The organism is Pectobacterium colocasium (genome assembly GCF_020181655.1).
Classification (GTDB): Bacteria; Pseudomonadota; Gammaproteobacteria; order Enterobacterales; family Enterobacteriaceae; genus Pectobacterium; species Pectobacterium colocasium.
This window is the reverse complement of record NZ_CP084032.1, coordinates 3917423-3975093: the sequence shown is the minus strand read 5'-3', so window position 1 is coordinate 3975093 and position 57671 is coordinate 3917423. Positions and strand designations below refer to the sequence as shown.

Annotated in this window: 43 protein-coding genes and 5 pseudogenes (2 of these 48 running past the window's edge); 21 read left to right on the top strand and 27 right to left on the bottom strand. The window is 52.4% G+C overall.

Features of this window, described 5'->3' with window-relative positions; translation table 11 throughout:
- The 6 genes from LCF41_RS17985 to LCF41_RS17960 all read right to left on the bottom strand — a co-directional run.
- A protein-coding gene (locus tag LCF41_RS17985) for a metal ABC transporter permease (protein WP_225085740.1) crosses the window boundary here: on the bottom strand, positions 1-545 show its 5' portion. The gene continues 310 nt to the left of window position 1, outside the view; 545 of the gene's 855 nt are visible here — the first part of the coding sequence; its start codon is at positions 543-545; the stop codon falls past the left edge of the window.
- A complete protein-coding gene (locus LCF41_RS17980) occupies positions 542-1252 on the bottom strand; it encodes a metal ABC transporter ATP-binding protein (protein WP_225088217.1) in 711 nt (236 codons plus the stop codon). Before LCF41_RS17980 ends, LCF41_RS17985 begins: the two co-directional genes overlap by 4 nt.
- Positions 1253-1812: 560 nt before the next feature.
- Positions 1813-3636, bottom strand: coding sequence for a metallophosphoesterase (locus LCF41_RS17975; RefSeq protein WP_225085739.1), 1824 nt, complete (start codon positions 3634-3636; stop codon positions 1813-1815).
- A gap of 18 nt (positions 3637-3654) precedes the next feature.
- The gene (locus LCF41_RS17970) at positions 3655-4569 is read right to left on the bottom strand and encodes a glucosamine kinase nucleotide-binding domain-containing protein (protein ID WP_225085738.1); all 915 of its coding nucleotides are present in this window, start codon (positions 4567-4569) and stop codon (positions 3655-3657) included.
- Positions 4566-5117, bottom strand: coding sequence for a glucosamine kinase (locus LCF41_RS17965; RefSeq protein ID WP_225085737.1), 552 nt, complete (start codon positions 5115-5117; stop codon positions 4566-4568). The genes LCF41_RS17970 and LCF41_RS17965 overlap by 4 nt, the downstream gene beginning before the upstream one ends.
- On the bottom strand, positions 5114-6421 hold the full coding sequence (locus tag LCF41_RS17960) for an ABC transporter substrate-binding protein (RefSeq protein ID WP_225085736.1): 1308 nt from the start codon (positions 6419-6421) through the stop codon (positions 5114-5116). Before LCF41_RS17960 ends, LCF41_RS17965 begins: the two co-directional genes overlap by 4 nt.
- Before the next feature lie 453 nt (positions 6422-6874).
- Here LCF41_RS17960 and LCF41_RS17955 point away from each other — a divergent pair, with 453 nt between their 5' ends.
- From LCF41_RS17955 to LCF41_RS17930, 6 genes are read left to right on the top strand one after another with little or no spacing between them, the layout of a single operon-like run.
- Positions 6875-9337, top strand: a complete 2463-nt coding sequence (locus tag LCF41_RS17955) for a hypothetical protein (RefSeq protein WP_225085735.1) — start codon at positions 6875-6877, stop codon at positions 9335-9337.
- Between the two features lies 1 nt (position 9338).
- On the top strand, positions 9339-10445 hold the full coding sequence (bglB, locus tag LCF41_RS17950; protein ID WP_225085734.1) for a beta-galactosidase BglB: 1107 nt from the start codon (positions 9339-9341) through the stop codon (positions 10443-10445).
- Between the two features lie 2 nt (positions 10446-10447).
- Positions 10448-11539, top strand: a complete 1092-nt coding sequence (locus tag LCF41_RS17945) for an ABC transporter ATP-binding protein (protein WP_225085733.1) — start codon at positions 10448-10450, stop codon at positions 11537-11539.
- A 23-nt stretch (positions 11540-11562) separates the two neighbouring features.
- Entirely contained in the window at positions 11563-12558 is a 996-nt protein-coding gene (locus LCF41_RS17940) for a carbohydrate ABC transporter permease (RefSeq protein ID WP_225085732.1), read from the top strand.
- An 11-nt stretch (positions 12559-12569) separates the two neighbouring features.
- Positions 12570-13622, top strand: a complete 1053-nt coding sequence (locus LCF41_RS17935) for a carbohydrate ABC transporter permease (RefSeq protein WP_225085731.1) — start codon at positions 12570-12572, stop codon at positions 13620-13622.
- Positions 13622-14659: a LacI family DNA-binding transcriptional regulator gene (locus LCF41_RS17930; RefSeq protein WP_225085730.1), complete on the top strand. Its 1038-nt coding sequence runs from the start codon at positions 13622-13624 to the stop codon at positions 14657-14659. Before LCF41_RS17935 ends, LCF41_RS17930 begins: the two co-directional genes overlap by 1 nt.
- A gap of 46 nt (positions 14660-14705) precedes the next feature.
- On the opposite strand, the gene LCF41_RS17925 is transcribed toward LCF41_RS17930, so the two are convergent.
- On the bottom strand, positions 14706-15161 hold the full coding sequence (locus tag LCF41_RS17925) for a GNAT family N-acetyltransferase (protein ID WP_225085729.1): 456 nt from the start codon (positions 15159-15161) through the stop codon (positions 14706-14708).
- A 269-nt stretch (positions 15162-15430) separates the two neighbouring features.
- Between LCF41_RS17925 and LCF41_RS17920 the strand changes: the two genes are divergently transcribed.
- Together LCF41_RS17920 and LCF41_RS17915 are read left to right on the top strand one after the other, a co-directional pair.
- Positions 15431-16471: an AraC family transcriptional regulator gene (locus LCF41_RS17920; RefSeq protein WP_225085728.1), complete on the top strand. Its 1041-nt coding sequence runs from the start codon at positions 15431-15433 to the stop codon at positions 16469-16471.
- Between the two features lie 160 nt (positions 16472-16631).
- Positions 16632-17474, top strand: coding sequence for an oxidoreductase (locus tag LCF41_RS17915; RefSeq protein ID WP_225085727.1), 843 nt, complete (start codon positions 16632-16634; stop codon positions 17472-17474).
- 128 nt (positions 17475-17602) lie between these two features.
- On the opposite strand, the gene LCF41_RS17910 is transcribed toward LCF41_RS17915, so the two are convergent.
- From LCF41_RS17910 to ssb1, 3 genes are all read right to left on the bottom strand, one after another.
- Positions 17603-25807, bottom strand: a complete 8205-nt coding sequence (locus tag LCF41_RS17910) for an RHS repeat domain-containing protein (RefSeq protein ID WP_225085726.1) — start codon at positions 25805-25807, stop codon at positions 17603-17605.
- Between the two features lie 189 nt (positions 25808-25996).
- Positions 25997-26278, bottom strand: a complete 282-nt coding sequence (locus LCF41_RS17905) for a hypothetical protein (protein ID WP_225085725.1) — start codon at positions 26276-26278, stop codon at positions 25997-25999.
- A 609-nt stretch (positions 26279-26887) separates the two neighbouring features.
- Positions 26888-27427, bottom strand: a complete 540-nt coding sequence (gene ssb1 / locus LCF41_RS17900) for a single-stranded DNA-binding protein SSB1 (protein ID WP_225085724.1) — start codon at positions 27425-27427, stop codon at positions 26888-26890.
- Between the two features lie 244 nt (positions 27428-27671).
- Between ssb1 and uvrA the strand changes: the two genes are divergently transcribed.
- From uvrA to LCF41_RS17870, 6 genes and pseudogenes are all read left to right on the top strand, one after another.
- Positions 27672-30506: an excinuclease ABC subunit UvrA gene (gene uvrA, locus LCF41_RS17895; RefSeq protein ID WP_225085723.1), complete on the top strand. Its 2835-nt coding sequence runs from the start codon at positions 27672-27674 to the stop codon at positions 30504-30506.
- A gap of 16 nt (positions 30507-30522) precedes the next feature.
- Entirely contained in the window at positions 30523-30942 is a 420-nt protein-coding gene (locus LCF41_RS17890; protein ID WP_225085722.1) for a secondary thiamine-phosphate synthase enzyme YjbQ, read from the top strand.
- 262 nt (positions 30943-31204) lie between these two features.
- Positions 31205-31432 (top strand): type II toxin-antitoxin system VapB family antitoxin, encoded by a 228-nt coding sequence (vapB, locus tag LCF41_RS17885; RefSeq protein WP_225085721.1) that lies wholly within the window; start codon positions 31205-31207, stop codon positions 31430-31432.
- Between the two features lie 11 nt (positions 31433-31443).
- Positions 31444-31845 (top strand): type II toxin-antitoxin system VapC family toxin, encoded by a 402-nt coding sequence (locus LCF41_RS17880; protein ID WP_431191567.1) that lies wholly within the window; start codon positions 31444-31446, stop codon positions 31843-31845.
- 472 nt (positions 31846-32317) lie between these two features.
- Positions 32318-33174 (top strand): annotated as a pseudogene (locus tag LCF41_RS17875) (hypothetical protein).
- A pseudogene (locus tag LCF41_RS17870) lies at positions 33167-33573 on the top strand (DUF1240 domain-containing protein). The pseudogenes LCF41_RS17875 and LCF41_RS17870 overlap by 8 nt, the downstream one beginning before the upstream one ends.
- 64 nt (positions 33574-33637) lie before the next feature.
- Here LCF41_RS17870 and tssD read toward each other — a convergent pair.
- From tssD to LCF41_RS17845, 5 genes and pseudogenes are all read right to left on the bottom strand, one after another.
- Positions 33638-33862: pseudogene (tssD, locus tag LCF41_RS17865) on the bottom strand (type VI secretion system tube protein TssD); the annotation flags it as partial.
- A 454-nt stretch (positions 33863-34316) separates the two neighbouring features.
- Positions 34317-34814 (bottom strand): M48 family metallopeptidase, encoded by a 498-nt coding sequence (locus LCF41_RS17860; RefSeq protein ID WP_225085719.1) that lies wholly within the window; start codon positions 34812-34814, stop codon positions 34317-34319.
- A gap of 83 nt (positions 34815-34897) precedes the next feature.
- Positions 34898-36091: an amino acid aminotransferase gene (locus tag LCF41_RS17855; protein WP_225085718.1), complete on the bottom strand. Its 1194-nt coding sequence runs from the start codon at positions 36089-36091 to the stop codon at positions 34898-34900.
- A 64-nt stretch (positions 36092-36155) separates the two neighbouring features.
- Positions 36156-36770, bottom strand: coding sequence for a YitT family protein (locus LCF41_RS17850; RefSeq protein ID WP_225085717.1), 615 nt, complete (start codon positions 36768-36770; stop codon positions 36156-36158).
- 250 nt (positions 36771-37020) lie between these two features.
- On the bottom strand, positions 37021-37500 hold the full coding sequence (locus LCF41_RS17845) for an Lrp/AsnC family transcriptional regulator (RefSeq protein ID WP_180741597.1): 480 nt from the start codon (positions 37498-37500) through the stop codon (positions 37021-37023).
- A gap of 364 nt (positions 37501-37864) precedes the next feature.
- Here LCF41_RS17845 and LCF41_RS17840 point away from each other — a divergent pair, with 364 nt between their 5' ends.
- Entirely contained in the window at positions 37865-39247 is a 1383-nt protein-coding gene (locus tag LCF41_RS17840; protein ID WP_225085716.1) for an amino acid permease, read from the top strand.
- Positions 39248-39299: 52 nt separating this feature from the next.
- Here the strand turns inward: LCF41_RS17840 and LCF41_RS17835 are convergent, their stop codons facing one another.
- Genes LCF41_RS17835 through dnaB form a run of 3 tightly spaced genes read right to left on the bottom strand, consistent with a single transcriptional unit; the run spans position 39300 to position 42461 of the window.
- Positions 39300-39938, bottom strand: coding sequence for a Rossmann-fold NAD(P)-binding domain-containing protein (locus LCF41_RS17835; protein ID WP_225085715.1), 639 nt, complete (start codon positions 39936-39938; stop codon positions 39300-39302).
- Complete coding sequence (alr, locus tag LCF41_RS17830; protein WP_225085714.1) at positions 39931-41013, bottom strand: alanine racemase; 1083 nt, start codon at positions 41011-41013, stop codon at positions 39931-39933. The genes LCF41_RS17835 and alr overlap by 8 nt, the downstream gene beginning before the upstream one ends.
- Before the next feature lie 41 nt (positions 41014-41054).
- A complete protein-coding gene (dnaB, locus tag LCF41_RS17825) occupies positions 41055-42461 on the bottom strand; it encodes a replicative DNA helicase (protein ID WP_010279223.1) in 1407 nt (468 codons plus the stop codon).
- Positions 42462-42589: 128 nt separating this feature from the next.
- Between dnaB and LCF41_RS17820 the strand changes: the two genes are divergently transcribed.
- Positions 42590-43573, top strand: coding sequence for a quinone oxidoreductase (locus LCF41_RS17820; RefSeq protein ID WP_225085713.1), 984 nt, complete (start codon positions 42590-42592; stop codon positions 43571-43573).
- Positions 43574-43969: 396 nt separating this feature from the next.
- Here LCF41_RS17820 and pspG read toward each other — a convergent pair whose 3' ends face one another.
- The 7 genes and pseudogenes from pspG to LCF41_RS17785 all read right to left on the bottom strand — a co-directional run bounded on the left by pspG (position 43970) and on the right by LCF41_RS17785 (position 51360).
- Positions 43970-44242, bottom strand: a complete 273-nt coding sequence (gene pspG / locus LCF41_RS17815; protein ID WP_225085712.1) for an envelope stress response protein PspG — start codon at positions 44240-44242, stop codon at positions 43970-43972.
- Positions 44243-44520: 278 nt separating this feature from the next.
- Complete coding sequence (locus LCF41_RS17810; RefSeq protein ID WP_225085711.1) at positions 44521-45543, bottom strand: IS110 family RNA-guided transposase; 1023 nt, start codon at positions 45541-45543, stop codon at positions 44521-44523.
- Positions 45544-45856: 313 nt separating this feature from the next.
- Positions 45857-46879 (bottom strand): tRNA dihydrouridine(20/20a) synthase DusA, encoded by a 1023-nt coding sequence (gene dusA, locus LCF41_RS17805; protein ID WP_225085710.1) that lies wholly within the window; start codon positions 46877-46879, stop codon positions 45857-45859.
- Between the two features lie 488 nt (positions 46880-47367).
- Complete coding sequence (locus tag LCF41_RS17800; RefSeq protein ID WP_225085709.1) at positions 47368-48930, bottom strand: heparin lyase I family protein; 1563 nt, start codon at positions 48928-48930, stop codon at positions 47368-47370.
- A 397-nt stretch (positions 48931-49327) separates the two neighbouring features.
- Positions 49328-49573, bottom strand: a pseudogene (locus tag LCF41_RS17795) (integrase core domain-containing protein); the annotation flags it as partial.
- 261 nt (positions 49574-49834) lie between these two features.
- Positions 49835-50491, bottom strand: a complete 657-nt coding sequence (locus tag LCF41_RS17790; protein WP_225085708.1) for a DsbA family protein — start codon at positions 50489-50491, stop codon at positions 49835-49837.
- Positions 50479-51360 carry an MBL fold metallo-hydrolase gene (locus LCF41_RS17785; RefSeq protein ID WP_225085707.1) on the bottom strand — a complete coding sequence of 294 codons (882 nt, stop codon included), beginning with the start codon at positions 51358-51360 and terminating at the stop codon, positions 50479-50481. Before LCF41_RS17785 ends, LCF41_RS17790 begins: the two co-directional genes overlap by 13 nt.
- Before the next feature lie 114 nt (positions 51361-51474).
- Between LCF41_RS17785 and LCF41_RS17780 the strand changes: the two genes are divergently transcribed.
- Complete coding sequence (locus LCF41_RS17780; protein ID WP_225085706.1) at positions 51475-52395, top strand: LysR family transcriptional regulator; 921 nt, start codon at positions 51475-51477, stop codon at positions 52393-52395.
- Between the two features lie 25 nt (positions 52396-52420).
- On the opposite strand, the gene LCF41_RS17775 is transcribed toward LCF41_RS17780, so the two are convergent.
- Positions 52421-53344, bottom strand: coding sequence for a LysR family transcriptional regulator (locus LCF41_RS17775; protein WP_225085705.1), 924 nt, complete (start codon positions 53342-53344; stop codon positions 52421-52423).
- Between the two features lie 147 nt (positions 53345-53491).
- Here LCF41_RS17775 and lysA point away from each other — a divergent pair, with 147 nt between their 5' ends.
- Positions 53492-54754: a diaminopimelate decarboxylase gene (gene lysA, locus LCF41_RS17770; protein ID WP_225085704.1), complete on the top strand. Its 1263-nt coding sequence runs from the start codon at positions 53492-53494 to the stop codon at positions 54752-54754.
- Here lysA and LCF41_RS17765 read toward each other — a convergent pair.
- Positions 54751-55260 (bottom strand): annotated as a pseudogene (locus tag LCF41_RS17765) (DMT family transporter); the annotation flags it as partial. The gene lysA and the pseudogene LCF41_RS17765 overlap by 4 nt on opposite strands.
- A gap of 532 nt (positions 55261-55792) precedes the next feature.
- Between LCF41_RS17765 and LCF41_RS17760 the strand changes: the two are divergent.
- The 3 genes in view from LCF41_RS17760 to LCF41_RS17750 are tightly spaced (at most 28 nt apart) and all read left to right on the top strand, a layout consistent with a single transcriptional unit that may run on beyond the window.
- Positions 55793-56353, top strand: a complete 561-nt coding sequence (locus LCF41_RS17760; RefSeq protein WP_225085703.1) for an NUDIX hydrolase — start codon at positions 55793-55795, stop codon at positions 56351-56353.
- A complete protein-coding gene (locus LCF41_RS17755; protein ID WP_225085702.1) occupies positions 56350-57342 on the top strand; it encodes a Gfo/Idh/MocA family oxidoreductase in 993 nt (330 codons plus the stop codon). The genes LCF41_RS17760 and LCF41_RS17755 overlap by 4 nt, the downstream gene beginning before the upstream one ends.
- A 28-nt stretch (positions 57343-57370) precedes the next feature.
- Positions 57371-57671 carry the 5' end (the start) of a DegT/DnrJ/EryC1/StrS family aminotransferase gene (locus LCF41_RS17750; RefSeq protein ID WP_225085701.1) on the top strand. It continues 824 nt past the right edge of the window, so only the first 301 of its 1125 coding nucleotides appear in the window; it begins with the start codon at positions 57371-57373; its stop codon lies beyond the right edge, outside the window.

Below are 57671 nucleotides of genomic sequence, written 5' to 3'. Positions count from 1 at the left end.
GCCCGATAGCGTCCTGAACACATGCGCAGGAAGGTCACGTCAAACGATTCGATCACCAGCGCCCGATAGAGAGCGGCCAGCACCAACAGGGAGGCGGATCCGATCAGCGCAATGTCGATCAGCGCGGCGCGATCGACCGCGAGAATCGATCCGAACAGCACATGCAGAAGATCGACGCTGGAGCCGCGCAGTGACACCAGCGTGACGCCGAGCGCCAGCGATCCGAGGTAAAATCCGGCGAAGCTGGCGTCCTCTTTTAACTCCGTGTGGCGGGTGACGAAGCCGGAGATCATGGCGACGGATAGCCCGGCGATAAAGCCGCCGATACCCATCGCCAGCAGCGACATCCCGGAGATGAGATAGCCGATAGCGACGCCGGGTAAGACTGCGTGAGACAGCGCATCGCCAATCAGGCTCATGCGTCGCAGCAGCAGGAAGCAGCCCAGCGGCGCGGCGCTCAGCGTGATGACCAGACAGCCGACCAGCGCACGGCGCATAAAACCGAATTCGGCAAAAGGAGAAGCGATCAGGTGAAATAACATCATGACGTGACGATCCTGAGCGTTGGCGTATCGCTGTCGGCCTGGCGCAGGCTATGCAATATGGGCTGCGCCTCTCCCCAGCGATGGCCGTCCGGGGTGAGATGCAAGATGTTCGGGAAGTGCTGACCGACCAGCTCCAGATCGTGCAAAACGGCCAGAATGGTTCTGCCTTCGGCGTGAAGTTGCTCGATAATCTGTAAGAGTGCCAGCGTGGTATGGCTATCGATACCAGTAAAAGGCTCGTCCAGCAGAATGATGGGAGCCTGTGTCAGCAGTAGCCGCGCGAAGAGCACGCGCTGTAGCTGTCCACCGGACAGGACGCCAATATGCCGATCGGCGAAATCCTTCATAGAGACGGCATCGAGTGCATCAGTGGCTTTGCGATGCCAGTTGACGTGAATACTCCGCAGCAGGCCACGATGGGGCAGCGATCCCATGAGAACCAGATCGCGTACGCTGATAGGGAATTGCCGATCGAATTCGGAGAGCTGCGGCAAATAGCCGATAGCATTATCCTTGCTGCCATCGCCGAGGCTGAATGAACCGGAAAGCGGCGGCAGCAGACCCGCCAGCGTTTTCAGCAATGTGGATTTTCCGCAGCCATTTGCGCCGATAATCGCCGTCAGCGACCCCTGGTGGAAACATCCGCTGATTGTCGCGAGAGGCGGCTGACGGCGATAGCCAAAGGCCAGTTCCTGTAGGGCAATCATGGCAACACCACCGCCCACCCGACCAATAGCCACAACAGCACCAACAGCAGGAAAACCAGTAACACGCGCTTTAGCGCAGAGAGGGAGTAAAAACTTGTCATTATCATCGGTAAAAAATCAAATTGTTATATTATAACGTATCATTTTTTAATGATAACGACAGAGGGAATAGGTAAAAAAGTATGTAAGCGGATTGGGTTTGGGGGAATATTTCGTGCGCCGCACTGTTGAAAAAAACCAGTCAACTCATATCGCGATGGCTTTTCTCTTCACGGCGTAAAAAATTATGCTGAGGTGAACATGAACGCCGAGTGAGCGGCATGGATGCCGCGAAAGCCAGTGCCGCGTAGGGAACGCGTCACTGGCGGCTCGAAAAGCGGTTATGGGCACCGAAGGCACCGCGTTAGCGGCATAATTTCCGCCAAAAGCCGGGGTTCATAGGGGGCTTGCGTAGCCCCCTATGTCGGGCGCGTGCTATGACGTAGCATGAAGAGAACGGTGTTTGAAGCGCACGAAACCGTGCACAAGCAATGTGACTAAAAGGCAACCATGTGAACACATCACACCGTGACGAAATTCCCCTGCATATCAACCACAAAGCGGGTTGCAGGCTCATCGTTGATGTAACCGGCGAGGATTTTTAGCATCAGGCCGAAGCGGTATTGCAGGCTGTCCGGCGGCAGTGTGGCTGTTGGCGTGTAGGCCGCCAGCAGGGCTCGGTACTGTTTCACCCGCGCAGACGGAATATCCTGCCAGGCGAGATCGCTGCCGTTGCGCAGGCAATACCAGTCGGTCACCAGCGTGAGCAGTGAAATATCCTGTAACCCATCTGTGCCTGCTACCGCCTTTGGTTTGCGCTCAGCGGCGTCAGGCAGCGTTTTGGCGCTGAGCGGATCCTGTTGCTGGGCAATCCACAGCAGATCGCCACAGTTCAGCGTATTGATGAGAGGCGATAAATCTTCCGGCCAGTCTTTTACCAGAAAACGCTGGCGTACCAGCAGCGCCAGATGATGATGCAGGAAGTCGTAATAATCGCGGCTTTTCAGAATGTCGCCCAGTGGCTCACCAGTGCGATCCAACTCTTTCTGATAAAACGGGAACAGATGGTTGAACTGCGGCACGTTGCGCAGCACCAGCGTATCGATATCGACCCGATCGCTATGCAGCGTCGCCAGCTTCATGGCAGGCGGGTAAGCGGCCAGCGACGGCACCGCGACATTCACCAGCGTGCCCTGTGAACCGCGATACACGCCAGTGTCGTTGACGTGCAGGTGGCCGCTGAAGTGCAGGCGGATTCCGGCTGCCAGCGCCTGTTCGGCGACCTCTGGTCGCGGCGTGCGTTTAATGAAACTGTTGCTGCCAAACAGCTGTTTTTCGTCCTCTACCGTACCGTCGAGAAAATCCACCAGCGGGTAGTGTGAAAACACCAACAGCTTCTTATTCTGTGCTTTCGCCCGCTGTACCACCGATTTCACCCACGGCAGCATGAACGGCTTCTCGGTCAGCAGCGCATTCCAGCCGGTATTGCTGCTGGTGGAATAGCCTTCAATCCCTTCACGTTTCTCCGGGCCGTCTTTAACCTGATACACGTTGGCATCGATGGAAAGCAGCCACAATCCCGCTTCCGGCTCTACCAGATAGGACGCGTCCACAATGTTCCACTGTTTGCTGCCGTCCGGTGATCGGGCGAGGTACTGGCGTTTACTGAGTTCGTCGCTGTCGCCAAACGGTGTTTCCCAGTGCAGGAAGTCGTCGCGTTTAAAGAAACCAAACGGCTTCATCAGCGGTAGACCGCGTTCATAGCCGAGTGCCTGCATTTTTGCGGTGACGATCAGCGACTGTGCGTCGCCAAGCTTAACGCCGGGTTTGCTGCTCAGCATGGTGCTGCTGCCGTCGGCGTTGAGCATCCTCTGCCAGGAGTCATCGCCCTGTGGGCGATTGACATCGTGGTTGCCGGGGGTGGTGAAGAAACGCATACCGTGACGCTGCTCATACTGTGTCAGGATAGCGGCAATACCTTCAACGGTGGGCTGTTGGCCATCATCAGAATAATCGCCGGACAGCACCACGTATTTCACCTGCTGTCTTGCCAGTTCGTCCAGCGCGGCCAGCAGCGCAAAGTAGGGTTCATTGAAGATACGGGTCGAATTGACCGAATCTTTCAGGGTGCGAATGGTGAGCTTCTTTCCGGTCTGCGCATCGGGCAGGCCGTCAAAATCGTAGTTGCCATAGATATTGTGGACATGGACATCCGAAATAATGGCAATGCGCAGCGGTCCGGCGGGCGCGGTCGTATCGGCGTTGGCGTGAAAAAAGCCGCCAGCCAACGTAATGGCGCTGCCTGCGCCGAGCTTGACGAACGTTCTGCGAGTGAGTGATGTCATTGATGTCTCCGGCATTATTTATAACGGATGGCTGTATAACGCATAATCATGACAGGCAATCAATCGTGCGCCGTCGAGCGCATCGCCCATCGGGGCGGCGAGTTGGGATTGCCACTCGTCCGGCAGCCAGGGACGAATATGTAAGCCGATGCTGCCCATGAGCGATAAGCGAGGTGTGGCGTGGCGCGCCACGGCGGCCAACAGCAGGCTGATTTCGCTAGCCGTCTGCGCGAGTAGCGCGTGAGAAACGGCATCGTTCTGCTGAGCGCAGTCAAATACACGGCGAGCGAACTGTGCATAGTCGCCCGGTTTCGCCTGTTGGATAAACGTCTGGAATGCCTCAAGCGTATTGGCGGCTTGCGCGGGTGCTGTGCTGGCGGAAAAGTAATCGTCGATGCTCTGACTGAGCGCGGACGGCGCGCACCCGCCTTGCAGGACATCGTAGGTATGTTGCAACGCCGCCAGCCCGAGGCGTGCTCCGCTCCCTTGATCGGAAATCGGGAATTCATGACCGCCGTAAGCGGTAATCGTCTGATTCTGCCACGCCAGCCCGCAGGAGCCGGTTCCGGCAATGACGACGCCCGCCGCTTCTCCTTGATTGACGGCCAGGCAGGCACCCAGCGCATCGGTATTAAGTACCTGAGCGGTATAAGGATGCGGCAACGCCAGAAACGCCTCGTAGGCGACGCGATGTTCCGCGCTGGCGAGCGCCAGTCCGACTTTCAGCCGGGATACGTCATCCAGTGACAGCCCGCTGTGCTTCAACGCCTGTGCGATGGCATCGTCCACCGACTGACGCACGCTTTCCACGCCGAGCAGCAGGTTGGCGCGACCGCCGTGTCCCTGACCGAGCGGCGTGCCGTCGGCCTGATAAATCCGTGCCCGACAGCCTGTTCCACCGCCATCCACGCCAGCATAGAGCCATGTTGTCATGATGTGCTCGCTCCTGAATCCAGATAGGGAAGGCAGGCTACCGCCAGATCGCCGCTGAGAAAGACCGCATCGTGCGGCGAATCCGGCAGGCTGTTAAGTAGCAGGGTCAGCTCGTCGGCGCAGCGGGTCAGCAGTTGCACCGCCAGCGCGTCCTGCGGGTGTGCCAGCACAACGTGTCCGAGCGTTGTGTAGTCTGCGGCCTGCGCCTGTTTTGACCAGTCGATAACCCGATCGACCTGTTTATTGAAGTGCAGGAACAGCGCGTCACTGAGCGGCGTAAGCGGCGTGATGCCTTCCACGGCCTGAAGCATCTCCTGTACCGCCCACAGCCCCAGCCGCGACAGACTAGCCGGGGTGCCGATAGGAAAGCAGTCGCCGCCGCGACAGGTCAGGAGGCCGTCATGCCAGCGCAGCAGTCGGGTAAAGCCGCCAGTGACGAGCAAATAGCGATGTTGTCCAGGCCAGCGCTGTTCGCACAACGCACTTTCCTGCGCCCGATCAAAGGGGCGATCGCCATCAATGTCGATCTCCCTCAGTTGCCATTTCACGGTGCGCTTTTCCGCTGTTGTTGATTGGTCGCGATCGTTTCGTTGAGGCGCTTCACATCGTTTGACGTCAGGCGAAGATACTCATCAAACGACACCTGATCGTTCAGGTATTGGGTAAAGCGTGTCAGGATGATGGGGTACAGTTCGTTCGCGCCCAGACTTTCCATGCGTTCCCAATCAAAGACATAAGATGGGATCTTTTTGATCTCTTCGCGCGCGGTGTTCAGGCCATCGATCACATGCTTATCTTTAGTCTGGTAGTGCAGATCGCTGATATCCGCGCCGACGATGATATTGAAGCGTTCGGCAATCTCACGTTGTAGCGGTTCGCTGCCCAGCCATTCCATGAATTCGGCGACTTCCTGCGGGTGCTTGGTGGTGGTAAACGGCATGATAAAGGTCGCACCGCCCATCGAAATACACTTCTCTTTGCAAGGTGCGGGCAGCACTTTCCAGTCAAAACCGTCGCCAATCTGCTTACTGAACTGGTTCAACAGCCAGTTGCCGGAGAAGTAGGTCACGATGTTGCCGTTCACGAAATCGTCCGCCATGCTCTTGTACTGGCCGCCGCCCGCCGCGCCCCACATTTCACGCGGGAACACGCCTTCATCCGACCAGCGCTTTAGATCTTTAATCCACTGCTGCGCCGCGGCGTCCGGGAAGTTGATCAGCCCGTCTTTATCGTAACGTGCGCCATAAGAGTAGGCTGGGCCGGAGAAGCGGAAACCGCTGCGGTCGATGGTGAAGGGGATAGGTACGCCGGTTTTTTCCGCGACCCGCTTCGAGGCTTTCATCAAATCATCAATCGTGTAGCCCGGCTGTGGCAGAGGAACGCCTGCCTGTTCAAACAGCGTCACGTTAACGAATGGCAGATCGGCCGTCCAGGACGCGACAAAGCCCGGCAGCGCATCCGCTTTATGCACGCCTTTCACGCGCATGATCTTTTCGATGCCAGCGCTATAGCGTTTCTCAAAGGCGGCAGGGTCTTTCAGATAAGGGCGCAAATCCAGCGTATACCCGAGCAGCCCCATTTGCGTGGTTTTGGCAATATCCGGGCCTAAGCCCGCCGCCAACTGCATCGGCAATTGTGTTTGCAGCGCGTTATAGCCGGTGCTAACAAAATTCACATCGATGCGCTCATTGCTTTGGGAGAAAGCTTTCACTTTCTGTTCCATGAAATGCACTAATTCGGGATCGTCGTCACTATATAAAAATGTTATTTGCGTTTTAGCGGCTAACGCGCTGGTGCTGAATAACCCCAGTGCAAGGGCGGAAAAAAATAACGCGGTGTTGGAACGCATCATAAACCTCTCCGTTGATGAGCACATCTTATGTTTGATTAATGACGTAAATACCCTGTCGCGGTTAACGGGGTTTATTTTCTTGCTGTGAGTTATTCCGTTTTCTTATTAATGCAAATTTGCATTCATCTGTCATTTTCATCATGCAATCATGGACAGAACCCTGATTGATTTATGTGAAGCAGGTTAAAGATATTTTAAATGTTGATTTAAATAAAGCATTTTTGTGATATTAATCACATATATAAACGCGATAATCTTATTTATTAATGCGAAATGTCAATAAATGAATGCAAATAACAATTTAATGCAAATTTGCATTCTAATTGCGATGTCACGGTGCAAAAAATGGTGCGTTGCCCTAAATATTGGCAGCGTGCGCACAGCGAAAGTGCAAATACGTGCAGCCATACATTTTCGTTATTTTATTTGTCAAAGCCGTAAACAGGATTCCGTATGAATATCGGTTGGAAATTAAAGAAGAACGGCGTCATTAATCGGTTTTTGATTACCGAATTGACGGAAAAACGTTATTTCGCCGAGCCGGATACGCTGCCGGATAAGGTGAATTACCGCTTTATTAACGGCTTTGTCGATGTCGGCGTGTTGCCCTGCCGCGTGCGTTTTTTGCAGGAAGAAGCAAAGCGTGAGGTGACGTTGCCAGACGATTTACGCTTTCCGCTGATGTGGAGCGGCGGCGATGAAAGCCGCAACGTGAATTTCAGCGATTTCTGGCCGTGTCCGGTGCACGTTCAGCGCTTTGCCCGCTGCGTGATTCACAGCGACAGCGCGCAGGCGGCCCCTTTTACGCTCAGCACTTGCGGCGGCGTCACGCTGTGGCTGAACGGCGAGCAGGTTGCCCGCTTTACGCCCTTTACTCGTAATACCGAACAAACCTGTGCTATCACGCTGTCGCTGAAAGCAGGGATGAACACGCTGGTGGTACATAGCGAAGAGCTGTGCGAGCGCGATACTGATTACCTGTTTAGCCTGTGCTATCAGGGGGAAGACACACTCTGCTGGCAGCTTGACGACGACGCAGCGCTCAGCGAACAGTTGACCGCGCTGGATGGCTGGATAAATGGGCTGACGCTGGAAAATAATCTGATCCAACCGCCCGTACTGGTGCTGAATAGCACGCAGCCGCTGCCGGAATCCGTGACGATGGCGCATCGGCTGATTGGCAACGTCAACGAATCCGTCCCCGCATGGCAGCAGAAACAGACGCTGCCTGCGGGTAATCTGGGCTGGCAGGTGGATCTGCCTGCGGTTCTGGTGGGTTATTACGATCTGGTCTGCGCGGCGACCTGCAACGGCATTACGCTGACGCGCACCCTCAGCTTTGGGCGCTTGCCTGAACAAACGATGCCTGCGCTGCCGACATTAGCGGCGCGGCGTGAAGCGGTACTGCGCCATACCGCGTTACACGGTTTTGAGCGCCTCGGGCGGTTGTTGGCGATTGTTGCAACGGGTGAGGGCAACGATGCTGCGGCGCCGATTCTCAACAGCGCACTGCAAAAAATCAGCCGCCGTGAAGACTGTGCGGATTTCCAACTGGTGCCGCTGATTTGGCTGTGGCAGCGCTATCAGGGGCAGGCGCTACCGCCGCAGGACTGGCGGCGTGTGCGCAGCGCCATTCTCGGTTTCCGCTACTGGATTGATGAACCGGGCAACGACACCATGTGGTTTTGGAGTGAAAACCACTGCCTGTGTTTCCACGTTGCACAGTATCTGGCAGGGCAAAACTTCCCTGACGATACTTTCCCGTGCAGCGGTCGCCGTGGTCTGGAGCAACAGGCGATGGCCCACGAACGCCTGACGCGCTGGTTTGATTCCATTCTGGAACACGGGCTGGTTGAGTGGAATTCGGCGGCTTATTACCCCATCGACCTGATTGGGCTGGTGGCCCTGTACGAGCTGGCGCAGGATGCCGATCTGCGCGAGAAATCTCGCGTGGTGATTGACCGCATCATGCTGATGACGGCGTGGGTGCATCAGAACGGCGTCGCGGTTGGCACAATGGGACGCGCCTACGATAAAGAGCTGCGCTCCGGCATGTTGACCGAGCTGTCCGGCTTGTGTGCGCTGATGTGGGGTGAGGGCTGGCTGATTCCACACTGCGCCGCGCTGCCGCTGCTGTGCCTGAGCGACTATCAGCCGCCGGAAGCGACGGATCGGATTGCGCACTGGTCACTGCCGCACGGGGCAGAAGCTCGCTGGGTGCAGGGGCTGAACCGCAGCGCCCGCATCATCGCCTGGAAGCAGCGCGACGTCGCCTTTTCTTCCGTTTTCAATCATCACCCCGGTGAACATGGGCACCAGCAGCATCTGCTGGATGTGCGGCTGGGCACGCACTATGCCGCCCGCCTGTGGGTGAATCACCCCGGCGAGGATCGCCCTGATGGTGTGCACCGTCCGTCTTACTGGGCGGGGAACGGGCGTTTGCCGCACCTGATGCAGTATCGCAACCGCGCGCTGATGGTGTTCGATTTGCAACAGGATGTCCGCCCGTGGACACATCTCTATCTGCCGCAAACCGCGCTGGATGACGTCATCGTTGACGCGGTCTGGTGCTTCGTACGCGGCGGCAATGGCTATGCCGCCTTCCATAATCCTGCCGGATTACAGCCGTTTGCGAGCGCAGGCCAGCAGGCGGAAGGCGAACTACGGGCATATGGCGAGCAGAACGTGTGGTTCGTTGCCGTAGACAGCGGCGATGGTGCAGAAGGATTCACCGCATTCGTTGCCCGTTTCCGGGGGCGTTCGCTGGTACAGGATAGCGACGGCGTGCGTATCGACGATCCCGATTACGGCGAGCTGGCCTTTAGCCACGCGGCAGGATTCAGCGTAGCGCAGCAGCCTTTCATTTTTCCCGACGATGTCCCGGTCGTCCCGCAGTTCAACACAGGAAACCCATGACATGCAGACAGGTTCACTTAACCGACAACAAACCGAAGCACTGCTGGCGCAAGTGGCGCGGGCATTTTGCCGCCTGAAAGCGATCGACAGCGTGACGCAGGACGACACGCCGGATGCCGGGCTGACGATTCAATTCGAAGAGTGGGATTGGGAAGTCGGTGTCGGGCTGTACGGTTTTTGGAAGCTGGCGCATCTGACGCAGGACGACACCATGCTGACGACGCTGGCGAACTGGTATCAGCAAAAGCTGGATGCCGGGCTGCCGCCGCGCCAGATCAACTCGACGGCGCCGATGCTGGTACTGGCGCTGCTGTGTCAGGACAAACCGGATGCCCCCGCGCAGTGGCGTGACACCGTGAGCGATTGGGCGGACTGGCTGCTGCACTCGCTGCCGAAAACCGAGGACGGCGGCTTCCAGCACACGGTGAAAGAGCGCCCGAACACCGGGCAGTTGTGGGATGACACGCTGTTCATGGCTGGCCTGTTTCTGGTGGTCGCGGGGAAATTGCTCTCTCGCCGCGATCTGATCGAAGAAGCGGAATATCAGCTCGTCACGCACGCCCGCTATCTGGCCGATGTGCGCAGTGGGCTGTGGTATCACGGCTGGACATTCGTTGGTCGCCACCATTATGCCAATGCGTTCTGGGGACGCGGCAACGCCTGGATCACGCTGGTGCTGCCGGAAATGCGGGTGCTGGCGGACGATGAATTGTCCACGCCGGTACTGCGCACGCTGGAAGCGATTCTGGAGCAGCAAACGACCACGCTGGCACGCTGTCAGCATGAATCCGGCTTGTGGCACACGTTGCTGGATGACCCGGATTCGCCGCTGGAGACCTCCGCCAGCGCGGGGTTCATCGCCGGTATTCTGACGGCACGTCGGTTGGGCATGTTGCGCGATTTCCCGCAGGACGTGCTGGAAAAAGGCTATGCCGCCGTGGTGGCGCAGATTGACGCACAGGGCGTGGTGCAGGGGGTCTCGGACGGCACGGCGATGGGACACGACTTACAGTTCTATCGCGATATTCCCAATGTTGCCGTGCCTTACGGGCAGGCGCTGGTCATGCTGATGTTATTGGCACAGTTAGATTCTGTTTGCGAGGGCTGACAATGGCGAGTCTGGAACTAAAAAACGTCCACAAAAGTTACGGTGCGGTGAACATCATCAAAGGCGTGGATCTCACGATTCATGACGGTGAATTCATGGTTTTTGTCGGCCCGTCGGGCTGTGGAAAATCCACGCTGCTGCGCATGATTGCCGGACTGGAAGCGATCAGCAGCGGCGAACTGTGGATCGACCAGCGCAAGGTGAACGATCTCACGCCAGCAGAGCGCAAGATTGCGATGGTGTTCCAGTCTTACGCGCTCTATCCGCATCTTTCGGTGCGTAAGAACCTCGCGTTTGGGCTGGAAAACCTGCACTTCCCTAAAGCGGAAATTAACAGCCGTATTGATGAAGCGGCGCGTATGTTGGGGCTGGAACCCTATCTGGATCGCAAGCCACGCGCGCTGTCGGGTGGGCAGCAGCAGCGTGTTGCCATTGGTCGCGCCATCGTGCGTGAACCCGACCTGTTCCTGTTTGATGAACCGCTCTCCAATCTGGATGCCAAGCTGCGCGTGCAGACGCGCGGCGAGCTGTCCCGTCTGCACCAGAAACTGCGCACCACCATGATTTACGTGACTCACGATCAGGTGGAAGCGATGACGATGGCGCAGCGCATTGTGGTGCTGAACGCCGGGCGTATCGAGCAGGTTGGCACGCCGTTGGAACTGTTTAATCGGCCGAAAAACAAATTTGTCGCCGGCTTCATTGGTTCACCGCGCATGAATATGTTCCCGGCGCAGATCGTCGCCACCCGTGCGGACGGCGTCGAGGTACAGTGCCCGTCCGGCAATCGTCTGGCGCTGCCGTTTATTGGCACGGTCGGTCAGAACGTTACGCTCGGCATTCGTCCTTCACACTGTGAACTGGTGGCGGAAGGCGAGGGGATTGCGCTGTGCGTCGATCGCTGCGAGATGATGGGGCATGAGACTTTCATCTACGGGCGAATGGGCGGCATTGATGATGAGATGATCGTCCATCTGGCGCAGCACCGCGAGTTCGCGGCGGGCGAATCGGTGTTCGTCCGCTTCCCATCGGCGTATTGCCATCTGTTCGATGGCGACACGGATGACACATTGCCGCGCTGTGCTGAGCAGTAATTATCGCGACGGGAGAGGACGACATGAGAAAGATTGCCTTACTACCCGCAGGATCGCTGATCGATAAGCTGGTAACGCCAGTAGAAAAAGCGGTGAATCTGCTACAAAAACTCGGTGGCCGCAAAGTGATGCCGTGGTTTTTTATCGCGCCCAATATGCTGTTGTTCGCCGTTTTTGTCTTTATTCCGATTCTGCTGGCGGTGTGTTACGCCTTTACCGGCGGCACCAATATTCTGCTGTGGGAACGCCCCTACGTGGGCGTGGGTAACTTTGCCACGCTGCTGAGCTGCGGCAACTACGCCGAGCCATCGAGCTGTGAACAGGATTTGTTCTGGACTGGCGTCTACAACACGGTGTCGTTCACCTTTTTCAACGTGCTCTGCACGCTGCTGGTGGCGCTGGTGACGGCACTGATCCTCAACCGCAAGATTATCGCCCGTGGTTTTTTCCGTGCCATGTTCTTCTATCCGGTGCTGTTGTCTCCGGTGGTGGTGGGGTTGATTTGGCAGTGGTTCCTTAACCGCAACGGCTTGCTGAATCTGGTGCTGTCGTCGCTGGGGGGGCAGCCGATTACCTTCCTGCTCGATCCGATGCTGTCGCGCTTCTGGGTGGTGTTTGTCTCCGTCTGGTTTCACGTTGGGTTTTATACCCTGATCCTGCTGGCCGGATTGCAGGCGATCCCGCGTGATATTTATGAGGCTGCGGCGGTGGATGGCACCTCGCGCTGGCGCGGCTTTTATCGCCTGACGCTGCCGCTGCTGGCGCCGAACATTCTGGTGGTGGTGATTCTGCTGACCATCAACAGCGTGCAGATCTTCGATGAAGCCTGGGTGTTAACCAACGGCGGCGGCCCTGGTACGGCCAACAGCTTTATCGTGCAGTACATCTACCAGACCGCTTTTTCGTCTAACGCGTCGCTCTACGGGCTGGCCTCGGCGGCCTCGGTGTTGATGGGCGTGGTGCTGATGATTCTGACGGCGTTGCAGTTCCTGCTGACGCGTCGGCTGGAAGGGAAATAATAACGGGAGCCATGATGAAAATAATCGCATTTCTCACCCGTACCCGTCATCCGGGGCGCATTCATATTACGGATATCATGAGCTGGGTCTGGCTGGTGGTCGGCACGCTGCTGGTGCTGATTCCGGTGATGTGGGCGGCGATGTCGTCGTTCAAAACCCCCGCGGAGATCAACCGTTTTCCACCGAGTTTTCTGCCGCAGGCAGCGGATACCGTCACGCTGCCAGAGTACCCGAAGCCGCTGGAGTTGTGGCAGGTTAAGCAGGACGACGGCGAAGCGAAAACCATGGCGCTGGTGCGACGCATCGGCCTGATTGCACAGCTGGTGAACCCGGATGCACCGAGTGAGGTGGTTCGTGTGCCGACCAAAGATCTGGTGCCGATGAAAGCGCTGCATCTGGAGACGGATAACTACACGACGCCGATAACGAAGTTCCACTTTGCTACCTACCTGAAGAACACCGTGTTCGTGACGGTGATGGCGACGCTGCTGACCTTGCTGCTTAGTTCTATGGCGGCGTTTGCGCTGTCGAAATACGAGTTTCGCGGGCGCGGTACGGTGCTGACGTTGTTCCTCTCCACCATGATGATTCCGCTGTCGGTGGTGATGGTGCCGACGTTTCTGGTGGTGATTGGTCTGAACATGGGCGATAACCTGTGGGGCGTGATTATTCCTACGGTGGCGACACCGACCGGCGTATTCCTGTTACGGCAATATATGCTGACCATCCCCGATGAGCTGATCGAGGCGGCGCGTATCGATGCCGCCAGCGAGTTCCGTATTTACTGGAAGATCATCCTGCCGTTAACTGCACCCGCGCTGGCGGTGCTGGCGATCTTCTCGGTGATCTGGCGCTGGAACGATTTCCTCTGGCCGTTGATCGTCCTCTCCAGTCAGGATAATTTTACGCTGCAAATTGGCCTGAATGCGTTTCAGGGGCAGTTCTCGGTGCAGTGGCACTATATACTGGCGATGACGATGCTCTCGCTTCTGCCGGTAACGGCGGTGTTCGTCTTCCTGCAAAAATACATCACGACGGGGATTGCCAACACGGGGATGAAATAATGGCGACACTCAAGGATATTGCCGACCGCGCGGGGGTTTCCATCAGCACGGTTTCCCGCGCGCTGAACGGCACGGCGCCGATCAGTGCCAAAGTCAGGCAGCATATTATGGCGATCGCCACCGAACAGGGCTATCCGCTGCATAAAGTGGCTAAAGCGACCGTCGCGCAGACGGAACCGCTGCGCCACATTCTGCTCGCGACGCCGCGTAATCTGATGTTGGAGAGCGAATACAATCTGGTGTCGCTGACGCTGATTAACGCCCTGAAAACGCTCTGTCTGCAACGCAATATCCAGCTGCGTCCGTTTTTGGGGGAGCACGACACCATTAACGAACAGCAGCTGTTGCGTGAGCTTCAGGGCGGAAAAGAGAGCGGCATTCTGATCGTGAATGACGATCATCCGACCCTGCTGAACGCCGTGGCGGAAAGCGGGATTCCGGCGGTGCTGATTAACGGTGAAGATCCCTCGATGCGCCTGAGCAGCGTCACGCCCGCCAACCACTATGCGGCGGCGGCGGGAGTGCGTTACCTGATCGAGCAAGGGCATACGCGGATCCTGCACCTGACCTGGACGTCACGCATGACGATCAAACAGCGTGAGCGCGGCTATCGGGATGCGCTCATGCAGGCAGGGATTGCGGTGGATGACGATCTGATCCTCTCGCTGCCGGATTTTCACCCGCGTACGGCGCGTGACGCGCTGCTGCGCTGGTTGACGGCGAATCCCGACAGACTGGGGGTGACCGCGATTTTCTGCGCGGCGGATAATCAGGCCATCGGCGTGATCGACGCGCTGTATCAGCACGGGTTACGGGTGCCGGAGGATATCTCCGTCATGGGGATGGATGATATCCTGCCGTTCGACATGCTGCCGGTTTCACTCACCACGGTGCATCTGCCGTTTGAGACCATCGCCCGCGCGGCGCTACAGCTACTGGCGCAGCAAATGACGCCTTCACAGGCGCTCGGTATTGCCCAGCGCACGGAGCTGGCCGGACAGGTGGTGGTCAGAGAGTCGGTTCGGCGGGTGAGGTAGGCGGGCGTTATTTACAGGGTGGTTTCACTCTGCATAAGCACTACAGTTAAAGCGGCATTCTGTATTCAATTACGCCGGGTTTTTCTGCGACCCAATCATAAAGTCGCTGAGCTGTTTTATTGGTTTCCTGCGTATGCCAATACAGCCGATCGCAGCGTTCTTCTTGTGCCTTTTCTTTCACATATTCAATTAATTTCTTTCCAATATTTTTTCCGCGCGCGGTTGAATCAACGAAAAGGTCTTCTAAGTAACAATAGCGGTTTATTCCCCAGGTGGAATCGTGAAAAACAAAGTGCACGAAACCGACAATGCGTAAACCGTCCCTGGCTACCGAGCAATACACCGGGATGTCGGGGTGAAAAAAGCGCTCCCAGGTGGTTTTAGTGACGTTATCGCTAAGCTGGACGTTATAGAACGCCTGATAATTTTGCCAATAAGGTAGCCACTGATCGTAATCTTGTGGCTCGACGGAATTCACCATGATCTGTTGGTTTGAAGGCATTATTTTTACTCTCATGTTGTCGCGGACAGGCGCTGAAAATCAGGCTGATATTTGTAGTAATAAAATAGCAGCGGAATAGACGGATATGCCCATCCACTTATTGATAGAGGGGCAGACCAATTCTTTCACACCCTATAACTCGATACATGAATGGCACCCATTGCGGGTTTTCTGGCGCACATTGCATATATCGGGCATCGCGCATTGGCATATACTCATTGCTGTAGGGCTTACGTGTAGCCTGCTTTTCACGCGACAATGGAGATTTCATGACTCGTAATCAGGGTTTTTCTTTAGATATTGGCTGGCAGGCTTTGCTAAAGGATTTTGGATTTCGGCCTGAGCATGTCCTGCGCCGGGCGGGGTTACCGGAAGATCTCTTTGCCCGTGGAGAACAGACGCTTTCCGTGGAGGATTACTTTCGGTTTTGGCGCAGTCTGGAGACAGAAGCTGACGATCCATTATTTCCCTTGAAACTTATCGAACTGGTCACCGCGGAACTCTTTGATCCTCCTCTTTTCGCGGCGCTCTGTAGTGCGAATCTGATGCAGGCAACGCAACGGCTTGCCAGGTACAAACAGTTGATACTCCCTATGCGTCTGGATATTGATGTTGCCGACAATGGTGATTTGAACATTTCACCGCGTTGGCTGTTTGCACAGGGAGATGTCCCTGCTTCATTACAGGTTGCAGAGATCGCCTTTCTGGTTCGGCTGGCTCGGCTGGCGACACGTGAACCCGTTAAGGCCAAACGCGTCAGCCTGCCCGTTCCTCTTTCCGCCGCTTATGCGCCGCACTACAAGGCCTTTTTCGGCGTAGCAGTACAGCACGATCCGAATTTGAGTGTGACGTTCTCCGCCGCAGATGCCCTTCGCCCGTTTCTGACCGTCAATGAAGGTATGTGGCGCGTATTTGAACCTGAATTACGTCGGCGTTTGAGTGAACTGGATGCCGCCGCAGCGATCGCCGAGCGTGTGCAAGCCTTATTGCTGGAGTTAATTCCCAGCAACACGGCAACCATTGATACCGTTGCCGAGCGTCTGGCGATGAGCAAGCGGACGCTACAGCGTCGCTTAGAGGAGGAGGGAGAGAACTTCCGGGTGTTGGTTAACCGTACCAGAGAGAAACTGGCCCGACATTATCTGGCTAACTCCACGATGTCCGGCGGTGAAATTGCTTTTCTTCTTGGCTTTGAAGACCCTAACTCGTTCTATCGTGCATTTCAGGGATGGACAGGGCAAACGCCCGACAATGCGCGTCAGACAATCCGATCGCGGCGATCAATTTCATCCTCTCCATCGCGCCACTGAACGTTCGCCGAACATGCTGAATACGGTTGGCGCAATCGGCAAGTGCTATGGCGTATCGCGCTAGATGATTGGCGCACGCTGCCTTATAGAGTAGCAGCCATAGTCACACGGTGCTGAAAACGGCCCATTTGCAACCTTACCTCAGACAGGAATAGCCAATATGAATGCGAAAGTTTCTTTAGTAACAGGGGCGTCTTCTGGAATCGGGCAGGCGACGGCCCTCAGATTAAAAGCGCTGGGCCATACGGTATATGCTGCTGCTCGTCGGGTCGACAGAATGCAAAATCTGTCCGATGCCGGTATCCACACGCTGGCGATGGACGTCACCGATGATGCCTCTATGCAGGCCGGTATTCATGACATCCTCAAAAAATCGGGACGTATCGACGTGCTGATCAATAACGCGGGATATGGTTCATACGGGGCGCTGGAGGAGGTTTCACCCGATGAGGCTCGGGCACAGTTTGACGTCAACATTTTTGGCGCCGTGCGCCTGATTCAACTGGTGCTGCCCCACATGCGTGCTCAGCGTGCGGGCACCATCGTCAACATCTCTTCGATGGGGGGCAAGATGTATACCCCACTGGGCGGCTGGTATCACGGCACAAAATTCGCGCTGGAGGCAATAAGTGACTGCCTGAGACTGGAAGTGAAGCCGTTCGGTATTGATGTGGTGATCGTTGAGCCGGGAGGTATTAAGACCGAGTGGGGGAGTATCGCCGCGAATAAACTGCGTGATGTCTCCGGCACGGGTCCCTACGCGCCTCAGGCGAGGGCAATGAGTGAATCGATGATTGGGGAAGCGAACAGTAAGCGCCTGTCACCTCCAGACGTTATTGCTGACACGATTGCCCGTGCGGTTAGCGCGCGGCGACCAAAAACACGTTATGCGGTGGGGTTCAGTGCCAAACCGATGATCTTTTTACGCGGGCTGTTATCCGATCGAGCCTTTGACTGGCTGATCGGCAGCGCGACGGGCGTATCTCGTTACTGGAAAAGCTAAGGCGTATTGCTTTTTTAACCACCTGCTTAACCGCAGATCACAACATGAACGGGTACGTTGTCTATTTCATTCTCCTTTTCATTGGTTGGGCAGATGAGGACGCGCCACTTTCCTCATCTGCGATACGGTTACGCCTTGTTATTGCTCCAGTTCGCTGGATTCATAATGAGTGCTGACTGCATCCCTACACTGCCGCTCATCGACGGGTTGTAAGCCTGTTTCCCGTAGAATGATGGAAGCTGACTTTTTGCTGTCGATGACGAGCTGCTTGCTCCGCCAGATGTGGGAATAAAGGGTTTCACTCCCTGTTTGGCTATCGCTCCGGTCAGGCTGCCAAACGCGGGTATCGTTAATTTGCCCAATGAGAGGCTTTGCAGCGTTTTTATGACGGGAATACGGCTGAGGCAAGTGAACTGCGGTACGATACCGAGGCTGCCAAACGAGCTGTAAGCGTTGCTGACATCCGTAAGTGATGACGGGCTGAATGAAAGCCGATTACCCGCACCCAGAATGTTGTCGTAAATCTTCGACTGTTGGTGGGCAAACGCACCGCCAGCGCCGGAGACTGCGCCAGTAATCGCCCCACCAATCGCCCCCGTAATCGCGCCGCTGAGCATGGATTGCTGCCAGGTTCCCGAGTTGGCGACGCCAAAGGCATCATTGACAAAATGTTGGCTGACGCCTTGTGCTGCGCCAATGACTCCTCCAGATACTGCGCCGACAAATGAGCCGGCGATGATGCCGCCAGCGGTTGTCGATGTTGCCGCCGCCGCTGCCGACCCGGCAGCAAAAGCGCCGACCCCGCCTGCTGCGGATAGTGCACCCGCAACAGCGCCGATACCTGCTCCGGCAAAGATGTAACCTGCCAGTGCGCCACCTTTTAGCCCGGATTGAATGCCAGTGTAGGCGGCCATGCCGCCGCCAAGCACTGCACCAACAAGCGCCCCCATGAGCAAAATGACCAGAATGGGCGCTATTTCTCCTGAAGGATCGGTTTGGTTGACAGGGTTGTTGTAGCAGTAAACGAAAGGGCCACCGTATTGGAATCTCGGGTCGCACGAGTAGAAACGACCAAGCTGAGGGTCATAGAAACGCGCACGATAGTTGTAGAGTGCCAGCTCCGCATCAAACTCTTGGCCAGTATAGCGATAGTGCACGATCTCTGGGGTACCAACGCTATTGGCAAATCGCTGACCAAACGGCATGTAGTCCAGCATGGTAGCAACGGTGCCGTCGTCAGCAATGACGGCTCGCACTGACCCCTGTAAGTCTTTCAACACATAGTATGTTGTATGGTTTTTCACCAGCGCCAGCAGGCCACCAATGCCATAGATATACTGGGTGTCTTGTTCCCCTGACTCCATCAGCGGAAAGTCACTCAGCCCATGTACATACAACGTTTGTGCGCCGTTGCTATGCCTTTTGATGACACGCTGGTTAAGGCCGTTATAGGTAAACTCCAGCGAATGGCCATCTTCCAGTGAAACAAACAGCGGTAAATTATTCAGCGCATTGTAGTCGATACGTGCAATCTGGCGATGCGATGAGGCAGTGACGTTGCCGAACGTGTCATAGCGGTAGTGCTGTGTTGGCGCATTATCGTGATGGACGGCGGTAACCTTGTTGCTGTTCTTTAAGTAATCATATGTACGCCGTGCCGTGCCTTGCTGAAGAGACAAGATATTGCCATTAGGATCGAAGGTGAGCGGATGGCCGACACCAAGGCTGTAATCAGCGTTAGTGCTGTGCTGAGCGACGATCAACTGGCTGCGCTTGTCGTACTGGTAGCGGTAAGTAAATGTATTTTCTGGATTAATGCTGTTCTCGCTGGTGGCGCTGGCAATGTTACCGTTGTAGTAACCTGAACCGTTATAGCCACCGGATGTGTAGCTAAAAGTATGCTTGAGAAGCGGGCTACCGTCAGCGTACTGGTTCGCTATCTCTGTTATCCATCCGGGAGAATTGTAGGCCAGACGGCGCAACAGTGGGCGGCTTCCTGTGTTATTAAGCTGTTCTCCGGCGAGGCTGCCATCCGCGTGATAGCGATATTGGGCAAATTTCGCTGGTTCGTTCTCTGTTCCGATAGCCGTGTTCTGCCCCATGTCATTATAGGTATATATGACGCTGGGGATGGGGGCGCCCGCGGGGTAATCAATACGCGTGGTATTACCCAGATTGTTGTAAGTATATGTCGTGGTTTGCGCGACGTGCTCCGGCACGCTCAATGTAGTGCGTGTCGTATTGCCATAGCGATCGTAGCCGTAGCTATTTTCGATGATCGCTCCGCTGGCGTTTCGTTTCTGTGTTTTCCATAAACGCCCACGCAATGTGACGTCTTCTCCTGTTCCGTCATAACTGTTCTGGGTTTCCCAGTGGTTGTTTTGCGGGTAATGCGGATCGCTGTTCGCTATGCTCTGTAGTTGGGTGCCATCTCCCCAGGAACGCGTAATTTCTCCCTCCTCAATGATACGACCCAGAATGTCATATTTCTTATAGAGAACGGTGCCTTTCTCAACCGTTAATGGCGTTGAACTAAAGCGTAGACGGCCTGCGGAATCGTAGATATAGCGCGTTTCTCCTGTATCTGGCGTCGTTCGGGATATGAGCTGCTGCAAGAAGTTATAGCGATTGTGGGTGGTAAAAGCTCCGGTGTCGTTGCCTGATAAAAAGGCGTTCGGATGCAGAATTTGGCAGATATTCCCCGCAGCATCAAAAACTTGCTGAACGGCATCAACAACCGTGTTATCCGCATTGGTCTGTTTACCTAACGTTTGCCCTCTGCGATCTTTAATTTCCAGAACCTGGGAACCATTCGCATCGGTCAGCGCGGTAACCAATAACTCGCCTGGTCGATACAGAATGCCCGCGATGCTTTTCTGATCGGCAACGGCATACTTAATCTGGGTGGTATGGTTATTGCTGTCAGTAAGGGCAAACAGTTTACCGGGTAACCCTTTTTTGAGCGGTCGCCCGAGTGATGACGCTTCATAACGCGTGCCGCTGTAAGGGTATCCTTCATCTTGTGGATAACGCGTGCTGATTTCGCCACTCATTATGCCCGTTGCGCTATCTAGCCCGCTGACAAATCCTGAACGGTAGCCGAAGAGCGTGTCGTCAAACGTCGCTATCTTGGTTTCAGCAATGCAGTTCCCTAGTGCGTCATAGCATTTTTCTTTAACCAGACACTGGGTACCATTTAGCACCTGAGACTGTATATCCTGCCGATTAGCATTTTTATAACTCATTGAGATTTGAGGGGAGCGATATGTCACTGGGTTAGCGAGTTGCAGCTCGCCCTGTGCTGAAAAAACGCATTCTCCACTCAGCGGTGTCGGGCTTTTTATTGCGAAAACTTGTCGGCCATCGGCGAGTAAGATCACCGCACCATTCACGGGGATCAGCAAGACGGTTGCGGGCACTTGACCATTAATCTTGCTGTTTTTGTATGTTGTGCCATCCAGCTCCAGCGTCCAGCCCGTTGATGATAGCCATTTGACGCTGAGTCGATTGCCGATAGTGATGCCAAAAGCGACAGTCTGAGGCGCGCCAGAAGATAGTGTGACGCCGATAGCATAGCGGCCATGTTGCTGAGTGGGTCGCCATGAAATGGTGTTAACGGCGGAACCTGTGTGACAAAGCTGACCGTTATTGAGACGCCAGGCAGAAGCGCCATCCCGGATCCACCGCTCCCAGGTTTGTTCGCCGTCCATAAAGGTTTCGTAGAGGCCGCCTTCAGCCGCCATGATGTCACAACTGCTGGACGGGTCGTTTTGAGGATAGGCAAAGGGCTGTGCGTTATTCCAGCTTCTCGTCGCGTAACTTACCGAACCTCTTTTGCTGTTTTCCTGTGGACCGACTTCGGTGAATTTCTGACGCAGTGGATCGTAACCATAACGTGTGATGTTGGCATTATTGCCGAGTGTGGCTGTTTCATCCCAGTAGATCGGATCGTAGCATTTTGCTTCCATGTTGCTGGTCAACGGGGTAATGCTGATATTGTTGATCAGAAGATAAGCGGAGGACTTTTCATTGGTGAATGACACCGTAAGCGGGAGAGGGGCTCCGTCTCCCTGATAGTCGATGACCGCCTGCCAGTACACCCATTTCGCTTCATGGGTAGGGATAACTGCCACTTTTTTACGTTCACCGCTTCCTGAGCGCGTTTCCAGATAAACGTTGCCCGCGTTGGTCAGAAACCCTTTTTCCGCTTTTATCCAGCCAGCAATGATGGTTGTTTGCGTGTGTTGCAATGGCGTTGTTCGCAATAGAGCGCTATGGGCCGTCAGCTTAAAGCTATTGGTGCCCGTGCAGGCATCGCCAGAGATGAGAGCGTCTGCCATCGTTCCCTTGCCATTCGCTAGTTGCCAGCGCGATGGATAGGTTTCATAGGGTTCAAAACCGACAAAATCACAGCTGTTATCGTCTTTGCTGGTGAAGGTAGCGACAGGCAGAATTTCGTTTTTATCCCACAGCGTACTTTCTATCTGTTCCGTGGCGTCACTCCCGCAGGTAATCGCCCCATAAAAACTCCTGTGTAGGACGCGACTGACCTTCAACCACGATGCGCCTGGATTGGCGGTGATGAGATGTGGGTTCTCTGGCGTTGTATTGTCAGGTGCCTGTTGCAGGATATATGCGTTACTTGTTGCCCACACGGTTGGTGCCGGGTTGCCAGAAATGGGGTGCTGGCGTGACTGAGGATGGTATTGTTGCAAGCTGCCGGAAAATACCTCTTTTTTTCCGCCACTCGCCGGGGTGGTGACTGAATCAAAATGGGTGAAAGGGACGTCAATAACGTGCTTAAGCAAGAACCACGGATAGGCCTGATAGGCATAGCCATAGTGTTTGGTGATCGTTTCCACCGTACCATCACGGGTGACATTATCAAACGTCTCTTCTACAAGCTTGCCAAACTGGCTGTCATACGTGTAGTTCGTGCTGGTCAGCAGGCCATCATTGATGCTCGTGTCGTTGATACAGCGGATGTAGCCGCCAAACAGGTCACGCTGTACGCCTTTGACGTTGAGCGTGGTAAACACCTTGATATGTTTCTGCTCATGAATCAGCAGCATATTGTTGCTATCGAAGGTTTTTTGTTCAATAAGCTGCCCATCCAGAAGACCTGAGTCATCCTGGTCTGCTACGTTAACCTTCTGGTTTTTTTTGGTTAACCCATTGAAGTAACGATTCTCGGTATAGCCAAAACGAGGGAGTGCTGGCGTATCTGTACCTGGATAATAGGCGCTTTTGTAATACTTAAACACGGCACCGGTTGGATCGCAGGTCGCTGTTGCGATATCAAAGACATACGCTGTCGTGCTGGTAGTATAACCATCATTGATACTGACCGTATCGACGCAATAATCCACCAGTGTACCTTGCAAGGTATTATCTAAATAACGGTTCAGTGTCAGGGTTTCTGCGTTATCAAAGCTCTTTTCCAGTGGTAAGTAGGTGACAAAAGTGGAAAGACCGGAAGGGTATTGACCATTAATGTTGGTTTTAATTTGCCCGTCAGCGTTGATCTGTGTGAAGTAGCGCTGAACGATCACGTCTTTATTGGCAAGATTCTGGTTAAGGAATGGCCAGACCGTCGTATCTTTGACCGCACTCCCCGCTAAATTCAGATAAGAAATAAAACGTGGCCCCTGATTGATCATCGTGGTGCTATCTATTTCATACGGCACTTCCTGATAGTGGTTTACCGCATCCTGCCAATTACGCGATGAGCCTCGCTGATAGATACGATTCCCCATCGTGGCAATATCGGCGCCTGCCGTGGGGAAGAAATGTACCTTCCGTGCTGATGTTGGGCCATCTTTGCTATATAAGTCCGTGGCGCTGTTATCCCAACGCGCAATGTGGGTCACGGGATCGTAGCCAATCAGTTTAGCTTGTACGGCAGATTCTCGATTGCTGACGGCAATGGCGTAATCGGTGCCGTAGGCGTACCAGTTTATGTCCTGATCGCTACAGGTATCGCGGAAATTCAGGCTTTTGTTGAACAGCCATGATGCGCCGTTGTAACGCAGCAAATGAGGGCCGGAAGCAATCATGCTGTTGTTAATGAATCTGGCGATAAAGGGGATGGTAATCACTTTCGATGGATGACTTTTCGGTAACCGGCAGGGGAAGTCAACACTCTTGATCGTGCTAAAAGCCGCATCCCATTCCAGAACTTTAATCGTGTAATCAACGCTAAGTGAGGCTTCCTGAGTGATATAGGTCAGTGCAATAAACGAGGCACTGCTGGCAAAACCAAAGCTGTTTTCCGGGTTAGCACCACCGATCGTAAAGGTTAGCGTTGTCGATGCGCCGGTATGCCACTGCTCGTCGCCGTCCTGATAATAAAGCGTGAAGGTGTTGTGGTGCATGCCGCCACTTTCCGGCGCGTAGTCCAGAATGGCGTAGTATTTGTTTGTAGCGGTGATGTAAGGCTTATTGTTTGGTTTGTTCGCCGTCAGATCTGAGGATCTCTCTTCAATACCCCATGATTTGGCAAAGTTATTCCATGTGTAGCGCACTAGCTTACGATGATCTTTATCACAGGTGACGAAGAAATTATCGCCTGCGGCAAGCTGCAAGTGGGCGGTCTTTTCGATAATCGGTGCGGCTTCGAACCATTCGCCCCACTTGCGGTTGTCTTTATGGTAAACGTGTACGCCTGATTTCCCGTTCTGGGGGCTGGAATAGGTCAGACAGGCAAAATCAGCACTGGTAATGACGTTCACACTGTTGATGTCGAATGCGGCCTTGATTATCTGCTGCTGGGGCGTCCATTGTTGCCATCGGCCTAACCAGGTATAGAGTGTGACATGAATTTGGTCGGTTGATTCGTTTAGCCAGAGACTGACGACATAGTCCGCGCCGAACCAGACTCGGGGCTTCGCGGCGCGTGGCCAGGGATTGGTAATCTGCTGTTGCCTGTCGCAAAGTGGCAATGTCTGCTGTTTGTATCGATAGGCGATATCGGCTCCATCGGGCGTAATCGCGCGGCTTAGCGCACCGGCGTTAACGTTGCCTACGGCCCAGTAGCTGAGTTGCAGATCTGGCAGAGAACATTGGTTGGCATACTTGCGTTGTATGCTGGTCAGCGTGCGTTTGACCGTATCGCCGTAGAGATAATCATTTTTTGTGTAGTGGCTGAAATTGCTGCTAACGTCATAACCCAGTTGCACGGCATAAAGCAGATCACCTTGAGGATTATTGACGACAATATGATCCAGATAACGCGTTTCGTATCTGTCCTGATAGGGACTAGGTTGGTTATCTGGAATCTGTGTATAGGGGGTATTCCAATGTGGAGACAAGTACTCGCGCGGGCTGGCAGGGGAATGGATATCGTACTGTTTTTCTTTGTAGTTGAAATTAATGGTGCGATTGAACATGTCGGTTATCGTTAAAAGATAGCAGGCCTTAGTAAACGATAACCCGCTGTCCCCAACCTGCTGCTCCACCACATCGTAACTGAAAGTAATCGTATCTCCCCAGAGACTTTTGATTTGTGCCAGATTCCAGGTTGCGGCGAACCTCGATTGTAATAATGTTTTGTCCCCGGAATGCGTGAGCGCAGATTGTCCTGACCAGTTACCCCATCTCACTTTCCATTGAATGGCATGTTGGGTAGCCGTTATTCCACCATAAAAATAGCTAGTGCCATCATCTTTTACCATTTCCCAGCGTTCAAACTCCGGGTAATATAAAATTTTACTGAAATCATATTGGAAACATTCAAAGGCAAAGCCGCCGGAAAGCACATTCAGATAGTCATCCTGGCGATTAACGATAAAAGTACGTTGGTTCTGGCTATCAATGATTTGCCATTGTTGATTGGCGTTTACGGTGCTGACACGGGCATTAATATCAATTTCTATTCCAGATTCAATAAACTGAGATTGAATGGCAGAATCTATTTTCCCTTTATTCAGTGTGTCAATGTTATTACTTGGAAGTGTCGCACGATGCCATTCATTTTTTGTTCTGATCAGTTCTGTTGCGCTATTATTGGTATAAATTTGATAAGTGTTGTCGCCTGGTGAGGCATTTCCTCGTGTTTCTACTTCTATTCTCTCAAAAGGCAGCTTCCAGCCTAACCCCAGGATACTGGTTGGCGCGCTGGCATTTGACTGATGGATTTCATTTTTAACATTACTGCCATAGGATGCCGTCACTTTCACATCCAGCTTGTTTCTTCCTTTTAGTGAAACCAAATCTAAAGGTAAATTGATATCACCACGAAACAAATTAACGCTGTCCTTGAATATGTTATTGATATTCTTTTCGAATTGACCTGGACGTATTTGTGGGGTTTGACTGTTCGTACTGTTACTCATTTTTTATATCCTTTTAATGAAGCGTATCAGTCAGGCTGTGTGCGTTAAATTATAGGCAATAATGTGTAATGGCGGTTATGGCTGTCTGGGGGATGAAAAATTATATTATGAACGGTGGTGGTATTTAAAAATCGCAGATAGCATTTCTGCTACCTGCGATATAATTAATCAAAAAAGAGAAATATAAGATTATGAATCACATTCTGCGACAACCAGAACGTTGACGCTACCATAAGCTTTATTGTTGGATTTGTCTTCCATATAACAGGTTGCAGAAATGGTGACACCGTTGCCGCTAAAACTGGATATGGAACTGGACACACTGATGGTTTTTAAGTGGTGGTCAGCACTACCGAACGAAAGTTCAAAGGCTTGAACCGCGACAGAGGCGTTAAGTACACGAGTTCCGAAATCGATATTCTGTGTTGCACCAGATTGAACTTTAGCAACTTGAAATTTTGTAGTGGACATAGCTAATCCTTGTTAATAAATAATTCTAGTGATCCTTTATTTCAGGAGTATTGCTGTTGGCTATTTCAATAACAATTAGTGCAAGATATAAATTATATTCAAGAAATAGTTTTGTCAATGTCCTTGAGATAAAAATAATTCGTGTTGTTATTTTATTATCTTATTGTTATGTATGGATTTTTATTTGATTTCTATAGTTATTATTTGTCTGGTAATTGTTTTTGAACCATTCCTTCAAAGGGAAGTGAAGGGATAATTTATTTTCTATAACTTATTCTGATAGTTCTGGTTTTAGTCGTTATCCATAAATAACGCAGGGTATGTAAAACACCGAGTGTGGTTTATTTTTTATGGCAGTTTTATTAAGCGTCATATCCAATGATAAATACGCGTGGAATAGCAACAAAAAATAAATGGTTATTAACCCGCGATGATTAATAAATCAGGCGTTGTGGCTGACAAATTTAACAATGACATCGTTATGACATGCTTAATGGGGATGTGGTCAAAATCAGTGTGGCTGGAGAAACTGGCTTAGCCGTGGTGAGTAAAAACCCTGCCGAAGCAGGGTTTGATGGTTCTGGATTGCCAACCTCAAAGAGGCATTTTTTAGAACGGAATGTCGTCGTCGAAATCCATTGGTGGTTCGTTGCTTTGTGCTGGCGTGCTATTTTGCGCTGGGCGTTGCTGAGACTGCGCGCCGCCGCTGAACTGGTTGCCACCCTGCGGCTGCTGAGGTTGACCCCAACCGCCTTGGCCGCCACCTGCATTGCCACCGCCTGCTGGTGCGCCGCCGCCCTGGCGTCCACCTAACATCTGCATGGTGCCGCCGACATTAACGACGACTTCGGTGGTGTAGCGTTCTACGCCAGCCTGATCGGCCCATTTACGGGTTTGCAGTGCGCCTTCTATGTAAACCTGAGAGCCTTTACGCAGGTATTCGCCCGCCACTTCTGCCAGTTTGCCGAACAGCACCACGCGGTGCCACTCAGTCTTCTCTTTCTGCTCACCGGTTTGCTTGTCACGCCAGCTTTCTGACGTCGCCAGCGTGATGTTGGCAACTGCACCGCCATTCGGCATATAGCGGACTTCCGGGTCTTGACCCAGATTCCCGACAAGAATCACTTTATTAACGCCTCTGCTGGCCATGCTCGTGTCTCCTGATGAATCAATTTATGTAAGTCTAAACGATCAATTTTATCATGATACACATTTGTATCATACCTGCGAAATGGCTTCAGAAACGAAAGTGAGATTTGCAGCGTTTGCAAAGTAAACGGATTTAATACTGGATATCCATTCAGTTTTTTTTATGCCATAATTGCTCGTTTCGTACCGGTTCTCTCCCTTCGAGAGGCGATGACAAACCGTTTTTATTCCGGGAAGTGTGTGAATGGATAAGATCGAAGTTCGTGGTGCTCGTACCCATAATCTCAAGAATATCAACCTGATAATCCCCCGTGACAAGCTGATCGTAATCACCGGCTTGTCGGGTTCGGGTAAGTCATCGCTGGCGTTTGACACGCTGTACGCCGAAGGGCAGCGTCGCTATGTGGAATCCCTCTCCGCTTACGCCCGTCAGTTCTTGTCGCTGATGGAAAAACCGGACGTCGATCATATCGAAGGGCTGTCGCCCGCCATCTCTATCGAACAGAAATCCACCTCGCATAACCCGCGTTCTACGGTCGGGACGATTACCGAAATTCATGACTACCTGCGTCTGCTGTTTGCACGCGTGGGTGAGCCTCGCTGTCCGGAGCACGATGTGCCGTTGGACGCGCAGACAGTCAGCCAGATGGTAGACAACGTGCTGGCGCAGCCGGAAGGCAAACGCCTGATGCTGCTGGCGCCGATTGTGAAAGATCGCAAAGGCGAACACAGTAAAACGCTGGAAAACCTGGCCTCACAGGGCTATATCCGCGCCCGTATCGACGGCGAAGTGTGCGATCTGTCCGATCCGCCAAAGCTGGAATTACAGAAAAAGCACACCATTGAAGTTGTCGTCGATCGGTTTAAAGTGCGCGACGATTTGGCGCAGCGGCTGGCAGAGTCATTCGAAACCGCGCTGGATCTCTCTGGTGGTAGCGTGGTGGTGGCGGATATGGACGACCCTACCCAGCCTGAACTGTTGTTCTCGGCGAACTTTGCCTGCCCGGTGTGTGGCTACAGCATGCACGAGCTGGAACCGCGCATGTTCTCGTTCAACAATCCGGCGGGCGCGTGCCCGAGCTGTGATGGTCTGGGCGTACAGCAGTTCTTCGATCCGGCTCGCGTGGTGCAAAACGCGGAGCTGTCGCTGGCTGGCGGCGCGATCCGCGGCTGGGATCGCCGCAACTTCTATTATTTCCAGATGCTGCGCTCACTGGCGGAGCACTATAAATTTGACGTCGATGCTCCGTTTGAAAGCCTAAGCGCCTCAGTCCAGAAAGTGATTCTGTACGGCTCCGGTAAAGAGAACGTCGAATTCAAATATATCAATGATCGCGGTGATACCTCGATACGCCGCCATCCGTTCGAAGGCGTGCTACACAATATGGAGCGCCGCTATAAAGAAACGGAATCCACGGCGGTGCGCGAAGAGCTGGCGAAATTCATCAGCAACCGTTCCTGCGCCAGTTGCGGCGGGACGCGCCTGCGTGAAGAGGCGCGTAACGTGTTCGTTGAGCAGACGACGCTGCCGCAGATTTCCGATATGAGCATCGGCCATGCGATGACGTTCTTCCAGAATATGAAGCTCAGCGGGCAGCGTGCCCAAATCGCCGAGAAAGTGCTGAAAGAGATTGGCGATCGGCTCAAGTTTCTGGTGAACGTTGGGCTGAACTATTTGTCGCTTTCCCGCTCGGCGGAAACGCTGTCCGGCGGTGAGGCGCAGCGTATCCGTCTGGCAAGTCAGATCGGTGCCGGGTTGGTTGGTGTCATGTACGTGCTGGATGAACCCTCTATCGGCCTGCATCAGCGCGACAACGAGCGCTTGCTGGAAACCCTGATTCATCTGCGTAATCTGGGCAATACCGTCATTGTGGTGGAACACGATGAAGACGCGATTCGCGCCGCTGACCATGTGATTGATATCGGTCCCGGTGCAGGCGTGCACGGTGGACAGATTGTTGCAGAAGGCACGATGGAAGAGATTATGGCGGTGCCGGATTCGTTGACGGGGCAGTTCCTCAGCGGCAAACGCAAGATCGACATCCCGAAACAGCGCGTACCTGCGGATCCGACCAAAGTGCTGAAACTGATTGGCGCGAAAGGCAACAACCTGAAAGACGTCACGCTGACGCTGCCAGTTGGGCTGTTTACTTGTATCACCGGTGTGTCGGGATCGGGCAAATCGACCCTGATCAACGATACCTTGTTCCCACTGGCGCAGCGTCAGTTGAACGGCGCGACGCTGGCAGAGCCTGCCGCTCACCGTGAGATTCAGGGGCTGGAGCATTTCGATAAGGTGATCGATATCGATCAAAGCCCGATTGGCCGCACGCCGCGTTCCAACCCGGCAACCTATACCGGTATTTTCACGCCAATTCGTGAGCTGTTTGCCGGCGTGCCGGAAGCGCGTACCCGCGGCTATAACCCTGGCCGTTTCAGCTTTAACGTGCGCGGTGGGCGCTGTGAAGCCTGCCAGGGCGATGGCGTAATTAAGGTCGAAATGCACTTCCTGCCGGATGTTTATGTGCCGTGCGACCAGTGCAAAGGCAAGCGCTATAACCGCGAAACGCTGGAAATTCAGTACAAAGGCAAAGGCATTCATGAAGTGCTGGATATGACTATCGAAGAAGCGCGAGAGTTCTTTGATGCCATTCCTGCACTGGCGCGGAAGCTGCAAACGCTGATTGACGTTGGCCTGTCCTACATTCGCCTTGGCCAGTCGGCCACCACACTGTCCGGCGGGGAAGCGCAGCGTGTGAAACTGTCTCGCGAGCTGTCAAAACGCGGAACCGGGCAGACGTTGTATATTCTTGACGAACCCACGACCGGCCTGCACTTTGCCGATATTCAGCAGCTTTTGGCTGTACTGCATCAGTTGCGCGATCAGGGCAATACCATTGTGGTGATTGAACACAATCTGGATGTAATTAAGACGGCAGACTGGATTGTCGATTTGGGGCCGGAAGGCGGCAGCGGCGGTGGAGAAATTTTGGTGTCCGGCACGCCGGAGACGGTGGCAGAGTGCGAGAAGTCTCATACCGCACGCTTCCTGCGACCGATTCTGGCACGTGAAGCCTGATAGCAGGGAGATGGCGATGTGGATGCAATATGATATCCGCCTGAAACCGAAAGCCAGAGGTTTCCATCTGGTGACTGACGAGATACTGGCGCAGGTCACGGCGCTGCGCCAGATAAACGTCGGGCTGATGCAGGTGTTTATCAAGCACACCTCGGCGGCGCTAACGATTAACGAGAATGCGGACTCCACGGTACGGCAGGATTTCGAAAGCTTCTTTAATCGCTTAGTGCCGGAGGATGAACCGTACTACCGCCATACGTATGAAGGTAGCGACGATATGCCCGCGCACCTGAAAGGCAGCCTGCTGGGCAACAGCCTGATGATTCCCATTACCAACGGACGCCTGAACATCGGCACCTGGCAAGGCATCTACCTGTGTGAACATCGCAACCACGGCGGCAGCCGCTCGCTGGTTGTCACACTCAACGGGGAATAGTCCAGCGACGCATCCCGATAAATACCGAACTTATTATGGTTGATAATAGAAATTAAAAATCAATGAGTTATGACGATACGTAAAAAAAGGGTCATAAATGTCTGGCAAAGATTTTATTTTTCGTCGATAGGCCTATGCTGGGTATTTGCATATGCTATGGATATACAATTACATGATTAATATCTATACTGAGCTTATGTTTTAGCCAGCACTATTAAATGGTAAGTAACTGGCTGAATTCCCTGTAAAGAGGAGATGCATCATGCGTATTGTTTCGGTTTTTAAAAACGGTAACAACCGTGCTATTCGCTTGCCGCGTGATATGGATTTTGAGGGCGTCAACGAACTGGAGATCGTGCGTGAGGGGGATACCATCATGCTGCGTCCAGTGAAGCCCAATTGGCATTCATTTTTGCAAGAAGAGCGCGCTGACGCTGACTTTATGACAGAACGTCAGGATGTGATTGAAGAGGGGAGATTCAAGCTGTGAGCTGCTTGTTCATGCTGGATACCAATATCTGTTCCTTTATTATGCGTGAACACCCGGCGGCAGTGATTGATAAGTTGCAGCAGTGCACGTTACGACGTGATCGAATTGTGGTCTCTGCCATCACTTACGCCGAAATGCGCTTTGGTGCGGTTGGCAAAAAAGCTTCGCCACGCCATATGCAACTGGTTGATGCTTTCTGTCGTCGGCTCGATGCGGTGTTACCTTGGGATAGCGCCGCGGTAGACGCGACGACGAAAATCAAAATTGCGTTAGCCGCGGTTGGTACACCCATTGGCCCAAATGATGCGGCCATCGCCGGTCATGCCATCAGCGCTAAGGCCATATTGGTTACCAATAATCTGAGAGAGTTTGAGCGAGTACAGGGGCTAACGTTGGAAGATTGGGTTAAATAGTTGCTGACCGCGATATCTGCCTGTGCGGCAGTGAACCTCCAAGCATCAATTTATAGAATGAATACGGATTTCTAAGCTACCTATACGGCAGTGAACGGTGGCAGTGGCGCATCTACTGGGATTGAAATTTTCTAAGCTGCCTATGCGGCAGCTTAGAAATTTCCCGATGTCAGTTTGTAATCGGTATTTTTGTTCACTGCCGCGCAGGCAGTTTATCCACGATCTTAAACGCTGCTGTCTGGCTATTATCGAGGTAGCGCTGCGCCAAGTGCTCAATCCGTTTAGGCTTTAAATAACGCATATTGATGGCCTTCTTTCGTAACGTTTTTAAGTAATTAGTTTCTTTTTGAGGGAATGAAAAAATTGCGGGTTGGGCATTATTCCCATTTAAAAATCATCATTTTTCCGTTAAAGTTTCCTTACAGGGAAATAGCACGTTGACGTAAGTCAAATTCAAAGGAATGAGGTGACTGTGAAATACGATCCTGTTTTAAAAACGCTTGTGGATGATGACTATCTGCTAGAGGATCATCTTGATTTTAAAAAGCAACATGCAGATATTAATTATCAGAAATTACATGCTCAACTAAATGAAATAAATAACGATAATATTCATGCCATATTGGCTGTGCAGGAAGCGACGTATTTTTTAAAGACGTTATGCACACCAAATCCCAATGACTCTTGGAAAACAGCAATATTTGGCTGTACTGATCCGGCTTCATCGTTTGCTGGAAATATTTCAGAAGCGGTATCTGTAAGCAGAATCATTATGGAGTTTAAAGGGGTTGGTGTAAAGGCAACGGAGTATGTTGGGAAGAATGGCAGTAAGTACATAAAACTATCTGGATACTCAGGAGTAAGAAAATATTTAGATGCCACCCGATATTTAGTCAGTAACCAAAAAATACTCGACATAGGGATAGGTACAAAAGGAATTGAAAATGGTATTGCGACTGGAGCAAGGTTCTGTATTGTATTTTCAGGCGCTTATCGAGCCATTGAGTTGATGGTGAAAGACGAATACGCACTAACCGATTTCTTTGTTAATTTAACGATGGATGCAGCAAAATTAGCGGTGTCGGTTGGCGTTGCCTAGAGAGCAAAAATAGCAGCTACTGGGCTTATGGCTGCGGGAGGTAGTGTTATTGCTATTTTTTTTGGTATATTTATATTGGGATTAGGTGTCAGTTTTGCATTACTTTGGTTAGATAACGAATATAAAATAAGTGAAACGATAATAAAAAATTTGAAATCACATAAAAACAATATACCCCATACCATTCCGATCAATTTTTCCATGCTTGGGGGAGGTACAGCCGTGGTTAAGGTAAACAGACCATTAGTTGGCGCATTTGCAGTTTTTATTTTTTTCTTTCATGTTCTATTAGCTGGATTTCTTTCAATGGATATTTGAGTTTTTTACAAAAAAGTGATGTGGTTATTTTTTCATGGAAACTTGGTTTAATGGTATTCGGTTCGCCTTTGTTGTTTTATTTTTCATATTTGGCATTCTATTCGGCAATAATGGGAGAAGTGGCTAAGATGAATAATAAGCTAGCTAATTCATTAACTATTATCGCTATATTTGGTGCAATGGTTAGTTTCTTTTCATCAATGTATATATCATATGATCTTAGTGACCAAGGCTATGAAACCTGTCCTAAGAACTCTTGGATGGCTCCCAATAAATATGTGAAAAATATCGCTCTTTGTGATGAATGGTGAATAACAAGCACACCTGATGATAAGATGCGCTTGTTATCAAAGGTCATAAATCTTAGAGACTCATTTACTCCCAAATGCTATAACCCGATGTTCCTGCGATTTTGTGGTTCCATGAGATGGTTTTATATTTTAGCTGGACTTTTTCATACGGCATGATGTCGTTGTTATCGATGACGTGTGGATAGACACAGGTGACGTCGACAATACTTGCATCGGTTAAGGTGACTTCATAATAAAGCTCTAGCTGCCCAGCGGAATTGACGCGGTAAAAATAAAATGTCACATCAACATATAAATCAGCGAGATCGTGATTTATGCCCACAGACCGAAGGTTTCGTGCGCGTTGACGAATGCGATTATTTGCAACATGAGTCGCATGCGCCCGACACGGGGTGTTCAATCGCCATCACCCCTTGACCCCAGGCTTCTCGCGGGAAATACCGCCGCTTCGCGGTGCCTTCGGCGATCGACTCCGCAGTCGGGCCGCCAGCGACGCGTTTACTCACCCCATAAATGGGGCTTGCCCTGCGGGCCAGCACAAGTGCTGTTCAAAAACGTCTCTGACGTTTTTGTCCGACGCGGCGCTGACTTTCGCGGCGTCCTGCCGCTCACCCGGCGGTTTCGTTCACCTCAGCGTTATTTTTACGCGATATGAAATAATAAAAATCAACGTATTAAAATAAAATCACATTTACTCTATTTTTCTGGCGAACCCGTTTTCCCTTTTGCAGGGAACGTAGATTCTAACCCGCACTTATTTCTCGCCAGTTGAGCCAGAGTCGCATATCAAATTCCAACTGGTGATAATCAGGATCCATATGGCAACAAAGTTGGTAGAAGGCTTTATTGTGGTCTTTTTCTTTGAGGTGGGCGAGTTCGTGTATCACGATCATCCGCAGGAAATCTTCCGGCCCATCACGAAATAGCGTCGCTATTCGGATTTCGTTATTGGATTTTAATTTTCCGCCCTGTACGCGTGCCACAAACGTATTGGTTCCCAGCGTTCCTTTTATCGGATTCTGTTTGTTGTCGTAGAGTACCTTTGATATTGCGGGGGCGTTTTTCAGATAGCGCTGTTTCAGCTCGGCGACAAACTGATAGAGCGACTTGTCACTCTGGATCGGATGGCGGTCAGGGTATCTTTTTTCCAGCCAGGGGCCAAGTTTGCCTTGATCGAGGAGCGTTTGAACTTGGGCAACAATCGCCGGAGGGTAACCGTTCAGGTAGCGTAGTTGGGTCATGAAATTTTTATCACACAAGCCACTGAGTTAAGCGAGTTCACAACGGTGAGTCGGTTAACCCCGTGGCGTTGTCATTTTACGATTTACTGAATCGCGGCGAAGGCCGCAGCGACGCGTTGGACGTTGCTGTGGTTCAGTCCCGCCATACACATACGGCCGCTGGCGATCAGGTAGACGCCGAATTCTTCACGCAGACGATCAACCTGCTCCGGGCTGAAACCGGTATAGCTGAACATGCCGCGCTGAGTGAGCAGGTAGTCAAAGTTGCGGTTCGGCAGCGCATTTTTCAATGCTGAAACCAGTTCCTGACGCATGCTCAGAATACGTGTACGCATCTCTTCGACTTCTGCTTTCCAGTCAGCGTTCAACTGCACGTCATTCAGAACTTTAGAAACGACCTGTGCGCCGAAATTCGGTGGGGAAGAGTAGTTGCGGCGGACGGTCGCTTTTAACTGACCCAGCACACGCTGTGCGCTGTCGGCATCGTCACACACCACGGAAAGGCCGCCGACGCGCTCGCTATACAGTGAGAAAATTTTGGAGAACGAGTTGGCGATGAGTGCCGGAACGCCCGCGCTGGCAACGGCGCGAATCGCATAGGCATCCTGTTCGATCCCGAGGCCAAAGCCTTGATAGGCGATGTCCATAAACGGAATCAGCTCACGCTGGATGATGACCTCAATGACGCGATCCCACTGCTCGGTGGTGAGGTCTGACCCCGTTGGGTTGTGGCAGCACGGGTGCAGCAGTACGACGCTGCGCGCTGGCAGCGTTTGCAGCGTGGCAAGCATGGCGTCAAATTTCACGCCCAGGCTTTCGCCATCGAAATACGGGTAGGTGTGAACGTTAAAGCCCGCGCCCTCAAAAATCGCAATATGGTTTTCCCATGTTGGATCGCTGACCCATACTTCTGAATCCGGGAAGTAACGTTTCAGGAAATCCGCACCCACTTTCAGCGCACCGGAACCGCCCAACGTTTGGATGGTGGCGATGCGACCCGCTTCCAGCGCCGCGTGGTTTTCGCCAAATAGCAGGTGTTGGATCGCAGTACGGTAAGGCTGTAACCCTTCCATCGGCAGATAAGAGCTTGCGCTCTGAGCTGGCTGTTTCAGGCTACTTTCTGCCGCGCTGACGGAGCGCAGTTGCGGGATAATATTCTGCTCGTTGTAGTAGAGCCCGATACTCAAATTGATCTTATCTGCTCTTGGATCCTGTTTGAATTTTTCCATCAGAGACAGGATAGGATCTCCGGCATAGGTATCAACGTTTTGAAACACAGTATAGCTCTCCTGAGTGTGTCATTTTTATGGGTACCGCAACCCCGACGACGGTGGGGGACAATCAGGCCGCGTAACGGCCGGGGCGATGATTCATCGCGATAATCAGGTTCAGAATGGTTGCCCCCAGAATCGAAGCAATCAACATCGGTATGCTTACCACGAACAGGGAAGTCAGCACAATCACAACGTCAACGCCCATCTGGAGTTTTCCTGCCCGTAGGCCGTATTTGTCCTGAAGATAGAGCGCCAGAATATTCACACCGCCGAGGCTGGCCTTATGACGAAACAGCACCACGAAGCCGATTCCGGTGATGATATTGCCAAACAGCGTGGCGTAGAACGGGTTGAGCTGATCGAAATGAACGAACATCGGGTGCAGGTCGGAAAACAGAGAAACCAGCCCGACGGCGCAGAAGGTTTTCACCGTGAATGCCCACCCCATGCGGCGTAAAGCCAGATAATAAAAAGGCAGGTTCAGCAGGAAAAAGGCGACGCCAAAGGAGACGTTGGTCAGATAGTGGATAAGGAAAGCCATGCCTGCGGTGCCGCCAGTGAGTGCACCTGCCTGACGTAGCAGAATGACGCCAAATGACACCAGCAGCGTGCCGAACAGTATTGCCAGAATATCTTCCAGCAACGTGTGTGATATTTTTTGTGTGGGAATAACGTTATCCATGGTGAGCACTCAACAGACTGTCGTAAAAACATGTGCTTACCAAAGCAAGAATCGCACCAGATAGTGAAGATTAGCGGCAGTTCTGTATGTAATATCGCCACTGATAAGAGCAACGTATTGAATTATATGAATGAAATTAATGCGCGATTCATGCGGAATTTATTCTTTATTTGGTTGATTCGTGCATTTAATTTGAATTTTTTGCGTGAATCATTCATTTTTTGCACCAAATAGAGGCGGTTGCCCTAATTCAGGGCAACGCAGGCAGTTCCGGCATCATCAAACCGTTCTCTTTGAGGCGGTTTAATACCACAGAGGTTTTCAGGTGCGCGACGCTCTTGTTCTGCGACAGAATCTGGCTAATCAGCGTGCTGAGCCCAGGCAGATCCGCCACGGCGACTTTTAACAGATAATCGGCATCGCCCGTAGTTTTATACGCGTCGATAATGGCGTCCACCTCTCCCAGCATTTGGTGAAAGCGCTCAACGTATTCGCTGGTGTGGTTGATCAACCGCACTTCAATTAATCCCAGACACTCCAGTCCGACCGCGTTCGGCGACAAGCGGGCATGATAGCCGAGAATCAACTGCGCCTGTTCCAGTGCGATGCGGCGGCGGGAGCATTGTGAGGCGGACAGCCCGACCAGCTCGCTGAGTTCCTGATTGGTCAGGCGGCCGTTAGTTTGTAGCAGCGTCAGGATTTTCAGATCGAAATCATCAATGGTGTACATCGCGTTCCCTAAACAGTGTCAGGCAGTGAGCCAAACAGACTACCAGTTTTTTAGGGCGCGTTGCCTATGAGTTTTTTATCGTAGCAAGGCACCTTTTCATCCGTGTGCACCATGATAGGTCATGTTCATGCATCGAAGAGGGATGAATGATTGAATTTCGTGCATTGGTGTCTTTTATTTGCACTAAATGTGGGTGTTTTTTTGGTTATATGCGCGATGTGTGAAATTGCTGTCATAAATAAATTATGAAAATTTTCATTGTGTTACTAGCAATAGTGAGTCTGTCTACAGACTAAGGACGGTTATCTGGCCTGATAGTTGCTAAACCCTCTCGGTTCGAATTTTATTGCTGACGGGGAAAATCATGGATACAGAACAGGCAGAAGGGCAGTTGAAAAGAGGTCTGAAGAATCGTCATATTCAACTGATAGCACTGGGGGGCGCAGTCGGAACCGGGCTATTTTTAGGGATCGCGCAGACGATCAAAATGGCTGGGCCATCGGTACTACTGGGTTATGCGATTGCGGGCGTCATTGCATTTTTTATCATGCGGCAACTGGGTGAGATGGTTGTAGAGGAGCCGGTTGCTGGCTCATTTAGCCACTTTGCCTATAAGTACTGGGGGAGTTTTGCCGGATTTATGTCCGGCTGGAACTATTGGGTGCTGTATGTCCTGGTAAGTATGGCTGAATTAACGGCCGTCGGGATTTATATCCAATATTGGTGGCCGGATGTACCAACCTGGGTCTCTGCGGGAATATTCTTCTTGCTGATCAATGCGATCAACCTGACCAGCGTTAAGGTATATGGCGAAATGGAATTCTGGTTTTCGATCATAAAGGTGGCGGCGATCATGGGGATGATCGCTTTTGGATGCTATTTGCTGTTCAGCGGTGCGGGTGGCCCAGACGCTAGCGTCACGAATCTGTGGCAACACGGCGGCTTTTTCCCGAACGGTGTGAGTGGCATGGTGATGGCGATGGCGGTGATCATGTTCTCTTTCGGCGGGCTGGAACTGGTGGGGATCACCGCGGCCGAGGCGGACGATCCGCAAAACAGCATTCCACGGGCGACGAATCAGGTTATTTACCGCATTCTTATGTTTTATGTTGGCGCGCTGGCGGTGCTGTTATCACTGTACCCGTGGGGGAAAGTGGTTGAAGGCGGTAGCCCATTCGTCATGATTTTTCATGCTTTGGATAGCAACGTTGTCGCGACCGTGCTGAATCTGGTGGTGCTGTCTGCTGCGTTATCGGTTTATAACAGCTGTGTGTACTGCAATAGTCGCATGTTGTTTGGGTTGGCTAAGCAAGGGAACGCTCCGCGTGCGCTGTTGAAGGTCAATCAGCGCGGTATCCCGCTGGCGGCGCTTGGCGTCTCCGCTTTAGCGACGGCAGGATGTGTGCTCATCAACTACCTGATGCCGGGTAAAGCCTTTGAGCTGCTGATGGCGTTGGTGGTATCTGCTCTGGTTATCAACTGGGCGATGATTTGCATTACTCACCTGAAGTTCCGCGCTGCGAAAAAGCAAGCACGGCAGGAAACGCGCTTTAAAAGTCTGGGTTACCCCGTGACGAACGTCATTTGCCTGCTTTTTCTGGCGGGGATTCTGGTCATTATGGCGATGACGCCGGGTATCCAGATTTCGGTGTTGTTGATCCCTTTTTGGCTATTGGCGTTAGGCGTGAGCTACGTTGTGAAAAAGAAGAAGAGTAATTCGGCAACATTGACTGCTAATGTGAATTAATCGTGCATGGTGCCCAATATTAACCGGCGTGACGGCCAGTATTGGGCATAACTTATTTTACAATGATCCGTTCATCCTCTTCTCCCAGACAGACACTTAACTGCTGCCCGTCAGGACTAAAGGCGCAGTAGGGAAGGGGTTCACGTAGGTAGAGATGCAACGGAAGCGCCAGATACAGCGCGATGAGCATCAGCGCGGCGACCGCTTTAGCGTAGGTTGGATGCGGGGCGACCGGGTTGCGCCGGGCATGCCGATATTTCACGATGCCGATAGCGGCCATACCTGCGCCCACCAGCATGGAAACATACAGTTCGCCGGGCATGGGTGAAAGTATCAGATTGTCGTTTTCATACTCCTGCCAATATTGAACCCGCCACAGGGCGCTGATGCCGATTTGCACCAGCCCTGCGAGTATCCAGGCAACACGCCATCCCGAGAGCCGAAAGAGCGCCAGAAAGCAGAACCCCGATGCCGCGCAAGACCAGTAAATCAGATCGAACATCGCGCTAAACATGCCGCCAAACAGCGTGCCACCGACATCCGTCGGTTTCAGGGTTGAGAAATTAATGAAGGCAAACAGCGCCAGAATCGCGGATACGGCAAGCCAGCTTGCCGCATAGTAGATAACCTCTCTGAAAGCCGGCAGGCTGTGAGCCTGCCGATAAAAACCAGTCAGTCCGTTTTTACTCACCGTCGACGTATTCCAATACGGTGCGCTGTGTTAAGCGCGTGATCAGTTCGTAGGCGCTGGCACCGGTATGCGCGGCAATGCGTTCAACCGGTAGCGTCGGCCCCCAAAGGATGACCTCATCGCCGACCTTATCCTGCGCATCGGGACCTAAATCCACCGTGATCATATCCATCGACACGCGACCCGAAAGCGGCACTTCACGGCCGTTGATGAGTACGGGGGTGCCTGCTGGCGCGCAGCGCGGGTAGCCATCGCCGTAGCCGACGGCGACCACACCCAGGCGGGTATTGCGCGGGCTGGTCCAGGTGCCGCCGTAACCGACCGCTTCACCCGCGTGGTGTTCACGCACGGCGATCAGCTGAGACGTAAAGGTCATCGCAGGCTGGAAGCCGAAATGTGCGGCGTCTTCGTTATCCAGCGGCGACACGCCATAGAGAATGATGCCGGGGCGAACGCGATCGCGGTGCGACTGAGGCCACAGCAGAATGCCGCCGGAAGCCGCGATGGACTGCGCGCCGGGCTTATCCTGTGTAAAGGCATCGAAGCACGCTAACTGGCGTTCGGTGGTGCCGGCTTCGGGCTCATCGGCGCGGCTAAAGTGACTCATGATATTGACGGGCTGAACCACATTGCGACATGTGCTTAGGCGCTGCCAAAACGCGTCGGCGTGTTCCGGCAGAACGCCAAGCCGGTGCATGCCGGTATCGAGCTTCATCCACACGCGTAGCGGTTGCGGCAGCGTGGCCTGCTCCAGCGCGGCAAGCTGTTCGGGGCTGTGAACGGCGGTTTCTAGCTGGTGCTCGACCAGAAGCGGAAGGTCGTCAGCGGAGAAGAAGCCTTCCAGCAGGACGATAGGCTTGGTGATGCCCGCGGCGCGCAGTGCCAGCGCTTCGGAGAGGCGTGCGACGCCGTAGCAGTCCGCGTCGCAAAAGGTATGGGCCGCTTCGATCATGCCGTGGCCGTAGGCGTTGGCTTTCACGATGGCAACGACCTGGCTGCCAGGCGCGAGCTGGCGGATACGTTGCAGGTTGTGGCGCAAAGCACGCCGGTTAATGACGGCTGTTGCCGTTTTCATTCTTGTTCCTTAGTGCAGTGTTGTCATTGCTGAGCGCTGCGTTATTCATCGTCATATTGTGGGCCGGCATAGTTATCAAAGCGCGACCACTGCCCGTTAAAGGTCAAACGCACGGAACCAATCGGACCGTTACGCTGTTTCCCCAGAATGATTTCAGCGATGCCTTTCAGATCGCTGTTTTCGTGATAAACCTCATCACGATAGATAAACATAATCAGGTCGGCATCCTGCTCGATAGAGCCGGATTCACGCAGATCCGAGTTAACCGGGCGCTTATCGGCGCGCTGTTCCAGACTACGGTTAAGCTGCGACAGGGCGACAACCGGAACCTGCAATTCTTTTGCCAGCGCTTTGAGCGAGCGGGAGATTTCCGCAATTTCCAGCGTACGGTTGTCGGACAACGACGGCACGCGCATCAATTGCAGGTAGTCGATCATGATCAGGCTCAGGCCGTCATGTTCACGGAACACGCGGCGGGCGCGGGAACGCACTTCGGTTGGCGTCAGGCCGGAGGAGTCATCGATGTACATGTTGCGTTTTTCCAGCAGGATCCCCATGGTGCTGGAAATACGCGCCCAGTCTTCATCGTCCAACTGACCGGTACGAATGCGGGTCTGATCCACGCGGGACAGCGACGCTAGCATACGCATCATGATCTGTTCGCCGGGCATCTCCAGACTGAAGATCAGCACGGGTTTGTCCTGCATCATCGCGGCGTTTTCACACAGGTTCATCGCGAAGGTGGTTTTCCCCATCGAGGGGCGCGCGGCGACGATGATCAGGTCAGATTTCTGTAAACCTGCGGTCTTTTTATCCAGATCCTGATAGCCAGTAGACACGCCGGTTACGCCGTCGTGCGGGCGCTGATACAACTGTTCGATTCGGGAAACGGTATCTTCCAGAATACGGTCAATGCTCTTCGGGCCTTCATCTTTGCTGGCGCGGTTTTCGGCAATCTGGAAGACGCGGGATTCCGCCAGATCGAGCAGATCTTCACTGCTGCGACCTTGTGGATCGTAACCCGCATCGGCGATCTCATTGGCGACGGAGATCATTTCACGCACTACAGCGCGCTCGCGTACGATGTCGGCATAGGCGCCGATGTTAGCAGCGCTCGGAGTATTTTTTGCCAACTCGGCCAGATAGGCGAAGCCACCGGCGGATTCCAGTGAACCTTGCAGCTCAAGCGATTCGGACAGCGTAATCAGGTCGATCGGTTTGCTCATTTCGAGCAGGCGCTGCATCTCAGTGAAAATCAGACGATGAGCGCGGTTATAGAAGTCGTTCGCGACAACACGTTCGGCGACATTGTCCCAGCGTTCATTGTCGAGCATCAGGCCACCCAATACCGATTGCTCCGCTTCCAGCGAATGTGGCGGAAGTTTCAGACCTTCCATCTGGCGGTCACGGGGTTCATTCGATTTATTGGTGGGTCTTTTCTCTGCCATGAAACGGGTTCTTTACCGGTTGATTTGCCATTGGATTAGGGGGCATTGTATATGCCACACGTCCGAAATAACACAATCGGATACCTATAATGATGAAACGATGAACCTGTCACGATTAAGGAGATAACATGGCAACACGCGTTCAGTTCCGGGCTTATGGTGGCCCAGAGGTTCTGCAATATGTGGATTTCACGCCTGCCGAACCCGCAGCGGGAGAGGTTCAGGTTGAGAACCGCGCCATTGGCATTAATTTTATCGATACCTATATTCGCAGCGGTCTGTATCCGGTGCCGGATTTACCGTCCGGGCTGGGAACCGAAGCGGCGGGCGTCGTGACGAAAGTCGGGGCAGGGGTGAGCGTGCTGAAAGTCGGCGATCGCGTCGTGTATGCGCTATCCGGGCTGGGCGCGTATAGCGAGGTACATAACGTGGTCGCGGAGAAAGTTGCGCTGCTGCCGGACGCCATCAGCTTTGAGCAGGCGGCGGCCTCTTTCCTGAAAGGGCTGACGGTTTACTACCTGCTGCGCCAGACGTACGAGATCAAGCCTAATGAAGTCTTCCTGTTCCATGCGGCGGCGGGTGGCGTTGGGCTGATCGCCTGCCAGTGGGCGAAGGCGCTAGGGGTGAAGCTGATCGGGACAGTGGGTTCCGATGAGAAAGCGGAGCGGGCAAAGCAGGCGGGTGCCTGGGCAACCATCAATTACCGCACCGAGAATATCGCACAGCGCGTTGCGGATCTGACCGAAGGGCAGAAGGTGAACGTCGTGTATGACTCGGTCGGGAAAGACACCTGGGAAGCCTCGCTCGATAGCCTGCGTCGCCGCGGATTAATGGTTAGCTTCGGTAATGCGTCTGGGCCGGTCACCGGCGTTAATCTGGGGATTCTGAACCAGAAGGGGTCGCTGTACGTCACACGTCCGTCGCTGTTTGGTTACGTCACCAACCGTGCCGAACTGGAACAGGCCAGCAATGAACTTTTTTCACTGATCGCCAGCGGAGCGATTACGGTGGACGTGCCACAGAGCCAGAAATTTGCACTGTCGGAGGCGCAAGCGGCGCATCGGGCGCTGGAAAGTCGTGGCACACAAGGGTCATGCCTGCTGATTCCCTAATGTCCGCTTCTGAAAAGCAGAGGGCCTCCCATCGGGAGGCCTGTGCCATTACGCTAATTTCATCAAACTGTATGTAGGGTACAGCGTAGTGATCGTCACGAAGGTGCCGCTGCGCGGCTATTATTGCCCTGACGACGATGAAATCGTGTGGCTTTTTGCCACCCTATTTTATTTACCCAGCTTAATTTCACCTTTTAAACGACACTCAGGCGTAAAACTGTGGCGTCATCCTAGCAGCCACATCAGGGAAAAAATATCTGCTGGCGCACACTTTTGTACTAAACAGGCCGTATTAAAACAGGCCGCACTAAAATAAGTCGCTGTTAAATACGGTCTTGCCCGTCATTTTTGCGCGTAACTCATTTTCGCGTAACCCAGATTTTTCCCTTTCTGGCATTACCACTCATTCCCGTTGCGTTGGCGATAAGTGTATTTTCGATAGGTATAGCGGTGCGAATTGTAGACGGGACGCCCGCTGAATTTGCGCCACAGCCACACCGCCACAACGGCTAAAATTAACCACGGCAGCACCTTTATCGCCATACTAAACAGCCCGCCAATCAGCATAAAAAGGGACGCCACAAACAGTGCTGCAATCACGCCCAGCAGTGACACGCCCGTCAACATCAGCATGATAAAAAAGCCAATAACGAAGAAAATTTCCAACATGGTGCGCTATATGAACGCATCCCGTTTGCAAGGCTTCCGTTGTGTTGACGTTGACGGATAGGTCGCAGCTCTATATCCGGCCTTATTGCAGCCTGTGCTGCGGGCCTCGATGAGATTCGCCGACTTGCTCCTTATTCTCCTGGCGGGCTTTATGCCCGACACACCATTCAGGTTTAGCAAGTCCCGGTCTTACCTGTCGTCGTCATCACGCTGGCTGCCCTCGCAACCTTTCCGCATTCATCCTTTTGTTAAGGGTTAATGGTTTTCAGCATCCGCTGTTAATACGGCCTGATGCTGACGTAATCTTTCCGGTACTCCCGTTCGTGCGCCGCCACCGCCCACACCGTGCGCGCCAGTTTGTTGGCCATCGCGACTATCGCCACACTGGTCGGCCGCCGTTTCTTTAACTCCGTTATCCACGGTCCCGGCTCTTTCGCCAACAGGCTCGCTGCCCTCGCTCCATGGATAAACAGCGTACGCAGGTAGGTGTCACCGCGTTTGCTTATCCCCAGCAGGCGAACCTTGCCGCCAGTGCCGGTCTGTTTTGGGACGAGTCCGACATAGGCCGCGAACTCCCGTCCCGACCGGAACGCATGAGCCTCGCCCATCGTAGCCACCGCCGCCGTGGCTATCAGTGGCCCTACGCCGGGTATAGCCATCAGCCGTCGGCAGGTCTCGTTCTGTTTCGCCAGCGCCGTCAGTTGTTGCTCAATGCCGTTAATCTGAGCATCCAGCTCACTCAAGCGACGGTGCTGCTCTTCAATCTGGGCGATGAGGAACAGCGGCAGGCGGTTTTTCAGCCTCTCCAGCGCCACGGGCAGAGCCTTGTCCAGCGCGGTACGTCCTTTGCGTACTGTTTCACCAAATTCGAGCAGTAAGCCATGCAGGGCATTGGTCTGCGCGGTGCGGAACTTCACCCACTGGCGGCGCATGCGATGCAGTGCCAGAACGGCCTGCTGCTCTTCGCTCTTTACGGCAATCCCCCGTCCCGGTTGCTGGACCGCCATCCATATGGCGCGGGAGTCCATGACATCGTTCTTGTTGCCCATCAGGAAGGCTTTGACGAATTTCGCCTGAAGCAGGCGAACCTGATGACCAAGTTTCTTCAACTCCCGGGCCCAGTGCTGAGAGCCGCCACAGGCTTCCATACCAATCAGGCAGGGTTCACGGTTGCTGAAGAAGGTCAGAACATCCTGACGTCGCAGCTGTTTATCCACCACTTCGCCGCGATGTTTGTCGATGAAGTGAACCTGAATCAGGTGTTTTGCGATATCAACGCCAACAGGGGTATAGTTATTCATGTGTGGAGTCTCCAGTCAGGGGAACGATGAGTATCCCGTTATAGGCACGATGATGCCGGAAATCTGCGAGGCTCCACACCCCGTCTTTCAGCCTCTGTGCTACTCGTCAAATAGTTGGGATGCGTTCATCTCATTCTCCTGTAGCTGTTAAACCGCATCTGACGCAGGGAAGAGAAAAAGATAGCTCTGCGTGCTACACAAGCAATTACAAGAATTATGCCAAGATGTGCCGCTGTTAAGTGATTGATTTATCAGCGGCGCTGGGAAGAGAAAGGAACGAATGTTGATGAAAAAGACTAACTATTAGTGTTTTTTAAACCAGATTAACCAGCGCCAGCGCACGCTCTACCACCGCCGCATCGGCACCGGGTTTGTGGGCGTTTTCACTCAGGTAGCGTCGCCACTGGCGCGCGCCGGGGATGCCCTGAAACATGCCGAGCATGTGACGCGTGATGTGGCCTAATGCTGCACCACCTGAGAGTTCGCGTTCGATATAAGGGTACATGGCACGTACCACGCCAGCCAGATCCGGCGTGGCGGCATCAATGCCAAACAGTTCTTGGTCAACCTGCGCCAGAATACCGGGATTCTGGTAGGCCTCACGCCCCATCATCACCCCGTCCAGATGCTGCAAATGCGTTTTGGCTTCTTCCAGCGTTTTGACGCCGCCGTTGATAGCGAGGGTGAGCGCGGGGAAATCGCGTTTGAGCTGGTAAACGCGCGGATAATCCAGCGGCGGAATTTCACGATTTTCTTTCGGGCTAAGGCCTGATAGCCAGGCTTTGCGTGCGTGGACGATAAAGGTATCGCACTCACCGCGTTCGGCGACGGTTTGAATAAACTCGCACAGGAACTCGTAGCTGTCTTGATCGTCAATCCCGATGCGGGTTTTCACCGTAATCGGAATGGAGGTGCTGTCTTTCATTGCCTTGATGCAGTCTGCCACCAGCGCGGCTTCACCCATCAGGCAGGCACCGAAACGGCCATTCTGTACGCGATCGGACGGACAGCCGACGTTCAGGTTAACTTCATCATAGCCGCGCTGCTCTGCCAGTTTGGCACATTGCGCCAGTGCTTGCGGATCGCTGCCGCCGAGTTGTAGCGCTATCGGATGTTCTTCCTCGCTGTAGGCCAGGTAGTCGCCTTTGCCATGCAGAATCGCGCCCGTCGTGACCATTTCAGTATACATCAATGTTTGGCTAGTCAACTGGCGCAGAAAGTAACGACAATGGCGATCGGTCCAGTCGAGCATCGGCGCGATGGAGAAGCGGTTAAGGCGAGAAGCGCGGGAGTCGGCTGATACCGTATGGTGTGTACCTGATTTTACGTCGGTCATGATTTGTCAGTTATCGTTTCGTGTGTCTGGCGGTGTTGTCTGAGGTTACCTTTTCTGGCGCGACTATAGCATAGGGAGCGCATCGTGACTGAGTGTTATCTTACTTTGGGTTAGTGGGATCCTTTCGTTCATTATACCCGTCTGACCATGTCCTCAACTTGCCTAATGCTAATAGCATATCCCAATAGGACTTTATTCTATACCCCAAAGAATTCGAGTTGCAGGAAGGCGGCAAGAGAAGGAATCCCGATGAGTTTACTCAGGTAAGTGATTCGGGGGAGTGAACGCTGAACGCAACCAACGTACATGCAACTTGAAGTATTACGAGTATATAACCATGATCAGTCATCATGCTATTAATAAGCAAAAAGCAGTGTTGGAAAAAACCATTCATGCGACAAGGGAAAACAGAATACGCTGATAAGGTGCAGGCCGTAGTACATCGTCACGCAGCCTATTTTCTGGGTGACGATGAACTGTTTGATTAATTACTTATCCAGAAAAACAATATCGCCAACTTCTGTAGCATCAGCGCCGTTATTGGCGTCAATACGCAATCGATAGTAGGAATATTCCCCCGGTATCGCAACCTGAAATTCACGGGTTGCACGTCTACCAAAGTACTGTTTCATCTGTTGGTCAAGCGTATTCCAAGTCACGCCATCATTCGATCCTAGCAACGTCCAGTCTCGTGGATAGCGTTTGTCTGTGGATGAGTCGGTACTGCTGATTTTATAACTAACCGCTTGTAATGATTCACCTTTAGGGAGACGATATTGCAAGTAAAGCGGTGTATTGCTCTCATTTGCCGCATACTTGGTGTTGATATCACCATCAAATGCTCGCTGAACACCGCTGCCTTCCCACTGCCTATTTGCCCATACCTGTGCACCAGTGTACTGGTTATGAGCTGTCAGTGGATTGACATTCTCCCAGCCATCGTCACGACCTTCATTGACAATATGGATATTGTCAAAATAGTTGACCCGAGTTTCGTTGGGTGTGTAGTTAGAGTCATCCCAGGCATATTGTCCAAAAGTAAAATGCATCCGACCTTCAATGGTGTCATCATCACGCCATACGCCAAAACCAAAATTGATGTTTTTCGCACTATAGGTCGGCTTATTTTTAGGCGCGCCATCAAACCATAACTCGACCTGACCTTGCTGCTGACGTGATACCACTACATGAACAATCACCGGAATCCAGCGATCTCGGGGAATATCCTTAACGAGTATGGGTTCAGTTGGTGTCACACATCCGGTACGGTGTGAAAACATCAGGCTGTTGTTAACCACCGTCAACATCCCTGCCCACGATGTGCAACTACCGTTACCACTAAATAACTGGAAAATACCGCCACGTTTATCCATTGGATAGCCTTTCGAAGGCAGATAGACCATAAACCCTATCCACGCCTCTTTTTGTGTACCATTATCCGGTCCAGCACAGGCTTCCGCACCACGTCTCAGTCTTGGATGCGTCGTATAATTATAGCCCGTCTCAGTCCAAAAGCTTTTAATCGCTTTGGTACCAACAATATCAGACGTACTAATTCCTTCATCTTTTAGATCCACAATACTGACCCAATTTGGAGATTGAGTTGTACACATGTGCATGGGTTGCATCGCGCCCTCATGTGAGCGCTCACTCCCTAATTGCCAGCCATTCTCGAATCCGGTCTTGGCTGAACGGACAGATATTTTTTTACTGAGAGTTTTGCTACGGCCATTGATATCCTTCACCGTAAGAGAAACGGTATAGTTTCCGTCTTTGGCATAAGTATGCCGTGGCCTCATTTCCGTGGATGTCACACCATCACCAAAATCCCATTGATAAGTACCAATACGATCGAGGTCAAAAGAAGATAGACCGCCATCAAATACGATGGTGAGTACGCTTGCGGTGTAAGAAAAATCTGCTTTTGTCGCAGTTTTAGCCGCCGATACCGCAGCATTTGACAACTCTTCTTCAGCTATTCCTGATGAAAACGGCAGCATAATAATAAGACTTCCAATAATTCCTGCCAGCAGGCCTTTTCCCTTATTCATGTTAATTCTCCTTTAATCCTTATTTACCCACGTTTTTTATTAAAAAACGAATATCCCGTTATTAATGAACGCTGAAAACAACAACATATACTCCACATAATTCGAGTTTCAGGAAGGCGGCAAGAGAAGGAATCCCGATGAGCTTACTCAGGTAAGTGATTCGGTTGAGTGAACGCCGCCAACGTACATGCAACTTGAAGTATTACGAGTATAAATAAGATTGGTGTTGTTTATTGATGTAATTATTCCTATATAAATAAAAGTTATATACCTGTGCGCATTGAAGATGGCAGATTCAACTCCAAATGCTGGATATCTAACAGAGTAAGGTGCAGTTTTTTATGGCAAAACCTGAGTACTCCCTGTGATCTCCTTCCAATATCGGCGTCCGGATAAATCAGAAATCCGGGGCTATGTGCAGACTTCGGACAAATTCTGCCGGAGTCTGGTTATTTAACGATGAATGTGGACGGTACTGGTTATATTCCTGTCGCCAGTGTTTTCTCTTTTCCTGAGCATCTTCCAGTGGCATGAATCAGTGCAGGTTCAGACATTCATCCCGCAGGTTCCCGTTAAATGATTCAATCAGGGCGTTATCTGTAGGCTTTCAGGGGCGCGAGAAGTCCATTATTATTCCCGCTTCACGGCAGATGGGTTTCACGGAACGTTCGGCTTCAGCGGACTTCAAAACGGCGGTGATCTGGTGCTCGATAAATCGTGCTTTGCGCATCGTTATCTCCCCAACGGAACATAACTACTATGTCTGAAGATCTCTAAAAGTGAATGGTTCTGTTAAGTGTGATACTTACAGTGTACCGCTACTCATTTTGAGCACAGTAGTCATTCTTTGAATCCGATGATAAGGATTCAAAGAATGACTACCTATGAAGGTTGATGAGAACGCTTATGCGGTGGCGTGTTTGACCATCTGTGTCAGCACGCGTCGCCACGCGTCAACCTGGCCGAGGTAGTTTGCCGCAGGGATTTGCTGGAAATTCCCGTTGGCATCTTCCAGTGCAAACGTGGGGAAGCCTTGCCCGCGTACTTTCGCCAGTAATTCCCGGCTAGCGCTGATGTGTTTTGACAGCGTTTCTTCCTGGATAAAGGCGAACTCGGTGCTGAAAGCCTCGCCATCCAGACCGATTGCTTCCGCGCACTGACGCAGCACGGCAGCATCGGCGATCTTGAGCCCGGAAACGTAGTGCGCCTGCTCAATCTGGTACAACATCTCCATGCCTTTGTCAGCCATCGCTTCCGCAGCAAGTACGGCAGCCGTCGGCGGCGCGGAATCCAGTATGACGCTGGTATCACGCAGCAGCCCTTCGTAATACGCTTCCCCGAAGGTTTGCCCGGTCATTTGTGCAATGCGGTGATCGTGGGGAATCACGTAATCATGCCACTCCGGGGTGATGGTACGGCTATTGCTGCCCGTCATCATTCCGCCGCCGTGGAGGATCAGATCCAACCCGTCAATCTCCTGTGCTGCCAGTGCGAGTGGGGCGGCACCGTAGCACCAGCCGCACAAGGGATCGTAAATATAATGCAGTCTTACTGTGGCCACTTCATTTCACCTTTCAGGACTTTGGCGCTCAATTCAAGACCCGATTCTTCTTTCAGTGTAGGGTAGTGTTTTTTCATTGCAGCGATCAGTTCGGCAGAATCTTTGCTTTTTGCCAGTGCTTTTTCCACCGTATCCAGATATTGCAGTGTAAACGTCACATTTTTCAAGGTGTAATCGGTTGGAGCGATAAAGTGACCTGGCACGACGGTGGTTGGCTTCAGCGCTTCAATGGATTTCAGCGTGTCACGCCAGTGAATGCGAGATTCTGGCGTTTGGGTATCGGCAAGCCATACGTGGATGTTGGCAGACACCGGAATACCGCCGACAACGGCTTTCAGCGAAGGGATCCAGACGAACGTGCGATCTGGCATTGGCCCTTTCAGCCCTTTTACTTCCAGTTTTTTGCCATCAACGGTAAAGCTATCACCTTCCAGCGCTTGAGGAACCACGATCTCTTTCGGTGCGTTTTCTTTCAGAACCGGGCCCCAATGCGCCACTTTGCCGTCTTTGCTGGCGTTGATCGCGTCGATGGTGGCTTGAGTGGCAATAATTTTCGCGTCTGGGAAGGCGGCTTTAATCACGTCCAGACCGAAATAGTAGTCAGGATCGGAATGGCTGATATAAACGGTAGTCAGTTTTTTGCCAGTGGCTTTGATGCGATCAACCAGCGTTTGGGCGTCGTTACGCTGGAACTGTGCATCGATCAGGACGACTTCTTTATCGCCGCTGATAATTTCAGAGGAAACAGGGAATACACTGGCTTCACCTGGATTAAATACGTCAATTTTTAACTCAGCGGCGTGAGCAGCAGAAGCCAGGCCCAGCGAGGCAGCGAGTAAAGATACGGTAAAAGCGATAGATTTAGACATGGTGATATTCCACAGGTAACAGGTATGACAGAAAGTGGGTTCATGTTATGTTGCATTAATCGTACGAAAAACCGCAAATCAGGCAATTGTTTGTTGCATAAAACGGACTAATAAATGGATCGTATTACGGCAGCCGAAGTGTTCGTGACTATTATAGATCGCGGCAGCATGATCGCCGCGGCAGAGACGCTGGACATGTCCCGGGCGATGGTGACGCGCTATCTGGCGGAGATGGAAGCATGGGCAGGTGCGCGGCTATTGCACCGCACCACGCGCAAGCTGAGCCTGACGGATGCCGGTGAAAAAACGCTGGCGCGCTGTCGGGAGATGCTGGCGCTGACGGCGGATATGCGCGTCGAGGCCGAGACCGACGATGCCACGTTAAGTGGCTTGCTGCGCCTTAGCTGTTCGCAATCGCTGGCACAGGGAGCGCTCGGCATGGCGATCACGACGTTCCTGCGCCACCATCCTCGGGTCGCTATCGATCTGCAAATGAATAACCGCGCGGTGAATCTGGTCGAGGAACGCATCGATCTGGCGCTACGCATCACCAACGAGCTGGATCCTAATCTGATTGCCCGACCGCTGGCACGCTGTGAGTCGATGCTGTGTGCATCGCCTTCTTATTTGAATGAACATGGTATTCCGCGACAGCTGACCGATCTCTCGATTCACAACTGCCTGACCTATACCTATTTTGGCAAAAGCCTGTGGCATTTTTCCCGTGGCGATGAAAAGTTTACGATACCGGTCAGCGGCAACCTGAGCGGCAATGAATCACTGGTGCTGCTGGCAGGCGCGCTGGAAGGCGCGGGGATTGCGTTGCAACCGCGTTATTCTGTGACGCCTTACCTCGCCAGCGGACAGTTGGTGGCGCTGTTGCCGGAATACCGGCCACAGGCGATGGGGATTTATGGTATTTACACCTCGCGCCGCCAGATGCCTGCCGCGCTGCGCACCCTGCTGGATTTTCTGGTGGACTGGTTTGCGCACGATCCTCGCTGGCGGGCGCTGGCACTGCCATCGGCACAGTGATGGGGCTAACGACTCAAATGGTACGTTAGCGCCGCAAGACCTGCTCCAGACGTGAAGGCACGCTGGCAGCGTACTGCCTGAGCTGCTCAATGACGGTATCGACCAGCGCCGACGCAGGGCGGTGCAGCGGACGAATCAGGCTAACGGTAAAGGGCACGTCAATGCTGAAAGGCCGCACGACCAGGCCGGAGGCGGCATAATCCAATGCGGTGAGCGGATTGACGATAGACAGCCCGACGCCTGCCCGCACCATCGCACATACTGACGCCGCGCTGTGGGTTTCCAGCACCATCCGGCGCGATACGCCCTGTTCCTGAAACAGCTTATCCAGCAACTGGCGATAGCTATCGGCGCTCGACAGGCTGATAAAGGGTTCATCGGCAAAATCCTGCGGCGTGAGCACCGTTTTTTTCGTCAGCGCGTGCCCCGCAGGCAGCACGCACACTTCATTGAGTAACATCAGCGTTTGCCGCTCTGTCCCGGCGGGCGTGAGGCTGTTTTCCGTTAAGCCTAAATCGTGGCGCTGGGCGGACAACCACTCTTCCAGCAGCGGCGATTCTTGCGGAATGATGTGCAGATTAAGCCGCGGATAGCGTGCCAGCAGCGGCTTGCAGACATCCGGCAGCAGCGACTGTGAGAACACGGGCAGACAGGCAACGGAAAGTTGCGCCTGCTGAAAACGGCGAATATCGCTGGCGGCGTTGATAATGCGATCCAGACCATAATAGGAACGCTGCACTTCTTCAAACAGCTGTAGCCCCTGCGCGGTGGGGTAAAGCCTGCCGCGCAGCCGCTCGAACAGCGTCATCTGAATCAGTTTCTCAAAACGTGCCAGCTCGCGGCTGACGGTCGGCTGCGAGGTGTTCAGCAGCGTTGCCGCTTCCGTCAGATTCCCGGTCGTCATGACCGCATGGAAAATCTCGATGTGCCGCAAAGATATTGCCGCCATGCCGCTCCCCTTCATTCTTATTACTACCGTTGTGATAAACCATATCAGAAATGAATAGAGTCTGCTTAAAACGATATTTGTTTACCCATTGGAGGATTTTTATAGTGTTTCTCAACCATGTTTAACCCTGTAAATCGGTAACTTTTTATGCCTCACGATCTGAATGACGTAACCCATGCTCTGAATGCACAAAGCCTGCGTGAACTGCCTGCCCGCTTTGGTTGCCCGGTCTGGGCCTATGACGCGCAGACCATCGTTAACCGTATCGCCCAACTGCGCCAGTTCGACACGATCCGCTTCGCGCAAAAAGCGTGTTCCAACACGCACATTTTGCGTCTGATGCGTGAGCAGGGCGTGAAGGTCGATTCGGTATCGCTGGGGGAAATTGAACGTGCGCTGCTTGCCGGCTTTGTGCCGGGCACCGAGGCACATGAGATCGTGTTTACTGCCGATCTGCTGGATCGCCCGACGCTGCAACGCGTTTCCGAACTGAATATTCCGGTGAACGCTGGTTCGGTCGACATGCTGGAACAACTGGGTCAGCAGTCGCCGGGGCACCCGGTATGGCTGCGCGTGAATCCAGGCTTTGGTCATGGTCACAGCCAGAAAACTAACACCGGCGGTGAAAACAGCAAGCACGGTATCTGGTACGGTGATTTGCCGCTGGCGCTGGCGCATATTCAGCGCTATCAACTGAAGCTGGTGGGCATCCACATGCATATTGGTTCCGGTGTGGATTACGGCCATCTGGAACAGGTGTGTGAAGCGATGGTGCGTCAGGTTGTTGAGCTGGGGCAGGATATTGAGGCGATTTCCGCAGGCGGCGGGCTGTCGATTCCGTATCGCCACGGCGAAGAGGCGATTGATACCGAGCACTATTACGGACTGTGGAACGCGGCGCGTGAGAAAATTGCCGCGCATCTTGGTCATCCGGTGACGCTGGAAATCGAACCAGGACGTTTTCTGGTCGCGGAATCCGGCGTGTTGGTGGCGGAAGTGCGGGCGGTCAAATCCATGGGAAGCCGTCACTTTGTGCTGGTTGATGCCGGGTTTAACGACCTGATGCGTCCGGCGATGTACGGCAGCTATCACCATGTTTCTCTGCTGCCGGGCGACGGCCGTGATATCAGCCAGTCCACCTTGCGCGATAGTGTGATTGCTGGGCCGCTGTGTGAATCCGGCGATGTGTTTACCCAGCAGGCGGGCGGCGGTGTGGAAACCTTCCCGCTGCCGGATGCACAGGTGGGCGACTATCTGGTCTTCCATGACACCGGCGCGTACGGCGCATCCATGTCCTCGAACTACAACAGCCGTCCGCTGCTGCCGGAAGTGCTGTTTGAAAACGGCGAGCCGCGCCTGATTCGCCGTCGCCAGACGCTGGAAGAACTCCTGGCGCTGGAAGCGCTTTAATCGTTTTTATTCGGTGGTATCAGGGGAAAGCGATTTGCTTGTCCCCTGAACCTGATGTGCCAGCCGAACGTCATTCCGGCGGCAGACAGCAGAATCGCGACCGCCCCGGCAAGCTGCATGGCATCCAGTCGATGTCCAAACGCTGCCCAGTCGACCAGCGCCGCCATGACGGGATAGATGAATGAGAGTGCCCCAACCAGCGCGGTCGGGATTTTCTGGATCGCGCTATATAACAGCGTCGACATCAGCCCGGTATGCATCACGCCAATCGCCACCAGGATTCCCCACTGTGAAGCCATCGGTGCAACAGGCATTACCGCGAAGGGCGCAAGAACAACGGTGCCAACGAGCAATTGTATTAGCACAAGTATGTGCGGCGGAATGCCTGACAGCTTTTTTGTTATCGCGGCCGCTACGGCGTAGAAAAACGCGGCACCCAATGCCATCAGCACACCAGACAGATAGCCTTTGTCATCGCTTTCGGTTCCCGCTTGGGCACTGGCGATGGCGTTAGATGTGCAGGTTAGTCAATTGACATGGCTAAAGAGCCAACCCCGTGCGTACTGTTCGTACGGGGTAAGCGGTTACAAATTTTTTTTGCAAAAATGTTAATGAAAATCATTAAATTAGTATTTTTTATGTTTTATTCCAGTAAAAATAAGTGACAGCACCATTGTGTATCGATTGTTTTCTGATATTTTACTCACGTATTAATAATCAAATAACCGTGAGCGGCATAGCATGTCTTATATTTGTCATATGATATGTTGATAACTTAACATGCATACTATTCATTTCTTTTTTATTTAATTCAGACAATACGTTTCGCTTTTGCCATTTCATTGGTTTTATTGAATTACGTGTGTTTTAAATTAGCTGTCTAATTATTTATTTAACCATAATAAATCTATCTGATGTGCCTTGCAGTTTTTATGTAATAACGAAGTAATCAGTGATATGGAAAAACTGATGCGGGGTTTTATGGAATTCGCGGGTAAATAATACGTTTTATGTCATAAGACGCTTGAGGGAATAAACGTGCAAGATGGCAGAAGTGTAATACTGAAACTTAATGCTGACATTAGCTATAAGTTTCCTATCACAACAGATAGAGATGATGTGAATGCTAAACGTCTGCAATATTTTATTGATGCGACGTCCCACCCCTTTGAACGATCCACATTAGAAGGCCATGTTACTGGAACGGCTTTTATAGTGGATAAAGAAAGACAACATACCCTCCTTTTAAGACATAAAAAACTGAATATGTGGTTACCACCTGGTGGCCACTGTGATGGTAATGCCGATATTATCGATACCGTATTACGAGAAACACAGGAAGAGACTGGCATCGAAGACGTTAGTGTTGTCTCTAATGAGATATTGGATATCGATATTCATCTCATTCCCGCCAACCCCAAAGAGCCTGAACATTACCACTATGATATTCGTTTTTTGCTACAGGCTGACAGGCATGTGCCGCTGATTATCAATGAACAAGAGGCGACAAATCTACAGTGGATAAGCATTGACAGGCTCGAAGATTACACGCAGCTCACATCGCTTTTAATACTGAGAGAAAAAATGGAGGTATTATGAAAATCGGATTCGTTGGATTTGGTGCACAAGCTCGTGAAAATCTTATACCCGCGTGTAATGCATTATTTGGCGTGGAAATTGCTGCGATTTGCGATACTGACTCGGCAAAGTGTCTGGAAGCGGCGACTCTGTTTAAATTTGATGAAGCAAAGATATTCAGTAATCATTGTGACATGATGGATAAATGCAAACTCGATGCGGTCATCGTGGCCTGTTATCCTTCTGCACATTATCGGATAGCCTATGATGCGATAGAACGGGGTATCCCAGTATTATTAGAGAAACCCGTTGCATCGAGTTCTGAAGATGTTATTCGCCTTGCTGAAATGGCTAAACGGAAAGGCGTGATTACCGGTTCCGGTATGAATTTTCGTTTTGCAGATGTAACTGAACGTATTAAACAAATCTATAACGATAAAATACAGATGATCAGTTTACGGCAAATGGCTAATAAGCCGGTATCTGTACTCTGGGATTATAACAGCGTGTTAAAATCCTTTTTGCATGCACAGACTATTCACGGTCTCGATCTCTTGATACACCTCTGCGGTTCGGTGAAGAAATTATCGGTGGCGGATAATAGCAGTGACGGAAATATTATATTTAGCGTATTGCTGGAGTTTGTGAATGGCGCTCACGGCACGCTCATTACCAGTAATACTTCGCCACACTTCACTTTTGATTTAGACGTATTAGCCGACGACCGGCTTCATATTAAGAGCACATCACTGAGTATGATTAGCGTTGCAGATATGGACAAAACGTATCTGAAAGGTGAACGCAAGCGCTGGTGCGATACCTGGGCCGTCAGCCCGCTGTCCTCGGGGTATTCGAGAGCGGGATATACGGGTGAGATTCTCGATTTTATCAATGCTATTCAGTCAGGCGACCGGGATTCCAAGACGGCGTTGTCAACGCTGATTGAAACCTATCGCTGCATGGATGCTATCGAAGAACAGTGCAAGCGCGTGTTAGCAGTTAATTATTAAGTTCAGGTTAACGTTAAGGGATTATCTTATGACCGAAAAAACGTATCAGAATCTTCATATCAATTTCGACCAAAGCGATTATGACGCCGTACTTTCCGCTTTTAATACCACGAGTTTTTCGGGTAAATCTCCCATATTGACGGAATACGAACACGCGCTCGCCAGATATTTTGGCACGACCAAAGCGTTACCGTGCTGCAATGGTACCGTGGCGATTGAATTGGCGATTCGGGGACTGGGTTTGCAGCCGGGCGATCGTATTGCGCTGCCGCCGACCGCGCCGATTATGACGATTCTGCCGATTATCACGACAGGCTGCGTCCCTGTTT

Excerpts from the sequence above, each read along its gene's own strand:
- LCF41_RS17785 (WP_225085707.1), bottom strand. The coding sequence starts at position 51,360 with ATGTCTAAATCTATCGCTTTTACCGTATCTTTACTCGCTGCCTCGCTG.
- LCF41_RS17880 (WP_431191567.1), top strand. The coding sequence starts at position 31,444 with ATGCTGGATACCAATATCTGTTCCTTTATTATGCGTGAACACCCGGCG.
- uvrA (WP_225085723.1), top strand. The coding sequence starts at position 27,672 with ATGGATAAGATCGAAGTTCGTGGTGCTCGTACCCATAATCTCAAGAAT.
- LCF41_RS17800 (WP_225085709.1), bottom strand. The coding sequence starts at position 48,930 with ATGAATAAGGGAAAAGGCCTGCTGGCAGGAATTATTGGAAGTCTTATT.
- LCF41_RS17890 (WP_225085722.1), top strand. The coding sequence starts at position 30,523 with ATGTGGATGCAATATGATATCCGCCTGAAACCGAAAGCCAGAGGTTTC.
- lysA (WP_225085704.1), top strand. The coding sequence starts at position 53,492 with ATGCCTCACGATCTGAATGACGTAACCCATGCTCTGAATGCACAAAGC.
- LCF41_RS17960 (WP_225085736.1), bottom strand. The coding sequence starts at position 6,421 with ATGATGCGTTCCAACACCGCGTTATTTTTTTCCGCCCTTGCACTGGGG.
- LCF41_RS17755 (WP_225085702.1), top strand. The coding sequence starts at position 56,350 with ATGAAAATCGGATTCGTTGGATTTGGTGCACAAGCTCGTGAAAATCTT.
- LCF41_RS17925 (WP_225085729.1), bottom strand. The coding sequence starts at position 15,161 with ATGCCTTCAAACCAACAGATCATGGTGAATTCCGTCGAGCCACAAGAT.
- LCF41_RS17910 (WP_225085726.1), bottom strand. The coding sequence starts at position 25,807 with ATGAGTAACAGTACGAACAGTCAAACCCCACAAATACGTCCAGGTCAA.
- dusA (WP_225085710.1), bottom strand. The coding sequence starts at position 46,879 with ATGACCGACGTAAAATCAGGTACACACCATACGGTATCAGCCGACTCC.
- ssb1 (WP_225085724.1), bottom strand. The coding sequence starts at position 27,427 with ATGGCCAGCAGAGGCGTTAATAAAGTGATTCTTGTCGGGAATCTGGGT.
- LCF41_RS17975 (WP_225085739.1), bottom strand. The coding sequence starts at position 3,636 with ATGACATCACTCACTCGCAGAACGTTCGTCAAGCTCGGCGCAGGCAGC.
- alr (WP_225085714.1), bottom strand. The coding sequence starts at position 41,013 with ATGAAAACGGCAACAGCCGTCATTAACCGGCGTGCTTTGCGCCACAAC.
- LCF41_RS17820 (WP_225085713.1), top strand. The coding sequence starts at position 42,590 with ATGGCAACACGCGTTCAGTTCCGGGCTTATGGTGGCCCAGAGGTTCTG.
- vapB (WP_225085721.1), top strand. The coding sequence starts at position 31,205 with ATGCGTATTGTTTCGGTTTTTAAAAACGGTAACAACCGTGCTATTCGC.
- LCF41_RS17845 (WP_180741597.1), bottom strand. The coding sequence starts at position 37,500 with ATGTACACCATTGATGATTTCGATCTGAAAATCCTGACGCTGCTACAA.
- LCF41_RS17810 (WP_225085711.1), bottom strand. The coding sequence starts at position 45,543 with ATGAATAACTATACCCCTGTTGGCGTTGATATCGCAAAACACCTGATT.
- LCF41_RS17980 (WP_225088217.1), bottom strand. The coding sequence starts at position 1,252 with ATGATTGCCCTACAGGAACTGGCCTTTGGCTATCGCCGTCAGCCGCCT.
- LCF41_RS17905 (WP_225085725.1), bottom strand. The coding sequence starts at position 26,278 with ATGTCCACTACAAAATTTCAAGTTGCTAAAGTTCAATCTGGTGCAACA.
- LCF41_RS17970 (WP_225085738.1), bottom strand. The coding sequence starts at position 4,569 with ATGACAACATGGCTCTATGCTGGCGTGGATGGCGGTGGAACAGGCTGT.
- LCF41_RS17920 (WP_225085728.1), top strand. The coding sequence starts at position 15,431 with ATGACTCGTAATCAGGGTTTTTCTTTAGATATTGGCTGGCAGGCTTTG.
- LCF41_RS17860 (WP_225085719.1), bottom strand. The coding sequence starts at position 34,814 with ATGACCCAACTACGCTACCTGAACGGTTACCCTCCGGCGATTGTTGCC.
- LCF41_RS17935 (WP_225085731.1), top strand. The coding sequence starts at position 12,570 with ATGATGAAAATAATCGCATTTCTCACCCGTACCCGTCATCCGGGGCGC.
- LCF41_RS17850 (WP_225085717.1), bottom strand. The coding sequence starts at position 36,770 with ATGGATAACGTTATTCCCACACAAAAAATATCACACACGTTGCTGGAA.
- LCF41_RS17775 (WP_225085705.1), bottom strand. The coding sequence starts at position 53,344 with ATGGCGGCAATATCTTTGCGGCACATCGAGATTTTCCATGCGGTCATG.
- bglB (WP_225085734.1), top strand. The coding sequence starts at position 9,339 with ATGCAGACAGGTTCACTTAACCGACAACAAACCGAAGCACTGCTGGCG.
- LCF41_RS17915 (WP_225085727.1), top strand. The coding sequence starts at position 16,632 with ATGAATGCGAAAGTTTCTTTAGTAACAGGGGCGTCTTCTGGAATCGGG.
- LCF41_RS17955 (WP_225085735.1), top strand. The coding sequence starts at position 6,875 with ATGAATATCGGTTGGAAATTAAAGAAGAACGGCGTCATTAATCGGTTT.
- pspG (WP_225085712.1), bottom strand. The coding sequence starts at position 44,242 with ATGTTGGAAATTTTCTTCGTTATTGGCTTTTTTATCATGCTGATGTTG.
- LCF41_RS17945 (WP_225085733.1), top strand. The coding sequence starts at position 10,448 with ATGGCGAGTCTGGAACTAAAAAACGTCCACAAAAGTTACGGTGCGGTG.
- LCF41_RS17930 (WP_225085730.1), top strand. The coding sequence starts at position 13,622 with ATGGCGACACTCAAGGATATTGCCGACCGCGCGGGGGTTTCCATCAGC.
- LCF41_RS17780 (WP_225085706.1), top strand. The coding sequence starts at position 51,475 with ATGGATCGTATTACGGCAGCCGAAGTGTTCGTGACTATTATAGATCGC.
- dnaB (WP_010279223.1), bottom strand. The coding sequence starts at position 42,461 with ATGGCAGAGAAAAGACCCACCAATAAATCGAATGAACCCCGTGACCGC.
- LCF41_RS17840 (WP_225085716.1), top strand. The coding sequence starts at position 37,865 with ATGGATACAGAACAGGCAGAAGGGCAGTTGAAAAGAGGTCTGAAGAAT.
- LCF41_RS17940 (WP_225085732.1), top strand. The coding sequence starts at position 11,563 with ATGAGAAAGATTGCCTTACTACCCGCAGGATCGCTGATCGATAAGCTG.